This is a genomic window from Peptidiphaga gingivicola (assembly GCF_001652275.1).
GTDB lineage: Bacteria > Actinomycetota > Actinomycetes > Actinomycetales > Actinomycetaceae > Peptidiphaga > Peptidiphaga gingivicola.
On the sequence record NZ_LVZK01000001.1, the window covers coordinates 403,699 to 461,369 of the forward strand.

Annotated in this window: 47 protein-coding genes and 1 pseudogene (2 of these 48 only partly in view); 24 read left to right on the plus strand and 24 right to left on the minus strand. The window is 62.7% G+C overall.

Annotated elements, in window-relative coordinates; genetic code table 11:
• Positions 1 to 1,616, plus strand: partial view of a hypothetical protein gene (locus A4H34_RS10805; RefSeq protein WP_156510207.1) — the 3' portion only. It extends 121 nt beyond the left edge of the window; 1,616 of the gene's 1,737 nt are visible here — the last part of the coding sequence; the start codon falls outside the window, past its left edge; the stop codon is at positions 1,614 to 1,616.
• A gap of 264 nt (positions 1,617 to 1,880) precedes the next feature.
• Here A4H34_RS10805 and A4H34_RS01675 read toward each other — a convergent pair whose 3' ends face one another.
• The 7 genes from A4H34_RS01675 to A4H34_RS01705 all read right to left on the minus strand — a co-directional run bounded on the left by A4H34_RS01675 (position 1,881) and on the right by A4H34_RS01705 (position 10,379).
• A complete protein-coding gene (locus tag A4H34_RS01675; protein WP_064230858.1) occupies positions 1,881 to 2,699 on the minus strand; it encodes a hypothetical protein in 819 nt (272 codons plus the stop codon).
• A 369-nt stretch (positions 2,700 to 3,068) separates the two neighbouring features.
• Positions 3,069 to 3,692, minus strand: a complete 624-nt coding sequence (locus A4H34_RS01680; RefSeq protein WP_082903125.1) for a phage holin family protein — start codon at positions 3,690 to 3,692, stop codon at positions 3,069 to 3,071.
• Between the two features lie 329 nt (positions 3,693 to 4,021).
• Complete coding sequence (locus A4H34_RS01685; protein WP_064230860.1) at positions 4,022 to 4,912, minus strand: hypothetical protein; 891 nt, start codon at positions 4,910 to 4,912, stop codon at positions 4,022 to 4,024.
• A 51-nt stretch (positions 4,913 to 4,963) separates the two neighbouring features.
• A complete protein-coding gene (locus A4H34_RS01690; RefSeq protein WP_064230861.1) occupies positions 4,964 to 5,224 on the minus strand; it encodes a hypothetical protein in 261 nt (86 codons plus the stop codon).
• Between the two features lie 356 nt (positions 5,225 to 5,580).
• On the minus strand, positions 5,581 to 6,129 hold the full coding sequence (locus tag A4H34_RS01695) for a hypothetical protein (protein ID WP_064230862.1): 549 nt from the start codon (positions 6,127 to 6,129) through the stop codon (positions 5,581 to 5,583).
• Positions 6,122 to 7,552 carry a hypothetical protein gene (locus A4H34_RS01700; protein WP_064230863.1) on the minus strand — a complete coding sequence of 477 codons (1,431 nt, stop codon included), beginning with the start codon at positions 7,550 to 7,552 and terminating at the stop codon, positions 6,122 to 6,124. Before A4H34_RS01700 ends, A4H34_RS01695 begins: the two co-directional genes overlap by 8 nt.
• 574 nt (positions 7,553 to 8,126) lie before the next feature.
• Positions 8,127 to 10,379: a ThiF family adenylyltransferase gene (locus A4H34_RS01705; RefSeq protein ID WP_082902986.1), complete on the minus strand. Its 2,253-nt coding sequence runs from the start codon at positions 10,377 to 10,379 to the stop codon at positions 8,127 to 8,129.
• A gap of 270 nt (positions 10,380 to 10,649) precedes the next feature.
• On the opposite strand from A4H34_RS01705, the gene A4H34_RS01710 reads away from it, so the two are divergent.
• Positions 10,650 to 11,603: a molybdenum cofactor biosynthesis protein MoaE gene (locus A4H34_RS01710; RefSeq protein WP_064230865.1), complete on the plus strand. Its 954-nt coding sequence runs from the start codon at positions 10,650 to 10,652 to the stop codon at positions 11,601 to 11,603.
• Between the two features lie 207 nt (positions 11,604 to 11,810).
• Here A4H34_RS01710 and A4H34_RS01715 read toward each other — a convergent pair whose 3' ends face one another.
• Both A4H34_RS01715 and moaA read right to left on the minus strand, forming a co-directional pair.
• Positions 11,811 to 12,062, minus strand: a complete 252-nt coding sequence (locus A4H34_RS01715; RefSeq protein WP_009198168.1) for a MoaD/ThiS family protein — start codon at positions 12,060 to 12,062, stop codon at positions 11,811 to 11,813.
• Between the two features lies 1 nt (position 12,063).
• Positions 12,064 to 13,200, minus strand: coding sequence for a GTP 3',8-cyclase MoaA (moaA, locus tag A4H34_RS01720; RefSeq protein ID WP_064230866.1), 1,137 nt, complete (start codon positions 13,198 to 13,200; stop codon positions 12,064 to 12,066).
• Positions 13,201 to 13,742: 542 nt separating this feature from the next.
• On the opposite strand from moaA, the gene A4H34_RS01725 reads away from it, so the two are divergent.
• On the plus strand, positions 13,743 to 15,548 hold the full coding sequence (locus A4H34_RS01725; protein ID WP_064230867.1) for an HtaA domain-containing protein: 1,806 nt from the start codon (positions 13,743 to 13,745) through the stop codon (positions 15,546 to 15,548).
• A 292-nt stretch (positions 15,549 to 15,840) separates the two neighbouring features.
• Here A4H34_RS01725 and A4H34_RS11325 read toward each other — a convergent pair whose 3' ends face one another.
• A complete protein-coding gene (locus A4H34_RS11325; protein ID WP_082902987.1) occupies positions 15,841 to 16,638 on the minus strand; it encodes an excalibur calcium-binding domain-containing protein in 798 nt (265 codons plus the stop codon).
• Positions 16,639 to 16,912: 274 nt separating this feature from the next.
• On the opposite strand from A4H34_RS11325, the gene A4H34_RS01735 reads away from it, so the two are divergent.
• Positions 16,913 to 17,824 (plus strand): DNA-processing protein DprA, encoded by a 912-nt coding sequence (locus A4H34_RS01735; RefSeq protein WP_064230868.1) that lies wholly within the window; start codon positions 16,913 to 16,915, stop codon positions 17,822 to 17,824.
• An 876-nt stretch (positions 17,825 to 18,700) separates the two neighbouring features.
• Here the strand turns inward: A4H34_RS01735 and A4H34_RS10815 are convergent.
• Positions 18,701 to 19,192 (minus strand): hypothetical protein, encoded by a 492-nt coding sequence (locus A4H34_RS10815; RefSeq protein ID WP_156510208.1) that lies wholly within the window; start codon positions 19,190 to 19,192, stop codon positions 18,701 to 18,703.
• A gap of 258 nt (positions 19,193 to 19,450) precedes the next feature.
• On the minus strand, positions 19,451 to 20,893 hold the full coding sequence (locus A4H34_RS01740; RefSeq protein ID WP_064230869.1) for an alpha/beta fold hydrolase: 1,443 nt from the start codon (positions 20,891 to 20,893) through the stop codon (positions 19,451 to 19,453).
• 512 nt (positions 20,894 to 21,405) lie between these two features.
• On the opposite strand from A4H34_RS01740, the gene A4H34_RS01745 reads away from it, so the two are divergent.
• From A4H34_RS01745 to thiD, 14 genes are all read left to right on the plus strand, one after another.
• Entirely contained in the window at positions 21,406 to 22,842 is a 1,437-nt protein-coding gene (locus tag A4H34_RS01745; protein ID WP_197480391.1) for an NAD-dependent malic enzyme, read from the plus strand.
• A 221-nt stretch (positions 22,843 to 23,063) separates the two neighbouring features.
• The gene (fepB, locus tag A4H34_RS01755) at positions 23,064 to 24,074 is read left to right on the plus strand and encodes a Fe2+-enterobactin ABC transporter substrate-binding protein (RefSeq protein WP_082902988.1); all 1,011 of its coding nucleotides are present in this window, start codon (positions 23,064 to 23,066) and stop codon (positions 24,072 to 24,074) included.
• On the plus strand, positions 24,067 to 25,206 hold the full coding sequence (locus tag A4H34_RS01760) for a FecCD family ABC transporter permease (RefSeq protein WP_156510209.1): 1,140 nt from the start codon (positions 24,067 to 24,069) through the stop codon (positions 25,204 to 25,206). Before fepB ends, A4H34_RS01760 begins: the two co-directional genes overlap by 8 nt.
• A 38-nt stretch (positions 25,207 to 25,244) precedes the next feature.
• Positions 25,245 to 26,366: a FecCD family ABC transporter permease gene (locus A4H34_RS01765; RefSeq protein WP_231870913.1), complete on the plus strand. Its 1,122-nt coding sequence runs from the start codon at positions 25,245 to 25,247 to the stop codon at positions 26,364 to 26,366.
• An 86-nt stretch (positions 26,367 to 26,452) separates the two neighbouring features.
• A complete protein-coding gene (locus A4H34_RS01770; protein ID WP_064230872.1) occupies positions 26,453 to 27,274 on the plus strand; it encodes an ABC transporter ATP-binding protein in 822 nt (273 codons plus the stop codon).
• Positions 27,275 to 27,476: 202 nt separating this feature from the next.
• On the plus strand, positions 27,477 to 28,487 hold the full coding sequence (locus A4H34_RS01775) for a siderophore-interacting protein (RefSeq protein ID WP_156510210.1): 1,011 nt from the start codon (positions 27,477 to 27,479) through the stop codon (positions 28,485 to 28,487).
• Between the two features lie 210 nt (positions 28,488 to 28,697).
• Positions 28,698 to 30,329, plus strand: coding sequence for an alpha/beta hydrolase (locus A4H34_RS01780; RefSeq protein ID WP_064230874.1), 1,632 nt, complete (start codon positions 28,698 to 28,700; stop codon positions 30,327 to 30,329).
• Between the two features lie 31 nt (positions 30,330 to 30,360).
• Positions 30,361 to 31,185, plus strand: a complete 825-nt coding sequence (locus tag A4H34_RS01785; RefSeq protein ID WP_231870914.1) for an LppA family lipoprotein — start codon at positions 30,361 to 30,363, stop codon at positions 31,183 to 31,185.
• 81 nt (positions 31,186 to 31,266) lie between these two features.
• Entirely contained in the window at positions 31,267 to 31,587 is a 321-nt protein-coding gene (locus A4H34_RS01790; RefSeq protein WP_064230876.1) for a hypothetical protein, read from the plus strand.
• A gap of 229 nt (positions 31,588 to 31,816) precedes the next feature.
• The gene (locus A4H34_RS01795; RefSeq protein ID WP_064230877.1) at positions 31,817 to 32,662 is read left to right on the plus strand and encodes an aldo/keto reductase; all 846 of its coding nucleotides are present in this window, start codon (positions 31,817 to 31,819) and stop codon (positions 32,660 to 32,662) included.
• Between the two features lie 126 nt (positions 32,663 to 32,788).
• Entirely contained in the window at positions 32,789 to 33,151 is a 363-nt protein-coding gene (locus A4H34_RS01800) for a hypothetical protein (RefSeq protein ID WP_009198144.1), read from the plus strand.
• Positions 33,152 to 33,280: 129 nt separating this feature from the next.
• Complete coding sequence (locus A4H34_RS01805) at positions 33,281 to 34,621, plus strand: C2 family cysteine protease (protein ID WP_064230878.1); 1,341 nt, start codon at positions 33,281 to 33,283, stop codon at positions 34,619 to 34,621.
• A complete protein-coding gene (locus tag A4H34_RS11160) occupies positions 34,618 to 35,157 on the plus strand; it encodes a hypothetical protein (protein WP_197480392.1) in 540 nt (179 codons plus the stop codon). Before A4H34_RS01805 ends, A4H34_RS11160 begins: the two co-directional genes overlap by 4 nt.
• A gap of 125 nt (positions 35,158 to 35,282) precedes the next feature.
• Positions 35,283 to 36,077, plus strand: coding sequence for a bifunctional hydroxymethylpyrimidine kinase/phosphomethylpyrimidine kinase (thiD, locus tag A4H34_RS01815; RefSeq protein WP_009198141.1), 795 nt, complete (start codon positions 35,283 to 35,285; stop codon positions 36,075 to 36,077).
• Between the two features lie 181 nt (positions 36,078 to 36,258).
• On the opposite strand, the gene dnaB is transcribed toward thiD, so the two are convergent.
• Entirely contained in the window at positions 36,259 to 37,617 is a 1,359-nt protein-coding gene (gene dnaB, locus A4H34_RS01820; protein WP_064230879.1) for a replicative DNA helicase, read from the minus strand.
• A gap of 436 nt (positions 37,618 to 38,053) precedes the next feature.
• On the opposite strand from dnaB, the gene A4H34_RS01825 reads away from it, so the two are divergent.
• The gene (locus A4H34_RS01825; protein ID WP_009198139.1) at positions 38,054 to 39,403 is read left to right on the plus strand and encodes an MATE family efflux transporter; all 1,350 of its coding nucleotides are present in this window, start codon (positions 38,054 to 38,056) and stop codon (positions 39,401 to 39,403) included.
• 130 nt (positions 39,404 to 39,533) lie between these two features.
• Here A4H34_RS01825 and A4H34_RS01830 read toward each other — a convergent pair whose 3' ends face one another.
• A complete protein-coding gene (locus A4H34_RS01830; protein WP_064230880.1) occupies positions 39,534 to 40,421 on the minus strand; it encodes an NAD(P)-dependent oxidoreductase in 888 nt (295 codons plus the stop codon).
• A gap of 125 nt (positions 40,422 to 40,546) precedes the next feature.
• Positions 40,547 to 42,025 (minus strand): four-carbon acid sugar kinase family protein, encoded by a 1,479-nt coding sequence (locus A4H34_RS01835; RefSeq protein ID WP_231870915.1) that lies wholly within the window; start codon positions 42,023 to 42,025, stop codon positions 40,547 to 40,549.
• 554 nt (positions 42,026 to 42,579) lie between these two features.
• Between A4H34_RS01835 and A4H34_RS01840 the strand changes: the two genes are divergently transcribed.
• Both A4H34_RS01840 and A4H34_RS10820 read left to right on the plus strand, forming a co-directional pair.
• Positions 42,580 to 43,722 (plus strand): trypsin-like serine peptidase, encoded by a 1,143-nt coding sequence (locus A4H34_RS01840; protein ID WP_156510211.1) that lies wholly within the window; start codon positions 42,580 to 42,582, stop codon positions 43,720 to 43,722.
• Positions 43,723 to 43,731: 9 nt separating this feature from the next.
• A complete protein-coding gene (locus A4H34_RS10820; RefSeq protein ID WP_156510212.1) occupies positions 43,732 to 44,322 on the plus strand; it encodes a hypothetical protein in 591 nt (196 codons plus the stop codon).
• A 608-nt stretch (positions 44,323 to 44,930) separates the two neighbouring features.
• On the opposite strand, the gene A4H34_RS01855 is transcribed toward A4H34_RS10820, so the two are convergent.
• From A4H34_RS01855 to A4H34_RS01865, 3 genes are read right to left on the minus strand one after another with little or no spacing between them, the layout of a single operon-like run.
• The gene (locus A4H34_RS01855; RefSeq protein ID WP_050758769.1) at positions 44,931 to 47,222 is read right to left on the minus strand and encodes an ABC transporter permease; all 2,292 of its coding nucleotides are present in this window, start codon (positions 47,220 to 47,222) and stop codon (positions 44,931 to 44,933) included.
• Positions 47,212 to 47,940: an ABC transporter ATP-binding protein gene (locus tag A4H34_RS01860; RefSeq protein WP_064230883.1), complete on the minus strand. Its 729-nt coding sequence runs from the start codon at positions 47,938 to 47,940 to the stop codon at positions 47,212 to 47,214. Before A4H34_RS01860 ends, A4H34_RS01855 begins: the two co-directional genes overlap by 11 nt.
• Positions 47,937 to 48,461 carry a PadR family transcriptional regulator gene (locus A4H34_RS01865; protein WP_009198130.1) on the minus strand — a complete coding sequence of 175 codons (525 nt, stop codon included), beginning with the start codon at positions 48,459 to 48,461 and terminating at the stop codon, positions 47,937 to 47,939. Before A4H34_RS01865 ends, A4H34_RS01860 begins: the two co-directional genes overlap by 4 nt.
• A 398-nt stretch (positions 48,462 to 48,859) precedes the next feature.
• Between A4H34_RS01865 and A4H34_RS01870 the strand changes: the two are divergent.
• The 3 genes and pseudogenes from A4H34_RS01870 to A4H34_RS01880 form a co-directional block, all read left to right on the plus strand.
• A pseudogene (locus tag A4H34_RS01870) lies at positions 48,860 to 49,180 on the plus strand (ATP-binding cassette domain-containing protein); the annotation flags it as partial.
• A gap of 38 nt (positions 49,181 to 49,218) precedes the next feature.
• Positions 49,219 to 50,880 carry a DUF262 domain-containing protein gene (locus A4H34_RS01875; protein WP_064230885.1) on the plus strand — a complete coding sequence of 554 codons (1,662 nt, stop codon included), beginning with the start codon at positions 49,219 to 49,221 and terminating at the stop codon, positions 50,878 to 50,880.
• A complete protein-coding gene (locus A4H34_RS01880) occupies positions 50,877 to 52,094 on the plus strand; it encodes a type II toxin-antitoxin system HipA family toxin (RefSeq protein ID WP_064230886.1) in 1,218 nt (405 codons plus the stop codon). Before A4H34_RS01875 ends, A4H34_RS01880 begins: the two co-directional genes overlap by 4 nt.
• 121 nt (positions 52,095 to 52,215) lie before the next feature.
• Here A4H34_RS01880 and rplI read toward each other — a convergent pair whose 3' ends face one another.
• The 6 genes from rplI to A4H34_RS01910 form a co-directional block, all read right to left on the minus strand.
• Complete coding sequence (rplI, locus tag A4H34_RS01885) at positions 52,216 to 52,677, minus strand: 50S ribosomal protein L9 (RefSeq protein WP_009198125.1); 462 nt, start codon at positions 52,675 to 52,677, stop codon at positions 52,216 to 52,218.
• 14 nt (positions 52,678 to 52,691) lie between these two features.
• The gene (gene rpsR, locus A4H34_RS01890) at positions 52,692 to 52,928 is read right to left on the minus strand and encodes a 30S ribosomal protein S18 (RefSeq protein ID WP_009198124.1); all 237 of its coding nucleotides are present in this window, start codon (positions 52,926 to 52,928) and stop codon (positions 52,692 to 52,694) included.
• A gap of 75 nt (positions 52,929 to 53,003) precedes the next feature.
• Complete coding sequence (locus tag A4H34_RS01895; protein ID WP_009198123.1) at positions 53,004 to 53,534, minus strand: single-stranded DNA-binding protein; 531 nt, start codon at positions 53,532 to 53,534, stop codon at positions 53,004 to 53,006.
• Between the two features lie 23 nt (positions 53,535 to 53,557).
• Complete coding sequence (rpsF, locus tag A4H34_RS01900; RefSeq protein ID WP_009198122.1) at positions 53,558 to 53,845, minus strand: 30S ribosomal protein S6; 288 nt, start codon at positions 53,843 to 53,845, stop codon at positions 53,558 to 53,560.
• Positions 53,846 to 54,020: 175 nt separating this feature from the next.
• The gene (locus tag A4H34_RS01905) at positions 54,021 to 56,414 is read right to left on the minus strand and encodes a transglycosylase domain-containing protein (protein ID WP_009198121.1); all 2,394 of its coding nucleotides are present in this window, start codon (positions 56,412 to 56,414) and stop codon (positions 54,021 to 54,023) included.
• Between the two features lie 84 nt (positions 56,415 to 56,498).
• A protein-coding gene (locus tag A4H34_RS01910) for an AI-2E family transporter (protein ID WP_064230887.1) crosses the window boundary here: on the minus strand, positions 56,499 to 57,671 show its 3' portion. 249 nt of this gene lie beyond the right edge of the window; the window shows 1,173 of its 1,422 coding nt (coding positions 250–1,422); its start codon lies beyond the right edge, outside the window — the gene reads right to left on this strand; the stop codon is at positions 56,499 to 56,501.

A 57,671-nucleotide genomic window follows, 5' to 3' on the forward strand; every position in this document is an offset into this window, starting at 1 on the left:
ATCGCGCGGTCGCCTCGGATCTGGGTTTGGAGGGAGGCACGGCCAACGCCGCTTGCAAGATCCTCGATGGGATCGCCACGGGCTTGTACGAGGACGCCGACAATCTCCAAAAGATCATCGACGTATCCAAAGACGCCCTGGCAGGCGGCATCCAAGCCAAACATGAAAGTGCCCAAATCCAATCTGACTTAGCAGCAATCAACAGCACCTTTGGCAAGGCTGATAACCCCGGAACCAGTGGCACCGGTGCTGCGTATACCCCTGAGCTGGCCGCTCGTCTTAAAGCGGAGCGCGATGCTGCGCATGCTGAGATTGAGAAGCGGGCGACGAAGACGCTGTCGACGTTGAACGGGAGGACGTTGACGGCTATTGGCGGGCTTCCGTTTCAGGATCAGATTCGGGCGATTTTGGGCAAGGACAATCCCGAGCTCGTTGGGCGGCTGACACGGCATATGGATTCCGGCCGGCAAGTCGAGCCGGGCAACGCGTCGCCAAGGGCCGGGTTGGCGCCCACGCGTTCGGCCACGGATTGGCGGGCCAGCCCAGACCTCTCGGTGGGCTCTCCGGGCAGCCACACGGGCCACGTCCCAATCACAAGCGGCGGGGGTTCTGCCGGCGGTGTGTCGTTGCAGAGGTCGCATTACTCGCCGGCGCCTTCGGGGGTGTTCGTTCCCGGCTCGCCGACACCTCATGCCGCGCCGATCGGCGGAACAGGGGCACACCATGACCCTCTCGCGGTAGGGGGCGGGGCTGTTCTCGGAGGTGTAGCCGGGTTCAGGGCCTACCAGGCTGCACGCGCCGCACGAGCGGCTGAGGCACCGGCCTCCCGGGCCGGGTCGCTGCGCTCGGGCGCGGCGCTGCGCACAGCGCCGTCTTCGTCTGGCTCGATCCTGCGCGGAGCGACAACAGCGGCGCGAACCCCCGCGTCCTCGTCGTCCGCTTCGCGTGGGATTGTGCGGGGCGGGGCCTCTGGCATCGCACGGCCCACCTCGTCCTCTGGAGGGCGCGGAATCCTGCGCGGGGCCACAACAGCGGCCCGCACTCCGACCAGCTCAACGTCAACCTCGCGTGGGATTGTGCGCGGGGCGACCACGGCCGTGCGCAAAACCACCGGCTCGTCTTCCCCGGTCGGCAAGCCTGGCAGCGCCCGAACAGAATCAACAGCTTCCCGCACGGCGGGAACGTCCTCGCGCAGCGCCTCGCCGACCCGCGCAACACGACCAGACGCGAAAGGAAACGGCCGCGGAGCAGGAGCCTCAAAGGCAGGAATCGGCCGCGGGGTTGGGACAAACGGGAAGACGACGGCCGCCCGTGGGGCGAAAACTGCGGGTTCGACGACGCGAAGCGGGGCTTCGACAGCACGGGCCGGGTCTCGTGGAACGGGGGCGTCCTCCTTGACGGCACGCTCACAGACGGGCAAAGCCCCACAGGCTCGAGCCGGTTCGCCGTCCCGCGCGATGTCCTCCCTGACCGGACGTCCCGCACGCAACGCAGACAAGAAGAAACGCAACCGCGATCAGACGGGCACGGACGTGACGGCCTACGAGACCGACAAGACTGTCACCTTCCTCGAAGCCGGACGCCGCACAACTGACAACGAGGGCACCGCCCGCTAAACCCCAACCGCAACATACACGCGGGGGCCGGCGTGCCAAGCGGTGTGCCGGCCCCCGCGTCTCGCTTCGGAACAAGTCCCTCTCAGGCGCCGCAGTTACAGCGCATCGAGGATCCACATACACGCCTTTCAAGAACGTCCCTGAAACTACTGAGGCAGACACTTGAAGGGCCGTCTGTGCCCAAAGAGAAGCCTGGCACGGCGAGTTGTTTCGCTCCGGCAACACGGCCCACGCTCCGGCGTGGCCAACGTCAAGCGCGCCCGGCTAAGGACGGAATCGCCGATCCTGCCCGGGCCCGTCCCTGAAAGTCTGCTGGTGAGGCGAGGTTCCCCCGCCAGACGGCGGCACATAGCCGTTTCCGGCGGGCATCCCATCCTGCCGACGACGAGCGGCAGCCTTAGCCGCGCCTTGACGCCTGCCCGCGACGAACGCAAAACCGGCAATCACGACCAGCGCGCCTGCGCCGACGGCGGCCCACGCCCAGGCCGGAAATCCACCAGCCGACGAGGACGCGTCAGCTTTCTTCCCCGACGCCCCAGACGAAGAAGCCGACCCCGCGGCCTCCTTCTCGGCCGTGATCTCCACACCATAAGTGAGAAAGTCAAGGTCTTCAAGAATCACTTTATTCCCCTGGATCTTCCCAAGACTGGACCGCGTCACCTTCCCCGGCATACTCACCACAATCCTCGTCTTAAGCCTACTCAAGTCCGTGTCGTCATCATCGTGCGCGCCATAATACTTGAAATGATACTTCCCGTCCCGCTCGGTCAGCTTCATGTTCCCTTTGAAAGGCTTGTCCGAAGTCACCCTGCACGTCAGATGCCCGCCAGCAGGAGTCACATCCTCAACCTTAGGGGAGTCAACAAACCTAATCTTCGCCAGAAAAATAGTCTCAACACTTTCACATGTTCGATTGATTTTAGCCATTGTGTCTCGTGAATCTTCGAAGGTGAAGTCAAACTTCATGTCACCGTTGGCTTGAAACTCAACCGTTCCGTCGATCTTACACCCGGCAAGGACAAACAAGACAAGAGTCAGCACAATCCCCATAAGACGCGAACGCCTCTTGACAAGGACGGACATTCCAGCCTCCAAACACTCCCGGCAAAAGCTGCCAGGCACCACGCTAAACCGTACAGACCCCAGCGTAGCGCCTCCACGGGTCCAACGCACTAACCGAAGAAACAATGAGAAATTCAACCATCAAGGCCTCCTCGGCGTCTCACGCTCAGAGACAATCTACTTTGGTTCGACGTTCCTACTCAGAGGACGCGGGCCCTGATGCAAGGTCGAGAGAAACGAGGTTTTAGCGAGTCGATGCACGAACCGTGGCCAAATCACAGACCAAGAACATCAGGAGGACTCGAAACGGGGACTATCCTCCGCCTCCACTTGCGGCCCCGACCTACATACGAGCCGAAAGGACGAGACGGGCCTTCGTCTGAAAACACCTCAGCGCGCCCGACGCCTGCCCACGACGAACGCAAAACCTGCAATCACGACCAGCACGCCCGCGCCGACGGTAGCCCACGCCCAGGCAGGAAATCCACCAGCCGACGAGGACGCGTGGGCTTTCTTCCCCGGCAACGGCGATGAAGCCGACCCTGCGGCTTCCTTCTCGGCCGTGATCTCCACACCATAAGTGAGAAAGTCTAAACTGGTAATAGTGACTTTATTTCCATTTACTTTCCCCCTATTCACTTTAACTACTTTAGCCGGCATACTAATAGTTATATTCGTTATAAAATCTCTATAGTCATCATTGTCTTTGTCATGCGCGCCTGGATACTTAAAATAGTACTTTCCGTCATTTTTAGTGAACTTTACGTGACCCCCGAAAGGTTCGTTCGACGTTAAACGGCACTTAAGATGACCTCCTGGTGGAGTTATATCTTCAACCTTCGGGTTCTTAACGAATGTCAGCTCCGCCTCAAAGGTGAGGCGGACTCCCTCGCATGTTTGCTTGATTTTAGCCATCATCCCGTCAGCGTCTTCGAAGATTAGAACGATCTTTGTTCGACCATCGCTTTGAAAGTCAATCGTTCCATCGATCTTACAACCAGCAAGGACGAACAAAACAAGAGTCAACACGACCCCCATCAGATGCGATCGCTTCTTGACACGGACGGACATATCCAGCCTCCAGACACTCCCGGCAAAGGCTGCCGGGCACCACGCTAAACCGTACAAACCCCAGCGTAGCGCCTCGGATCCTTCCGATGGATCAGCAGGAAGGAAAAGAAGCGGTAAGCGCCTGCTACCCCTGCACTGGAACCTTAGAACCTCAATCGGCTAGCGACCAACTTCTGATGGAGGCAATCCACCATCCGCCCCCTACTTGAGGCACCTATTGAACCTTCTCTCGATGACAAACCGCAGTCTCCACATCAAAAGAACGAAGCCCTCTACACGGAGCGGGATCGTCCCTGCGGATCCTGCCCAGACCCACCTCCAGAGTCCTGTTGTTGAGGCGAGGCCAAGGTTCCAGCACCAGAAAACGGTTCGTAGCTGCCCCCGCCAGGTATCCCATCCTGCCGACGAACGGCAATTTTAACCGTGCCTCGACGTCTGCCTGCGATGAACGCAAGACCAGCGATCGCAACCAGCGCGCCGGCGCCGACAGCGACCCATGCCCAGGCCGGAAATCCGTTGGCCGACGATGAGGCCGCGTCGGCTTTCTTCCCCGGCAGCCCAGACGAAGCCGACCCAGCGGATTCCTTCTCGGCCGTGATTTCCACCCCATAGGTGAGGAAGTCAAGGTCTTCAAGAATCACCTTGTTTCCTTGAACCTTCCCCAGACTGGACCGCGTCACCTTCCCGGGCATATTCACCACAACTTTTCCTTCGAAACCACTCAATTTTGTATCATCATGTGCACCATAAGATTTGAAATGGTACTTCCCGTCTCGCTCGGTTAACTTCATGTTCCCTTTGAAAGGTTTGTCCGAGGTCAATCTGCACGTGAGATGGCCACCGGGCGGCGTTACATCCTCAACCTTGGGGGAGTCAATAAACGTCGCCTCTCCCTCAACTATAAGTCGGACCCCCTCGCATGTTTGATTAATTTTAGCCATGGAATCTCTCGAATCCTCGAAAGTGAAGTCAAGCTTCATGTCGCCGTTGGCTTGAAACTCAACCGCCCCATTAATCTTGCATCCCGCAACTACAAACGAGACAAGGGCCAGCACAACCCCCACAAGACGCGATCGTCTTTTCACGCAAGCCAGCATGCCAGGCCATGCCCAGCCCTTCTTCAAATCGGCATTCATGTTTAACCGCTCCTTCACATCGAACACCTTACCTTGCCTTTTCCAGAGATAGGACAAAGCAGACAGGGACACACCTCTTCACAGGGCGTCTCCCTTTTCTAGACGCAGCCCTAAAGGAAGCAGAGCCTCCGATTTCTGCGCGAGCGCACGATAACGCTCCAAACGCTCGGGGGCCGGTTCGCCGGCGTCGATGGGCTGCTTCACTGCGCAGCCGGACTCGCTCGCGTGGGTGCAGTCGGGAAACCAGCGTTCCTGAGCAAGTTCGCCGACGCCTTCGAGGGTTCGGCCGACGACGTCGTCGCAGTTTTCCGGATAGCCAAGGCCGACCCTACGGGGCACCCCATCAAAGCCCCAGCACCTCGATCGCGCCGCGGCGAACGGCGCTGACGCGAGCGGGCAGGAGTTCGCTCTCTTCGAGCTCGACGGCCAAAGGCGGGCGTTCCTCCAATAAGGTGCGAATCCGAGCATCTCGGAAAGCTCCGCTTGTGACTCCTTACCGCAGAGGCTTCTGTCCATCCCAAGTTTGTCGGCCTCGGGCCTTGGCTCGCTGCTCCTCTGCCCTCAATCGCAACCTTCGGTCCCCGCTCGCTCTGCCGCGACTCACGACTCGCGACGCCGTGGCTCCGGCTCGCTATCTGCTTTGCACCGTTCTTCGATCCGTCTTGCCATCGGGGATGCCCCAGGCTCACAGGTGTTCAGGCCTGGATCGTTCCGGGCTTAGGCTCGTCGTTGAACGGCTCGCTCTTCGCCTTGTCGTTTGACGATCCGACACCGATCGAAGGTCCACCGTCACCCAAAGAGCTGTCGCCGCTCAACGATTTGCTCTCTCCCGAAGACCCGTTGTCGCTCGAAGGCTCTTTGTCGCTCGAAGGTTTGGGCTTGGGAACCGACAAGAAGACGACGGCAAAGACGATCAGCGAGGAAACGATCAGCACGCTGCGCTCCAGGCGCGCCTCATGGCAAAGCCGTTGGATATCCCTCCTTATTCTCTCGTTCGCCTCCATCTTGTAGGCAATGGCGCCGTCGAGATATTTCTGGACCTTGCTCGGACTCTCGACGTCAAAAGAGTCATTGACCAACGGGTCCAGGTCGTCGGAAAAGTTCCAGCCAACAGGATGACAAGACGAGTAAGTGTTTCCGCTCCCAGACTCAATCGAAGGCGGAACGAGAAACAGCCAGAAGAACACAGCGAACGCCGCCAAAGCAACAACGCTCCGCGTAATCAGATAGGCCTTCTTAGACAATTGTGTTTCCTTTCACTCGTTGCGGAGCAGGCTTCGATTCCGCCCAAGGGTCACCTGGATTGCCTTTAATGTAATCCACAGTCTCCTGGAGTCGGCTCCGCGCCTGTGCGTCCTCGCTGACGATCGCTTCGACAGCCAGGTCGAAATTCTTCGCCTCGTTCTCAATGTCATCGGCCAGATTCGCCAACAGCTTCTCTATGCGCACATTCAGGTCGGAGAACGCGTGTGCCGGACCATAGGAACCAATGCCGATGACTCCGCTTCTCAGAAGACACGTAAACATCGAAACGCGAGGCAGACTGTCCTTAGCTTCGATTACGCTTGTGCGCACATCTCCGAATTTGCGGCAAACGCCTTTTGCCTTTCCGTGGTCCACGTTCAGCTCAGGAGCCGGTTCTATTGCACTCGAATCGATAGGGTCCATCGTCACGTCATAATATTTTCTATGGTCACTCTGCGACATCGAATCCAGGTTGCCGATCAGCATACTCTCTACCCCCTTTTCGGCCTTTGTCACGCTCTTATTTATTGCTTCGAAAGCACTGTCGAGCTGGCTTATCGCCGAATCATAGCTATCCACTTTTTCATCGTCAACCATCGCATCTTGAGACGATTTAAGAGTTTGAAGCGCTCTTGATGAAGTTTGAAGAAGCTTTCTCTCTATCACAACCTCTGGTGCTGTGAATATAAATGCTGCATCAATTGTGGCCGAAACGATCTCGAGAACCATTTTGAATCCTTCCCGCTCACTCAACGCCACGGCATCAAAGACCTTGATCCCCTGTTGGAGAGCCTTAACCACGGAAGTGCGCGTTTCTTCGAACATCTTCATTTCGGAGTTCAGCGCTCCGCCAAGCACCATTGTCTTGTCATGAAGACCACCGGTGACGCTGGCAAGTTTAGCCACAAAAGCCTCAACTTTATGGATAACTTCGCCACTCATGTTCCCTAGAGCTTTTCCAGCCTGGTCAAGGTTGGTAAAGATCGTTCCCCCGCCGGTGGACTTGTTACCGACTGTCTTCGGCTCTTTCGCAAGAGGGCTTACGGCGGTTATCCACTTCTCGATCTCGTTGTCGACATTCTTAGGATCAGGAAGCTGTTTCCATGGCTCAACGATCTTGTCTATAGACCAACGAATCTTGTCGAACTCGGACGTGCAATCCGCGCCGCCTCCCCCACTGCCGGAGTCGAGAGCTTCTCCGCCTCCCTGACCGTCCATTCCCGGTCTTGCGATATCCCTGTCGCTAGAACCTACAAGAGGTATCGGAAAAGACACCACGTACCTATCGTCCATAATGGTGCAGTGGGATGTGATTCCGGAGTTTTCAGATATCATGTAGGCGTCAATGGCTGATCGCTTCAGATAGCCGACCAGCTCCGGAACGTCTTTATAATCGTATTCTTTCTTTGGATCGTAAGCCATGATGGCGACCCTTCCATGGTTGTTGTTTGTTTACGTGATCCATATCGATATGCGTGACCCAACTTTTCGTTGGATAAGAACAACCTACCACTCACCCCAACGGCAATCAATGCCTTTTTTGAAAGACTTTTGTTTAGCAAAGTTTCGCCAACCTGCGGGACTAACTTAAACAAGATTGCTACAATATAACATTCTTCAAATAACGCCTACGTATTCATTGGAGTAGTCTCGTTTAAGCGTCCTTTCCATCTATGAGAATCATGCCTTCGGAAGCCGCTCCACCGCGAGCCCTCTCACCATTTGGACACGGACGCCCCTGGGCGATCGGCAACGCACTAAGCTAGGGAGACATCCACTGTTTTCCCTTGCCGGCACTTCGCGGACGCGCCGATTCATCAGACATGAAGCCACGACCGTCCCACGTTCACTGCCGCGGGCGGGACTGCCGGCAAACAGCTGAGGCGCGCTATCCGCAGCCGCACTGTCAGACTGCGAGCGTCAGCGCCCCTGCTTGAACAAGTCAGCAAGTTGCGCCGTCGGGATCTGGTTATCCTGCGGCCGTTGCAGCCGGAAGTCAGTAGCGCGGCATCGACGGATCGACGTAAAGCCACCACTGTTTCAGGCCTCCCGCAACGTTGATCACCTCAACGCCCTCGGCGGCGAGGGCCTTCGCCGCCTGCATCGAGCGGACCCCGCCCAAACAGTAGACGTAGACGGGCCCCTCGGGAAGCCTCTTCGCCGCAGCAGACGGGTCGGCCAAGACGTCGGCGAGCGGAATGTGCGTCGACGGCCGGATCGCGCAAATCGCGCGCTCGTGGGATTCGCGCACATCAAGCATCTTCGCCCCCTGCGCGAGCCTGACCGCCACCTCCCTCACGTTCGCCTCCGGCACATCCACATCATGCCCATTGGGCCGAGCCGCATCCGGCTTTGGCGTGACCGTGCCCGGCCCAGGTTGAGCCACACCTGATTCAGGTTGAGCTACACCTGATTCAGGTTGAGCTGCACGTGGCCTCAGCCTAGTCACGCCTGGTTCAGCCTGAGCCGCACCCGGTTTCGTTTGAAGCGCATCTGCTTCGGGCACGGCCGCACTCGGCTTAGATTGAGCCGTCCCCGGCTTAGACTCGGCCGCACCCTGCCTAGATCGAGCCGCATCCGATTCGGACCGAATCGCACCTCGGGATTGGGCCCTCCTAGACCTGGATTGGGCCGCACCCGGTTCAGAAGCACGCGCCTCCGACGCGTTCGTCTCAGGCGCAGGCATCCTCGACGCACTTGGCCCAGGCACGCTCGGCTCCGAGACGCGCACCTGAGGCGAGCTCGAATCGACGTCGCCCGGTTCATGCGCGCGGGATCCCGTCGCGCCTGACTCGACTGGACGCGATTCGGTCGAGCCCAATTCGGCCGAACCCGATTTAGCCGGGCCCGATTCGGACGCAGCCGCCTTTGCCGCGTCGCCCTGCTCCGAAACTCGCGCCTCCGGTGCATTCGTTTCGAAGACAAACGCCCCCGTTTCACCCGCCTGGGGAATCAACCCTTCAGAAGCGTCGAGCTCAGGCTTAGGCGCCTTTGACGCACCCGCTCCAGGCACCAGCGTCTCGGAGGGGTCAACCCCCGGCAGACCGGCCCCCTGCATGCTCGCTCCGGGAACCCACGTTTCGGAGGGATCAAATTCAGGCTCACGCACCCTCGGCGCACCAGCGCCCGGAACCCACGTCTCAGACGGATCAAATTCGGGCTCAGGCTCCCTCGACGCGTTCGCCCAGGCCATGTCCGCTCCCGGCAACAGCGTTTCGGAAGGATCAAACTCGGGCTCACGCACCTTCGGCATGCTCGCTCCGGGCATGCCCGGCACCAAGGTTTCAGACGCGTCCAACTCTGACCCTCGCGGCCACTGCGCGCCAGGTTCGGCCAGGTGCGATCCAGGCGCATTTGATCCAAGCCCATTTGACCCAAATGCATCTGACCCGAGCCCGCCTCGTTCCGAGCGGCTCGGAACGCCGCATGCATTCATCAAGCGTTCTCCTTTCAGAGGCTCCGGCCTGTCAGGCCTGCCAACCAGGGAAATCGTCTCATATCGGTTGTTCAGGGCGTCTAGCGCCAGCACGGTTCCCAGAAGAGGTTTGCCGACGCCGGTGATGAGCTTGACGGCCTCGCCCGCCATGATCGAGCCGACCTGGCCGCACAAACTTCCAATCACGCCGGCCTCTCCGCAGCTCGACGTCGCCCCGGGGGGCGGCGGGCTCGGAAAGAGGTCGCGCAGGCACACGCCGGGCTCCTTGACGCCGAATTGCCGCGCGCGCCCGCCCGTCCAAAACACCGAAATCTGCGCCGAGTATCGAAGGATCGACCCCCACACTTCGGGAATCGACAATTCGGAGCATGCGGCGTCCACCGCGTAGCGGGTGAAGAAGTTGTCGCTTCCGTCCAATACCACGTCGTAGCCGAACATCAGCTGGGCGGCATTTTCCTCCGTGAGCCGCTCGGGGTACACGATCACGTCGACGTCGGGGTTGAGCGCCTCAATTTTCATTGCGGCGGAAACTGCTTTGGGCATTGCGATCGCAGTCGAATCGTGGATCACCTGCCGATGAAGGTTAGACAGGTCGACGACGTCGTCGTCGACGATCCCGATCGTCCCCACACCGGCGGCGGCGAGGTACATAAGCGCGGGAGACCCCAGCCCGCCCGCGCCGACGACCAGCACGCGCGCCGCGGCCAAACGGGCCTGGCCGTCCTCACCGTGGAGGAGAATTTGGCGCGAGTACCGCGTGCGCTGGCGATTGTCGAGCACACTTTCAGGCTCGACTGCGGGGCGAAGACTCATACCGCCATGGTACCGCCGAGCGTCGCAGCACGCCGATATTCGCAGCACGCGGAGCCTCTGCCGGCGAGCCGACCCTGTGACACGGCGAGCCGACCTTGCGGCACGCCAAGTCAGCGTTGCGGCACGCCGATGCCGATCGGGCATCGCCTTGCGCAAAGTAATGAAGAAGAGCGGCGCGTCGCGCCGAAGGGCGTCGCAGAGGACGCGAGCAAGCACAGCCCACATCCGCGATGCGAAGCGGAATGCACGCATCGATTAAACTCGTGGCACATGAGGATCGCCGTCATAACAGTCTCCGACCGCACGTTTTCCGGGCAACGCAAGGACGTTTCCGGCCCGCTCGCCGTCCGGCTTCTCGCCGACTTCGGCGAAGTCGAGGGGCCCGCGGTGGTGCGCGACGGCGTCGAATCGGTGCAGGCGGCGATCCGCAAGGCGGTTGACTCGGGGGCGGACGCCATCCTCACCGTGGGCGGCACGGGAATCACCAGCCGCGATCTCACGCCGGAGGCGACCGAGCCGCTGCTCGCGCGCAGGCTCATCGGCGTCGAAGACCTTCTGCGGGACAATCCCCGAGTTCCCACCGCCGCCCTCTCCCGCGGGGTGGCTGGCGTCATCGAGGGGGACGGGCACAGGGTTTTCATCCTCAACGCGCCCGGATCGACGGGCGGCGTGCGCGACGCCGTCTCCGCCGTCGGCCCCCTTCTGGGGCACATCGTCGACCAGCTGGCGGACGGCGACCATCCCGCGCCGCACAAGGCCGCCACAATAGCCATTCAGAATCGAGGCCGCAGCGACGGCTCCGACGCCGAGGCGATCGTCGCCGGCGTCACCGCCGAGCCCATCGACATGGAGGCCCTCGCCGCCGCCGTGGACGATCCAAGCGCGGGCGCAATCGTCACGTTCTGCGGGCAGGTGCGCAATCACGACGACGCCCGGCCGGTGGTGTCCATCGATTACGAGGCGCACCCCGAAGCCGGAAACGTCGTTCGAAAGATCGCCGCCGACGTCGCCGCCGGAAGCGGGGCGTGCAAGATCGCGGTGCTCCACCGCACAGGAGGTCTGCGCGTGGGCGAGATCGCGCTGGGCGCAGCGGTTTCAGCCTCCCACCGGAAAGAGGCGCTGCGCGTCCTCGAGGCCGTCATCGAGCGGGTCAAGCTCCGCCTGCCCATATGGAAACGGCAGGAATTCGCCGACGGCTCGGCGGAGTGGACCGGCCAGGCTTAATCCGCGGCTCGGCGGAACGGTCCGGCCAAGCCTAGTCGACGGCGCGGCGGGATCGACCATGGGCCACGTAGACGGGGCGCGGCGGGATCGACCGGTATTCCTCGCCGTTGAGCACGTAGCAGGACGACTGGAACCCCCGGCGCAGCGGGATCGACCCCGCCGAACAGTTTGCGAAATTCCGTGAGCGCGCCAGGCAGACGGCTCGGCTCATCCGCCGGCGAACGGCGGGAGGACGTCCGCCCTGACGGCGCCGGAAGGCAAAAGCGCGGCGTCGTCGGCGTGGGCGCCGTCGATCAGAAGCGCGCTGACGGCGAGCTGCCTGGCGAAGCCGGCCCCCCGAGCGGCGATCAGGGCCGCACGCAGATCCCCGACGGTTGCGCCCGCGGGCAGGCTGACGCTTTCCTCGGTCACGCCGGCAGCCTCTGCCACAGCGGCGAAGTATCGCAAGTTGACTGTCATTTCATCCTCCGATCGCGCTCATCGTGCGCGAAGGCTGCAAAAAACTCGGATCGTCCACGCCGTGTCCGGGCTGCTTGCCCCACATGGCCGCACGCCAAGCATCGGCGATTGTATCGTCATCGGCGCCCGCGCGCAGAAGCGAACGAAGGTCCGTTTCCTCCCGAGCGAAAAGGCAGGAGCGAACCTGGCCGTCCGCGGTCAGCCTCGTGCGGTCGCAGTCCCCGCAAAACGGGCGGGTGATCGACGCGATGACGCCCACCGTCCCGCCGGGGTGCTCGACGCCGTCGACCTTGCCGGGTGCGACGTCCCACAGTTCGGCGGGCGAGCTCCCCCTTTCCGTCCCCGGCCGCGCCACAAGCTCGAAAGCGCCTTCCAACCTGCTCAGGATCTCCTCGGCCGCAACCATCCCGGAACGCGTCCACTGCCCGCTGGGCCCAAGCGGCATCTGTTCGATGAAACGCAGTTCGTAGCCGCTTGCGAGCGCTTCCGCCACCAGCCTGACGGCCTGCGCGTCGTTGACTCCCCTGACGAGCACCGCGTTGACCTTCACGGGGAGCAGGCCCGCCTCCGCCGCGGCACGGGCGCCGGCGACGGCGTCGTCGAAGCGGTCTCTGCGTGTGAGGGCGGCGTAAGTCTCCCGATCCGCGGAATCCATGGAAACGTTGACCCTCGTCAAGCCCGCCTCTTTCAGCCCGCGCGCGCGGTGGCGCAGGCCGAGGGCGTTCGTCGTCAGCGAGGTTTCAACGGGCGTCCCGACGTCGGTGCAAAGGGACGACGTCGCCGCCACAATCTCCTCCAGCCCCTTTCGCAGCAGAGGTTCGCCGCCGGTGAACCTCACCTCGCGCACACCGAGCCTCTCGACGGCGATGCGCACGAGCCGCACCACCTCGGCGTCGGTCAGAATGCGCTCGCCGGGAGCGGGCTGCACCCCCTCGGGGGGCATGCAGTACGTACAGCGAAGATTGCATTTGTCGGTGAGCGAGACCCGCAGATCGCGCGCGACGCGTCCGAAACGATCGATGAGCTCCGGCACGCGCGGGCGGTCCGCTGGGGCCGCACCGCTCGCCCTCAGTCTGGGCAAGCCGAGATGCACCACCGGATTCGCCCGTACGGGCGTCGGGACAGACGTGGTGTTCATGTATTCCTTTATGCCTTCGTGCGTCAGACGTGAACGCACCGCAATCCTACACGGACATTGCGGCAGCTTCGTTCCTGCCACATCCAGTTGCCGCCAAATTCAGGCATCACTACATTCATTTATCTAGTGAAGACCTTGCGCTCACGACATCAAAAACCGTATATACACTTTTTTGTTCGGCAGTCCATAACTCTTTTCAGACGTTAACGCAAGACCTCTAAAAAGAAAGGTCGAGATTTTTGATCAGTTTTAAGCACTTAAGCACAGTTCGTCACATCTTCAGACCCGAAACACAAACAGTCACGGAACGAGTAAAACGCTCAGAGGCGGCTTCGTCAGAAGCACGCACGCCATTACGCGACCGTAAAATAGCAAATAACAAGAATGAACTTCTCTAAGTTGACCGCAAGATTCAAGTGAAAAAGAGACCCTGGTGAACGGATCTACACTCATGTAAGCTCCAGATGCGAAGAGTATCGCAACCGACATTCTTGTCACCGCTCTCGCACACTTAAAACAACCGAATAACCGAAGGAACATCAATGCACAACAATCGCGTTCCTCGGCGGACTCGTCGCTCGCTCGCCACCGCAACAGTTCTCACCGCGGCCGCCGCACTGGCCGCCGCGCCCCTGTTCAGCGCGTCGGCCTTCGCGGCTCACGAGTCTGCGCCGGGAAGCATCTCGCGACTCGAGCCAGCCAAGCCCGCCCAGCTCACAGGTTCGGCGGAATGGGGCCTGCGTCAGAGTTTCCGCAGCTACATCAAGACCGGTCCGGCACACGGAAGCTGGGAGCTTCTCGACGGCGCGACCGGGGAATTCAACTTCCCGGTGGACGACGGACAGTCGATCACCGCCGAAACCCCCGGAACGATCACATTCAAGGGCGGTGTGCACTTCACCGGGCACGACGGCCAGCTCGACATCACGATCGCCAACCCGGTCGTGAAATTCACCGGCCCGGACACCGCCGATTTGCTCCTCAACGTCAAGAGCAAGGCGATGGGCGCTGCCGACGTCACCGACTACGGTCAGATCGAGTTCGCCAAGCTGAGCAACATCACGATTCAGCACGACGGCGAAAAGAAACTCACCGTGAAGGCTCCCAAGGTCGTCTTGACCGCGAAGGGCGCCCAGGGCTTTGCGAACTTCTACAAGGAGGGAACGGAGCTCGACCCCTTCAATTTCGAAATCAACGAAACGGCCGCCCCTTCGCCTACGCCTACGCCGACGCCGAGCCCCACGGACCCAGCGCCCAGCCCGACCGACCCGTCGCCCTCGCCGACACCGACACCGGACCCCTCGCCCAGCGACCCGGCACCCAGCCCGACGGACCCGGCGCCCAGCCCGACCGACCCGTCGCCCTCGCCGACACCGACACCGGACCCCTCGCCCAGCGACCCGGCACCCAGCCCGACCGACCCGTCGCCCTCGCCGACACCGACACCGGACCCCTCGCCAAGCCCCACCAAGCCAACGCCGAGCCCAACCGACCCGGCGCCCAGCCCCACCAATCCGTCGCCCTCGCCGACACCGAGCCCGACCGACCCGGCCCCTTCGCCGACTCCGACACCGGATCCCTCGCCCAAGCCTCCGGCTGACAACAGCCAGAAGCCGATCGCGGATCTCTGCTTGGCCGATGATGCCTGCAACCTCTACTTCGCAGATCAGTTCCCGGCCTCCATCGCGAAGCTCGGCATGAAGATCCCTGCGGGCGGCGAGGTCATCGCGGGTGACTGGGACGGCGACGGCGTTTCGACCGTCGCGATCCGCAACGGCGAGAACTACACCTTCTACGATTCCAACCGGTCTGACGCGAAGACCACCACTGCGACCTTCCCCGGAACGGGATCGGGTCAGGTGCTCGTGGCCGACTTCAACGGCGACAAGAAGGACGACATCGCCGTCAAGAACGGCAACGTCTTCTCGATCAAGTACAACGCCACCGCCTCGGGCGCGGCCGACGCCGCCGTTCCCTACGGCAAGGCTGAGGATTACGGCCTCGCGGGCGACTGGGACGGCGACGGCAAGGCCACCCTCGGCGTCCGCCGCGGGTACACCAACCTCCTTCGAGACACCCTGACGGGCGGCGAGGCCGATCGCACCTTCGCCTACGGGCGCAACGACGACGTCGCATACGTCGGCGACTGGAACGGCGACGGCAAGGACACCGTGGCCGTCCGACGCGGTGCGACCCTGTTCGTGAAGAACGCCCTCTCCGGAGGCGACGCAGACACGTCCTTCACCTACGGGCGGGCCAGTGACAAGCTCGTCGTGGGCGACTGGACCGGCACGGGCAAGGACACCGTGGCCGTCGTACGCGAGCAAGCAAAGGGCGGCCTTGGCTGAGTGCTGCTGAGCAACGCCTCGTTGCGGGGCGGGTGCGGCGTCGCCTGACGGCACGCTGCGCTTGCCCCGCGGCATGTCGGACGCTGCCCGACGGCGGGCCGGCCTAGGGCGCGGACGGCCTCAAACATGTGTCGTCCGCGCCAGACGCGTGCAGGCCTGTCCCTCGCACGGGCGCGTCCGCCTAGGCGAAAAGCGAGGCCAGCGGCGGCGGTTGAGTCGCGAACTCATCCGCCGCCGCTGGCCTTTTGGTTCTCTTCAGTTCTATCGGCTGTCGTTGTCTCCAGTCGCGCCCTTATCTGCGCTCGCAGGCGACGCCGTCGTTGTCCCTATCCAAACCCGGCCGATACCCGGGTTGGCCTCTGTAAAGGGGCGCCGCCCCCGCGGCCCGCGCCGCTGCGCAGTTCGGGTAATACGCCGACCCGCCCGACGAGCGGCCCGTCCCGTACCCGGATCCGCCAGACGAATCGGAGCCGCCGGACGCACCCGAGGCGCCCGATGCTCCCGCGCCGCCGCTCGAGGCCCCAGAATCGCCTGCCGTCCCCGAACCGCCGAGAGTCTGCGTCACCGCGGACGACCGCTGGGAATTCTGGGACGCCTGCTTCGCATTGTCCAACTGAGACTTGCAAGAGTCCCGCTCGCTCGTCAGGGTCGAAATCTGCGTCGAGAGCTCGGAAATGCGCTTCGAGTCGGATTTCTGCGCCTCAACCTCCTGCTCCAACGTCGATTTTTCATTGCGAAGATCTTTCAACTCTTGCCGGGCCGAGTTCAGATCCTTCTCAACGGCCGCCGAACGGGTTTGGAGCTGCCGGAACTGCGGCGAATCGGTGACGTCGCCCTGGGAATGAATTCCATACCCGAATAGCAATCCCAACGCCACGAGTCCGCCGCGCGCGGCCCAGCGCTTCGCCGTCTGGCGGGACCCCGAATCCGCAGCTCCGAGCTCTTGCGGGGGAATGCCTGCTTGGTTGAACTCGCCGGTTTGCCCCGGTGCCGGGGCTTGCCTGAACGCGCCGGCGCCGCCCACCGCCGGAAAGCCTCCGGCAGCCTCCCAGGCACCGTAGGGGGAAGAATTGTATTGACCTTCGGTCATGATGCTGCCTCCATCGTCTTAAGTCGCTTCAACGCCGTAGCGACCACCACGCATTGCGATCCGTGGTAAGCCGGATCGCAGAGGAATTCTACCAGCTCGAAAGCTATTGACCTGTGGGAAACGCCCTGGTTCCGACTGAAACGATACGCGCACCCAACTCGGGGCGATCCGCCTGACGGTGGCAGCCGCTCGCCTTGCCTCTGTCTCTTGAGCGCCGCTTGTCGGTAGAATCAAAAGCAGACACCGTCCTCCACCCGGCGAAAGGAGCAACAGCATGATCAACGACGAGCTCGCAGTCCTTGCCCTCGCGTATGGAATCACAGGTTTGACTCCAGCCAAAATTCGCGCCGCACTCGACAACGCCGACGACGCCTTGTCGGCCCTCAAAGATGCCTTGTCGGGGATAGGAGCAACGGCCCCCGGCGAAGTCGAAACTGAGTTGGCAGCCGCTGAGAAACGCGCGGCGAAATGGGAGTCGTTGGACATGCAGGTTCTCACCTGCCTCTCATCGAACTATCCCGTCCAGCTACTTGACGTCTACGATTACCCTCCCGTTATTTTTACTCAAGGAACCCTTCCCGCGTTCGGGAAAGAATCTGGCTTCGCAGTCGTCGGCTCGCGCGCGGCGTCGCTGCAAGAGCTCGCCCAGGCTCGGGACATCGCTTTCGCTGTGGTCCAATCCGGCTACAGCGTTATTTCCGGTTTGGCCGCGGGAATTGACACAGCCGCCCACCAGGCTGCCCTCGAGTGTGGAGGCAGAACAGTCGCCGTTGTCGGGACGGGTCTCGAACAAGCTTATCCGCGCCACAATGCTGATCTTCATCGCGATATCGTTGCTTCTGGCGGCTTGGTCCTCTCACAATTCGCACCGGGAACACCGATCAAGCGCCACTCTTTTCCCATGCGTAACGCGACGATGTCCGCCTATGCCCTTGGCACGATCGTCGTTTCAGCCGGTGAGAAATCAGGAACTCGGCACCAAGTCCAAGCCGCCCTGAAACATGGACGGCCAGTTGTTCTTTGCCCTCAAGTCGTCGAGTCGACCACGTGGGGGCGAGCCTTAGCTGCTGATCCTCTCGCGAGCGTGAGCGTTGCGCACACTCCCGACGACGTCATAGATTGCCTCAACACCGCGCTGACATTGCCATCTGAATTTTTCCACGATGTCCAGCTCGCGCTTATCTGACGTCAAGCAAGGCCTTCTTCGGCGCATCGCATTTACAACGCGCAATGTCCGCAAGGATATCGAGGAAGGAACCCTCGTCTCAATGGTTCATCTGTGCGGGTTGTGCTCGGCCCCAGTAGATTCGAAATACTCTTACTGTTTTCGCTGTAAACAGGCCACCACATACAGATCTATCGTCGAAGGGGTTGTTCCACTCGCATTCGCACCGAAAGACGAACAATTTTACCGAGATCTCGTCAGTTACAAAAGGCAACCTACAAAACAGACACAAGCTTTCCAACGTCTGGCGATCCTTACATTCTTCGGCTCACGTCACATTCCCTGCCTCGAGTACGTCTATGGTCCGATCGACGCGCTGGGAATAATTCCTTCCACCCAGGGACGGTCAAAAGAGCTACTGCGGATGCTCGCAAGCACTTTCCATCGCGGGCTCCCTCAACTCGACATTCAGTACGTCGGATCCGGTACCGGGAAGAGAAGACAACCTGCAATCGGAGACTTTCAAGTGCGGTCGGACATCCAGGGGCAGAGAATTCTTCTTTTCGACGACTCATGGGTCACCGGTGCCGCAGTCTTCTCTGCCGCAAGTGACCTTCATGCCGCAGGGGCTGCATACGTGGTCGCCGTCGTCTTAGGGAGAGTCCTAGACCCCGCGTGGGGACCAAACCAGATCTATTTTAAGGAATGGCAGAAATTGGGCATCTCGCACACTTTCGACCCAAACGTTTGTCCGGTGACGAAGCGTCCGATATGCCCAGTTGGACGGCTTTAACGAGCTGGTTGGCTTTAAATGACCACGCAGCACTTGCGAAGTCAGAGTTCCAATCCGGCCAAGGGTGAGAATCTTGGAGTTTTGACACGCAATAGATCTGCATCTTAAGACGCCGGAATTTCACCTGTCCATGAATCAGGTGTCCCATCCGGCCATACCCATGTGACGGTCAAGCTCCGATCAGCGCTGGCTGCGCTGCGGGTGTATATAAAAGACTTCTGAGAAGATCCATCAATCGGTGTTGGGAATTCCGATGCCGTGAGATCGTCCTTCTGTTTCATGCTGATGTCCACACTATCCATCCGCTCTCCCGACAAGTTCTTAAGGGCGTACCTAGATCCGCTTTGATACTCGATACGCCAAGGCGGCTCCTTTTTCGTTTTCCTCTCCTCATCTCGCTGCGCAAGCTCGGCGATCTTCTCAGTCGCATCGGCTGAACGCGTCGCCGCCAATGACGCATTTTCGGCAGCTTCTAAAGCTCGATTTTCAGACTCCTTTGCCTCTTTTCGCGCCTTTCGAGCTTCCCACGCTTGCCAAGCACTAGCGGCAGCAGCGACTAACGCTATTACTGTTCCAATCCATGTTCCTATGCTCATAGGTTATGATTGTAGTCGCTTTGAAAACATATTGCAATAAAGAAATGTTAAAACACAGAAGATAGCATTATTATATATAATAACCATTTTTGGAATTAATGATGTGCAACAATAGCTATTTGCCAGTTTTACACGTAAAGATAGTTTTCTTGCCGAAAAATAGTGCGCAGGTGTCTTTCTTGGCAGGCTCCGCAGCCGCGCAGGCAATCCCCGCAGAATCGCCGCCGTCGCCGAACTGGCTGGCGGACTCTGAGCCCCTTACCCCCGCACCGCCTCGATGAGCTTGAGGATCATCTGCGGGCCGCCCGAGTGGAGGCCGTCGTGGTGGAACGTGTCGGAAACCAGCGTGCGGAAGCCGGCAAGGCGCGCCGTCTCCATCGAGATCGAGTAGGGCACGAACATGTCCCGTTTGTATACCCAGGCAGCCGCGGGAACCCTTCTCGCAGCGGTTGCGTCGCGTCCCACGGCGGCCTCGTGCGCCGCAGAGCCCCCGCGCCCGGCTCGAACCCCGCGCTCCGCGGCGGCCCCGTTCGCCGCGAGAGCCTCGGTGTCGTAGAGTCGACGCAGCGAGGGGTCGGCGGCCAGGGCGTCGGCCGCGTCGGCGATGGGCGCGAGCGCCGGATCCTCGCGCATCTGCCAGGGATACATGTGCTCGCCGGTGAAGCGGAAGCCGCGGCCCTCGGCCTCTAGCTCCGATTCGGCTGCGGCCCCGGCGGCGACGTCGGGCAGGCGAAATTGCGGGAACTCGCCGCGGATGCGGTCGGCGCTCCAAGCCGTGGCGCCGGTGGAGGCCTGGGCGTAGATCGCCTCGTGCATCACGCCGTACAGCGGCGCGGGCGCGAGCGAGACCTGCGCCCCTATCCGATCGAGAAACTGTGGGCGCAGCCGGCGCGCTCCCCGCACGGTCCAAAACGGGTCCTCGAGCAGGAAATGCAGCTGCTCCAGCCCGTAGGAGCGGCCGAGGCAGATGCCAATCTGGCGGAATCGGCCGGGCGTGAGCCGCTCGCCGGTCGGCAGGCGCTCCTCGACGTCGGCCAGGTGCTTGGCCACGCTCCACGCGACCGACTCGTCGCCGGGATAGCGGGCGAAAAACTCGCGGTTGCGCACGTCGGTTTGGGCGTAGGTCAGCCGGTAGACGTCGTCGGCGCACCCTTCGACCGATGGAAGCCCGGCGGTGATGAAAGCTTCGGACAGGCCTTGCGGCGCTTGGGAAAGGCAGGCGGTGACGACGAAGCCTCCGAAGCTCTGGCCGAGCACCGACCAAGGGTCGCCCCCGAAGGCGAGGCGGAGGTCCTCGGCGTCGGCGGCTATGGAATCCTGGCGGAAACAGGAAATGAAGGCGGCTTGCACGGGGGTCGGCCCGACGGCGGAAACGGCCTGCGCCTCGATGGGATGCGAGCGGCCGGTGCCTCGCTCGTCGAGAAGGACCACGCGGTAGTGGTTGAGCGCGGTGTCGAGCCACGAACCGATCGGCGCCATTCTGGGGCCGCCGAATCCCGGCCCTCCCTGAAAATAGACGAGCCGCGGCAGTTTCTCGTTGCCGTGCCTCACGTATTCGCGTGCGAAAAGCTCGATCTTCTCCGGGATTGCCGCCGCTTCGTCCGCGGCAAAACGGGACAAGGCCCCGAAGCGATCGAGCGGAACCGAAAGCGAGTGCTCGATCATTGTGTGCCCCGGCAGGCTGAACATCGCGTCGTACATGGCCCGAGTCTAATCCGCTCGCCTGTGAACATCGCGTCATTTCGTCTGAAAACGGACGGCTTAAACGGCAATCGTTTTCGGGCGAAGAGGGCCGAACGTGTCGATGTGACAACACTGGAACACCAGGATCGTTGAAAAGCTGAGCATGCCGCACGGCAAAGGTTTGCGCACCGGCGATCATCGAAGACGACGCAGGCAGCCACCGGGCGATATCGGCAACCGACGGGCGACACCGGCAACCGACGGGGCGAACATGGACCGCAGCCGGAAAGGCTGGGAGCGTGATCGCGACGCCGACGACCACCGGGGCGACGCCGACGACCACCGAAGCTAGACAGGCAACCGCCAAGGCAACACCGGCAACCACCGGGGCGAAGAGCCTCGCGGTGCGGTTTGCCGCACAAGGCATTATCATAGAGGCGTTTGTTTTCCGACGTCGCAGTGCGGGTTGTCCCAAGGAAGCGCGGGGGTGCCAAAGAGCGGTGCAGGCGTCCTGAATGAAGGCGGTTCCTATGGCAATGCCGAGTCCCAGCTACACCGTTACCCTTCGCGTGAGCGTTCCCGCCCACCCGCGGGCGACGCAACACCTCGTCGAGGCGGTCGCGGACGCCGGAGGCCTCGTGACCGGAATCGACACGGTCGAGTCGCTGGAGAAGCATCTGATCGTCTCGGTCACCTGCGACTGCGTCAACACCGCCCACGTCCAGGAGGTTCGGGGCAACATCGAGATGATGGTCGGAACCGTCGTCGAAGAGGTCTCCGACGCCACAATGCAGGCGCACATCGACGGCAAGATCTCGGTGGAGCTGAAGAATCCCCTTCGCACCCGGCAGGACCTCGCCCGCGTCTATACGCCCGGCGTCGCGCGCGTGTGCAAGGCGATCCACAAGAACACCGCCGAGGCGCGGCGCCTGACTGTCAAGGGCAACGCCGTCGCGGTGGTCACCGACGGAACCGCCGTCCTCGGCCTCGGCGACATCGGCCCCGAGGCGGCCCTGCCCGTCATGGAGGGCAAGGCGGCCCTGTTCAAGCGATTCGGCGACGTCGACGCATGGCCCGTGTGCCTCGACACCAAGGACACCGAGGAGATCATCTCCATCGTCAAGGCCATCGCCCCGGTCTACGGCGGGATCAACCTGGAAGACATCTCGGCGCCCCGGTGTTTCGAAATCGAGGAGCGCCTGCGCGAAGAGCTCGACATCCCGGTGTTCCACGACGATCAGCACGGAACCGCAATCGTCACCCTCTCGGCGCTCATCAACGCCCTCAAGCTCGTCGGCAAGCGCATCGAAGACGCACGGATCGTCGTCTCCGGCGTGGGCGCCGCCGGCTCGGCGATCATCCGCCTCCTCATGCTCCACGGGGCGACCGACGTCATCGGCTGCGGCCGCAACGGAGCCCTCGGCCCCTTCCGCGAAGAGACCAACCCCCACCGCAATTGGCTGGCGCAGAACACCAACCCCCGCGGCTTCCAAGGATCGCTCAAGGAGGCGCTCGCCGGCGCGGACGTGCTCATCGGCGTCTCTTCCGGCAACATTCTCACCGGGGACGACATCGCCACGATGGCCGACGACGCGATCGTCTTCGCCATGGCCAACCCGACGCCGGAAGTCGACCCCATCGCCGCGGGCCGCCACGCCGCCATCGTCGCCACCGGCCGCTCCGACTTTCCCAATCAGATCAACAACGTCCTCGTCTTCCCCGGCCTCTTCCGGGGAATGCTCGACGCCGGCGCATCGAAGATCGACGACGAGATGCTGCGCCAGGCCGCCATCGCCGTGGCAGACGTCGTCAGCGACGAGGAACGCAACGCCAACTACATCATCCCCGGCGTGTTCGACCCGCGCGTCGTCGACAAGGTCGCCGACGCCGTGATCCGGTACGTCACGGGCAAGGAGCCGCGCCACAAGAAGAAGTCCAAGCGGGACAAGGCGAGCAACGCCAAGTAGCGGCCTGCCTTCGGCCCCGGCGGGGCCGTTGCGGCGAATTCGCCGAGGCCCGTCTCGCCGCCCGGGCGCCAGGCGCGGCCGACGCCGAGCGTTTCCACACAGTGGGTGCTTCAGCACATGGGCCACGCACCCCTTTCCCTCGTGAGTAAGGTACTGCTACCCTGACTTTACCTATCTTTCATCGCGCCGGAAACGGCACTCGGCATCACAGGGAGAGAAGTATGACATCTCGCCTCTCGCGCGTTCTTGCAGCGCTTCTTCTCACGCTGACGACGTTCTTGTCAGCGTGCTCCTCGGACTCGAAAGACGCGACGTCGTCGGACGGGGCATCGAACTCCTCGGGAGCGGAATCGGGGACCTGGCCTCGGAAAATCAAGCACGAAAAAGGAGAGCTGACGCTCAAAAGCAAACCGAAGAGAATCGTGTCGACGTCGGTGACCCTCACGGGGACCCTTCTGGCGATCGACGCTCCGGTCAAGGCCTCGGCCGCCACGACCCCGTCGAACATAACCGACGACAAAGGCTTCTTCTCCCAGTGGTCCTCCATCGCCAAGAAAAAAGGCGTCGACGTCCTCTACCCCAATCTCAAATTCGACAAGGAGGCGCTCATTGCGGCCAATCCCGACCTCGTGGTCATCGCGAGCTCGGGAGCGGACAGCGCCATCGACCATTACAAGGAGATAGCCGCCCAGTACCCGACGATCGTCGTCGACTATTCGAAGCAAACGTGGCAAGAGCTGTCGAAGCAACTCGGGGAGGCCACCGGCCAGGAGGCCAACGCCAAGAAAGCGACCGCGGACTTCGACAAGTACGTCGCCGACGCCGCCAAAAAGATCAAGGCGCCCGAGGGCAACGCCGCTGTCGTTTCCTACAACGGGCCGGGCAAGGAGCAGGGCGTGGCCAAGAAGAGCGGGCCGCAAAGCAGGCTTTTGGAAAAGCTCGGCTTCAGGATCGTCGAGGCGCCCGCCGACCTCGAAGCGAGGAAGGACAAGCGCGGCGACTTTTCCTTTGTCACTCATGAGAACCTGACGAAAGCCGTCAATCCCCAGACCGTCTTCCTTTTGACGGGAGACCAGAAGACCGAGTCCTCCTTCCTGGCCGACCCGGTGGTCGCCAACATGCCGGCGGTCAAATCAAAGCAGGTCTACGGGCTCGGCCCCACGTCGTTCAGGATCGACTATTACTCCGGCAAGCAAATGATCGACGCCGTCGTCAAGCGACTCGGTGGCTGACGGGCGCGCTGTGGCCGAGGCCTTCGGGGCCGGCGGAGAAGGCAAATCCGCCGTCGGCCCCGAAGGCGGGCCGAACCCGCCGGGCGCACGCGAATCCGACGGCCTCCGCGTAGGCAGGCCCCGAGGCGTTCGAGCCTTCGGCCTGCTGCCTTGGGCGGCGCTGTCGACCGGCCTGCTCGTCGCGCTTGCGGCCGCGAGCATCGCGACAGGCTCGCGGCTCGTGCCGCTGCACGAGGTCTGGGACGCGCTTTTCGACTTCGATCCGAAGAACGACGCCCACTTGGTGGTGCGCGAACTGAGGCTTCCGCGCACATTCACGGCAATCATGGCCGGCGCATGCCTGGGCCTGGCCGGGGCGCTCGCGCAATCGCTGACGCGCAACCCTCTGGCCGAGCCGGGAACGCTCGGCATCAGCCAGGGCGCGGCCTCCGGGGTGATCGTCGGCCTGTTCTTCACGAGCGCTTCGCACGTGGCCGTCTACGTCTGGTTCGCTTTCATCGGCGCCGCGCTGACCGGGGCCCTGGTTCACAGGCTGGGGCGCGCCGAGACGGCCGGAACCAACCCGACGCGCCTCATCCTCGCGGGCGCCGCCCTGTCGATCGTGCTGTGGGCGCTCAACACGATTCTGCTCCTGGCCCAGCCTGCCTGGGTGCAGCAGATCTACAGGAATTGGGCGCTCGGATCGCTGGCGGGACGCGGCTGGGACAACCTCCCCGTCCTCATCGCCTGCCTGGCCGCGGGGGCGGCAGCTTCCTTCGCGCTGGCGCCCTCGCTCAATGCGGCGACGCTGGGCGCGGACATGTCGAAGGCGCTGGGCGTCAAGCCCCGCACCACGTCGGCTTTGACGAACCTCGCGATCATCGTGCTCGCGGGAGGCGCGACGGCAGCTGCGGGCCCCGTCGTCTTCGTCGGGATGGCCTGCCCGCATGCGGCGCGGGCGCTGGCGGGAACGGACCACCGGCGCCTTCTCCCTTTCTCGGCGCTTCTCGGCGCAACGGCGACGCTGGCCTCGGACACGCTGGGGCGGATCGTCGTCTATCCAGGGGAAGTCGGGGTGGGTGCGATGACGAGCATCATCGGAGCGCCCTTCTTCGTCTGGCTCGTTCGGCGCGGCAAGGTGTTGGGCCTGTGAGCGGGAAAGGGGCGGACGTGAACGGAGAAGGGGCGGATGTGAGCGGAAAAGGAACGGACCTGATCGGGAAGGAGGCGGACGTGAGCGGGAAAGTCAGGCACGCGCCTATTCCGCGCGGAGGAAGGAAAGCCCGGGGCAAAATCAGGATCGCGGCGGGCCCCGTTCGCCTGGAGGCGACGAGGAGTGCCCTCGTCGTCGGCGCGGCGGCCGCGGCGCTTCTCGCGGCCGTCGGCCTCGTGCACATCGGCACGGGCAGCACGCCCATCGGGGTCGAGGAAATCGTCAAGGCCCTTCTCGGACACTCCGGCGACGAACAGACTGTGCGCATCGTCGAGACCGTCCGCCTCCCCAGATTCGTCGCCGCCTTGGCAGTAGGAGCCGCACTCGGGGCGGCCGGCGCGGTTTTCCAATCGGTCTCTCGCAACCCTTTGGGCTCACCCGACGTCATCGGCTTCACCACGGGGGCCGCAACGGGAGGCATCGTCAGCGTGGCGGTGCTCGCAGGCGAAGCCCGAGAAACGGCGTTTGCGGCGACTTGCGGCGGAATGGCGACCGCGACGGCCGTTTACCTGCTCGCGCGGCGCGCCGGGCACAGCACCGGATACCAACTGGTTCTCGTGGGCATCGGCGTCAGTTCTTTCTTGACGGCCGTCAACTCGCTCCTGCTCGCCTACGGCGACGCCGAGCAAACCGCCCTCGCGTCGATGTGGCTGTCCGGCTCGCTCAACGCACGCACATGGGAGCAGGCGCTTGTCGTAGCCGTCGCCGTCGTCCTCCTTGTGCCTGCGCTGTGCGGAATGTCGCGGCGCCTCGACATATTGGAGATGGGCGACGACCAGGCGACGCAGGCGGGGATCCGGCCCGAGCGCCTGAGGGTCGCCGCAATGCTCGCCGCGGTTGCCCTGACGTCGACCGCGGTGGCGGCCACCGGCCCCATCGCCTTCGTCGCTCTGGCCGCGCCGCAGGCCGTGGCAAGGCTGACCCGCAGCGGGCGCCTCCACATTTTCACGTCGGCGCTCATGGGCTCAACGATGCTCACGGCCGCCGACGTCGCCTCGATGCGCGTGCCCGTGGGCGTCGACGTGCCCGTCGGCCTGGCGACCGCGCTGATCGGCGGCGTGTATTTGCTGTGGCTCATCGCCCGGTCGCCGACGGTGTAGGCGGCAAAGGCAAGGACTGATCCAATCAGACCGACTCGACCAGACTGAGCCGAAGGCTTTCGCGGCTCTCGATCCGAAAGAGGAGAATGGACGGCGTCAAAAGAACGAAAGGCGGCGCGGGCAACCCGCTCGTCGGCCGCGGCCTGCACCTGGCCTACGGGAACACGACGGTCAGCAAAGAGCTCGACGTCGAAGTGCCCGCCCAGTCCTTTACGGCCGTCATCGGGCCGAATGCGTGCGGAAAATCGACCCTTTTGCGCGCTCTGTCGCGCCTCCTCGAACCGCGCGAGGGCACGGTGCTGCTCGACGGAAGGGAGATCGCCTCCTACCCGGCGAAGAAGGTCGCGCGCAGGCTCGGCCTCCTTCCTCAAAGCTCAAACGCGCCCCACGGCATCACGGTGCGCGACCTCGTCGCCCGCGGGCGGTTTCCCCACCAGTCGTTCTTCAGGCAGTGGTCGGCGAAGGACGACGCCGCCGTCGACGCCGCATTGGCCGCGACTCGGACGCTCGAGCTGGCCGACCGCGCGGTCGACAGCCTTTCCGGAGGCCAACGCCAACGCGCCTGGATCGCGCTCGTGCTGGCGCAGGAGACCCCTCTTCTCCTTCTCGACGAACCGACCACGTACCTGGACATCGCCCACCAGCTCGAGGTGCTCGACCTTTGCCGCAGCCTTCACGAATCCGGCGATTTTACGCTGGTTACGGTGCTCCACGACCTCAATCTCGCATTCCGCTACGCCACCCATCTCATCGTCATGAAGGAAGGGCGCATCGCAGCCACCGGCGCACCGGCTGAAATCGTCACGGCGGAGCTCATCGACGAAATCTACGGAATCTCCTGCATGTGCATTCCCGACCCTCACACGGGGCTCCCGCTCGTCGTGCCGCTTGACGCCCGGCAAACCTGACCGCCGGCCGGCGGTCAGGCGCGCGAGCCCGGCTACGCAAACCGTCCGCAGCGCAAACCATTCGCCGCCCGATCCCTCCGCCGCGCAGACCATCCACCGTACAGACCATCGGCCGCGCAGCCCATCCTCCACGCACCATCCACCGCGCAGCCTATCGGCCGCGCAGACCAAACAAAGCAGACAATTCAAAGAAAGGTCAGAAGTGCCTGACGCAAAACGAAATGCCGACCATAACGACAACGACGCGCATGCTGGCAGCGACCCCCACAAACCGCGCGAAGGCCGCGAGCGCCACGAGAAGCATGAACGCCACGAGAGGCATGAACACCATGAGCACTCCATAGACACGGAGGGGCTGCCCGCCGCCATCGTCGTGGAAAAGGTCAGCGACGTCACCCGCTCGATGCGGAGAATACGTTTCGCGGGCCCGGCCGTGGCGGGCTATCTCAGCCGCCCCAGGGTCCCGAACGTCAAGTTGTTTTTCCCCGACGGGCCCGTGCTCGACCTCCCGAAGTTCGGCGAACGCGGGCGGTACGCCTATGCGCCGGGCCAGCGCGAAAGGGTCAGAACGTACACGGTCCGCGCCTACAGCGTGGAGGAATCCTGGATGGACGTGGACTTCGTGCGGCACGGCGCGGGCTTGGCCTCCTCCTGGGCAGAGTCCGCCCGTCCGGGAGACGTCGTCGGCGCCGTCGGCGGGGGCGGCAGGCTCCCTCGGGCCTGCGACTGGATTCTCCTCATGGCCGACGACACGGGAGTTCCAGCACTTGCCGCGATCCTGGAGACTCTGCCCGAGGAGCAGCGGGGCGTTGCGCTCATCGAGGTCGACGCCGAGGCCGACGAGCAGCCGCTCGCGTGCCCGCCCGGCGTGGCCGTGCGGTGGCTGCACCGGCAAGGTGCGGATCCGGCGGCGTCGCCCCTGCTGACGGAGGCCGGGAAGGCTCTCGAGCTCCCGCCGGACCTCAACGGCGTTTTCGCCTGGGTTTCGGCCGAGTCCCACGTGGTCCGCGACATGCGCAAAGACCTGCGCGATCGGGGAGTGCCGCGGCAAAACCAGCTCATCATAGGGTATTGGCACGCGGGCAGGGCGGAATCGGAGTATTCGGCGGAGTCGAACCATGATCGGGTGACCGACGAGTCGATGATCGCCATACCGGAAGCCTCGGCGCTGACCGCCGACTCCCTCGGCCGCGCAATGCGCGGCGCAGACTGAAAGCACGGCGCGGATTGGATCGATAGAAACGCAAATCGCAGTCCACGAAGACGCCGTTCAATCCCGCTCGCTCCCAGCAAATCGCCTGTTCAATAAAAGCTCGCGGCAGACAATGAACGGAAATGCAATGGGCATTATTTCCCATGCTCACACGTAAGAAGCATGATAGAGTCTATGGCATTCCGGTTACGCACCAGAAAGGATTGGGCGATGGTCACGTTTCAGGACGTTTTGACATGGAAGAGCGGCGGTTTGCGGGCCTTTCGCTCGGTGCTTGCAAAAGACGCCCGCGATCTCGAGCAGGTCCATGACGAGTCACAGCGTTTGTTCACCGACAAGTTCCTCGGCGCATGCGCAGAAGCGGAAGCCAGAACGCGCCGGGCCCTGGTCGACGACGTCGGCGACGTATACAAACAACTCGAGAGGGCCGCTCACGATTTCCTGGCAGCGGCCGAAGCGGTCGACGAAGTGGCCGGGAAGGCCAAGGACCTCAAACGGCGCGCAGATGCTGATGGCTGCAACATCAGCGACGAAGGAAGGGTCTTCATTCCCGACGACCGAGTTCCAGAAGAGAAAGTCAACGAGACGCTTGAGGGGGAACTGATCATGCGCGAGGCCGACGCGATCCTCAACGCGTTGGGCTTGGCGTACAAGGTCGTCGAAGACCTATTGGAGAGGGCAAAGGAGGCGAGCAAGGCGATTCTTTCGCACGGCGTGGCCAAGCCAGATCCGTCGTGGAATGTCGAGGAGGTCAACGACTGGTGGACCTCCCTCTCGCCCGAGGAGCAGCAGCAAATCGAGGTCATGCACCCCGATTGGGTCGGCAACCTCGGCGGCGTGCCCTTCGCCGTGCGCGACCGAGCCAACCGCCGCCGCATCGACCCCATGCTCTCCGAACTGAATGCTCGTATAGCGAAGGCACAGAGCAATCTAGCCTACATGGAGGAACACGGCAGTTCTTCGATCGAGGGAACCAGCTGGGACGAAGAGAAACAAAAACTTAGGATCCTCAAAGAGAAGCACCGCGACTTGCTGTCAGTCAAACGTAAGTTCGGCGGAGCGCCGGATGGGACGCATTCTTTGGTCAGCCTGGACGCATTCAAGGGCGACCACCTGTGGGCGGCTGTCGGCTCGGGCGACATCGACAATGCCGACCACGTCGCGGTCCACACACCGGGAATGACGGCCACCGTCGAATCCCACCTCATGGGCAAGGGCAAAGGGTGGGGATCGGGCGTCTCCGGCGTCGACAACGTTCTTGCGCAAGGGGAAGACATACTAGATCGAAAAGGACGGAACGAGCAGGTCGCCGGCATCACCGTCCTCAATTACGACGCTCCGCGCTGGGGCGAGATCGGGACGCCGAATCACTCGGTTGCCGGCAACCATCAGGTCGAGGTCGGCGGAAAGTCGGGGGCGGACATGCTTTACGCGGTCCAGGCCACCCATTCGGGCGACCCCCATCTGGTCGCCTCGGGCCATTCCTACGGGTCGTCGGCGACCGGCTGGGCGCTGCAGCACTCGACGGTCGCAGACGACGCCATGTTCTCCGGCTCTCCGGGGGTGACGACGATGAACAACAGGGACCTCAACATGCTTCCCGACCACACGGGCCTCGGCGAAGCCGCATGGGACGGAGTCGCCGATCTAGGCAGATTCGGCGGCGATCCGTCTTACAGCAAAGAATTCACCCACTGGAGCTGCGACGACTGGACTGCTCCGGACGGCACAGAATACAAGTACTCGGAAGGCCATTCCGAGTACATGAACAAGGGATACACATCCACCTACAACCAGGCAAGCATCCTCATCGGTGACGGCGTGGCCGTCAAAGACGATTGAGGCGCCGACGGGCATAACCGAGGAAGCGCCAATGTCAAAGAAACCACGCAAGATTTCATCCCTTCTGACAATTTTAGGAGTCATCATGACAGCATGCGGGGCAACGCCCGAACCAGGCCACGGCGAGGGCGAAGAGACCGTTTCGCCCACCCGGGCCATCCCCCTCGTCGATGCACGACGCAACGCAATCCAACTCGAGCTCAGGATCCAGAACCTTCTCACGCGAGAATACGGAGTCGGCGTTTGGCAACCTATCGACAAGCGTCCCCAGGTTAGAACTTCATCCACGGTCACGTGCCTTGATGACCAAGTCACCGAAACATGGCGTTTTGCAACCGCCGGCCCAATTAAAGATTCCCAGTGGAGGCAGGCCGTCGAGCGCGTCTACAAGATCCTCAAACCCCTCGGATACGACAAGCCCGGGGTCAGGCAAATCCGCAACTCCCGCAGTAACGACCACGTCGCCGTCTTCAACCACCCCGGCACCGGCGGGCGCGTGGAGATCGGATACGACAAGGCCACCCTCGTCTCGGTCAACACCGGCTGCGCCAAAGGCGAGACCTGGGAAGGCTGGCCCGACGGCACAGAGGTCCTCCCCGAGCACCTGCGCACAACAGGCCGCGCCCCCATCCACCTCGAACACGAAGTGTGGCCGGCAGGGACGCCCAGCGACAGTTCCACAACGCCACTGTCACCCACAAGCAGCGGCCAAACAGCACCGTTCGGCGAACACGCCACGTCATCGGGCAATCTCTCGCCAACCGACAACAATGATACAGAGAAGAGCGCGGCAACCGGCGGTTCTGACTCAATCCATAATCGCCTGGCCTCCTCGCGCTTCCCTTACATTCCCTAAGCGGCTTTTCCCAACTATCCAATCAACGCACGCATCAGCATTTATCAAAACATGCATATTTCCCACAAAGGAGCACTGACTATGAAGGAAACCGCCATCAATCCGACGGCCGTCAAACAGGCAGGAGCGAAGGTGACCGACATGTCCGCGCGCATCCGCGCCATGTCGGGCGAAGCCCAAGCGCGAGCATCCAACGATCAGCTTACGGGGACCAACCTGGGCGCAGCCGCCGAACGTGCCGCCAATGCCCTGGCCAAGACGCGCACGATTCTCACCAATCGCTTCGACCAGCATGCCCAGGCGCTGACCGAAGCGGCAAAAGCGCTCGAGGAGCAGGACGCCAACGCGGCTCAACACTTCCGCAAAGCGAAAGTCGGCCGCTACGGCCCCACCATCAAATAGGAGACTGAAAAGGCGGCCAACAGCGCCCGGCCTAGCCCGTCGTTCGACGAACCGCAAGAACGCGGAACCGGCGGGCATTCGCCGAACGGCCAGGCTTTGCACGAAGGCGTCCTGCCCGGCCCTGAAACCCCTGGGACATTCGCCGAACGGCCGGGCTCCGCCAAAGAAGCCAGGCTCGGCCGAACCGCCGCCACTTCCGTCGAGGCCGAAAAGCCAAGAGAATAGAGACATGAGCATTCGAAACATCACCCTCAACAGCGGCCACACGATCCCCCAACTCGGCTTCGGCACATATAAGATCACGGGGGAGGACACGCAAAGGACGGTCGAGCACGCCCTCTCGATCGGCTACCGGCACATCGACACTGCGCAGATGTACGGAAACGAGGCGGAGGTCGGGGCGGCGATAGCGGCGTCGCCCGTCCCCCGCGAGGAATTGTTCGTCACAACGAAACTCGACAACGGCAACCACGCCCCGGATCGCGCGCGCGAATCTTTCGCGGAATCCCTGACGAAGCTCGGCCTCGACTACGTCGACCTGTTCCTCATCCACTGGCCGCTGCCCAACCTCTACGGGACCGGGTATCTCGCCGCGTGGAAGACCATGGAGGAGTTCGTCGAGGACGGCCGCGCGCGCTCGATCGGCGTCTCGAACTTTGAGCGCGACCATCTGCAGCTGCTCATCGACGAGTCGGGCACGGTTCCCGCGGTCAACCAGATCGAGCTGCATCCGCTGTTCCAAAACCGCGAGGTGGCGCAGTTCTGCCGCGACAACGGAATCGCCGTCGAAGCGTGGGCGCCCCTCGTGCGCGGCGCGATAGCGGACAACCCGGTCGTCGCGAACATCGCCTCCGCACGCGGCTGCACGCCCGCTCAGGCGATTCTCGCCTGGCATTTCGCCAAGGGGCACATCGTTTTCCCCAAGTCCGTCACGCCTGCCCGGATAGCCGAGAACTTCGCTTCCGCCGACGTCGCCCTAACCCCCGGCGACATCGAAGCGATCGACTCGCTTGACCGCGGCGAGGCCGGGCGCACCGGGTACCACCCCGAGACGATGGAGAGAGCCGCACGGTAATCTGCTAACAATAATCTGCTGACGGCGATAATCTATAGCCAAGGCATCGGTCGCCGCAAAGCGCGGTGTCGCGGGCATGTTCGCCTTGCGCACACCACATACACGCTTCTTAACGAAGGAATATCAATGTCCATTGTTTCTGCCGACCCCTCAGAGCTGGAAACGTTAAGGTCCCGCCTCATTGCGGACTCGAATAGTCTGTCCAAGATCGGCCTTCCCGACAGCCCGGACGCATCCTCGACAGGATCGGACGATCTGGCCTCGGCATGCGAAGATTTTCTGAGTAACGCGAAAAAACGAATCGCAGGGAGTCGTTCCTGGTGTGAAAAGACAGCCGAAGGCATCGACTTCACATCGCAACATATCGGCGAGACCGACGCCGACGCCGCCCACGATTTCTGCGATAAGTTCGGACCGGTAATGGGCCCTGTACTGCAATTAACCTTCAATTGGAGCTACGTATTCAACTGGGACCCCGACAAGTTTTAAGGATTCCATGGATATGAAATCAACTAGGTTGCACTCCGGCGGCAGGCCGTGCTTTGCGATTGACTGAGCTAATTCACGTTTCCCGTCCAATCCCGCCCAATACGACACACACGGTTCAAAGGAGGAAACATGCCCATCCCCTACTTTTCCCTTTTCATCGGCGAACTCCCGGGAAAGCCAGACCGTCTGTTTGCCACGGCGGCGAGACTTCGATCCAATGCCGGCGAAGCGGCAGACATACATTCTGACGTCCGCCGCTCCGACGGGTTCGCGCCCAATTGGAAAGGAAAATCTGCCGCCGCGTTCAACGTGTCCAAGAACGTGCAATCCGAAGATCTCGCCGTCCTGAGCGGCGGCCTGTCCGACGGCGCAGAGTCCCTCGAAGCTTTTGCCTGGATTTTAAGCGAACGGAAGAAAGCGGTCGCCGAACAGCGGGCCATCCTGAAGGACTACGACAGGCAGGTCAACGAGGCGCCTGACGCAGACAAAAAGAAGGTCTATGACGATTTGAAAGATTCCGCCAGCAGGATTCGCGCCGAATATCACAACACATTCAAGCAGACGGAGGAGGACGCGACCGTATGCGCGGCGGAAATGCGAAAGCACCTGCACATCGAACCGCTCAATCGAAACAACGGCACGTCGATTGGACGACGCACCGACCTGTCGGACGACGACATCAAAAGGATCAACGGGCAACTGGAAAACCCCGACCCGAACCTCGTCAATCAGGGAAGCATCGGAGACTGCTATTATCTCGCCTCCTTGGCCGCGATTATGCAGACAGACAAGGGCGACGAGTGGCTGCGCTCCTGCGTGAAGCCTCATTACGACGAAGCCGGCAGGCAAGACGGCTACCTTGTGACCGTCTACGACGATCCTCTTCACCCCGATTCGTCTGCTTCGCAAACAGTCCTGGTCACCGACGTCTACCAGAATGGAGTAAAGGGAAAAGACGGCGAGCCCAGCCTCGCTTCCATATTCGAGTCCGCGTACGGCCAGATCCACCCGGGCGGAACCGCCGGTTCCACTCCAAACGGACAGGGAATAGGCAGCGGACGGTCGACGGACGCCATGAAGGACATCACCGGAGAGGAAGCTAAGAGGATAGACCGGAACGAGGGTTTCATAGGCCTGTTTTCAGGTTACAGCGAGGAGCAACGCACGGAAATCGGAAACGCCGCGAAAGATCACCCGGTGGTGGCCGATACAAACGCTTCGCTTCCCGGTTTCGATAAGGACGGCAACGGGAAGGCAACCGTAACAATCAACGGCCAGCCGCAGACCATTAGCATAGTCTCCAACCATTCTTACACTGTGGTATCCTCCGACAGCAATGGCGTCACCATGCGCAATCCCTGGGGATTGAACCAGACCGACGGAGAAGATGCTCCCGCTGAGTTCACGATGTCTTGGGAGGATTTCGAAAAGTACTACGGCGACGTCGCAATTGGAAACTACCCATCATGATCTCTCAACGACTGAAAGCGATTGCCGTCATTTGCTTGGCGGCGACAAGCTGCGCGCTCAATCCGGAGACAACTGGCCCCTCGACAAACCTCAAGAGCTCGTCGGCAGCTCCGACGCAACTCCCGACTCCTACACAACCTTCGACATCAACACAATCGTCGACTTCGTTACAACCGTCGACTTCCACGCAACCCTCGACAGGAGGCACCACAATGGCCTGCAACGGTTACATCATCAGCATTCAGGAATCAGCCCTTTTCCGGCCCGGCAAAAAGATGTCGCCGTCGTTTTCTGTGAACGGAGTGAGAGTCGATGACGACGGCGAAAAAGTCGCCACGATCAACGGCACCAATTTGCCGGCCAGCAAGCTGAGAGTCGGGGAATCTGTCACACAAAAGGACGCAGGGCGATTCACCCTCACGGGCATCACACCGGCCTCGGGCGAAGCCAAGTTTGGAGGCGGCGGCATCGCGCACTTCTGCTACGAGCCCGCCCCGGGTTTCGAACTCAGCCCGGGTGTGGCCGACGGAAACTAGGGAAGGCGACAGGCGAACCGTGAGAAGCGCCAACGACAGCGCCCCGCCTAACGTACTAGTATCGTACCGACGTCGCGGCAGATTGCCGCACACCCGCTTTCGCGGGCCGCTAACTAAGGAGCATTATGGTCACGTACGCCTATGTCATTGCCGGGTCCGAAGCGACCGGCGGCGCCGGAATCCAGGTCGATCTCAAAACTTTCCACCAGCTGGGCGTCTATGGCATGGGAACCCTGACGTGCATCGTCTCCGTCGATCCGAAGAACGACTTCAACCATCGTTTCGTCCCGATCGCCCCCGAGCTCATACACGACCAGATCGAGGCCGCCCTCGGCATTCGGGACATCGACACGGTGAAGATCGGCATGCTCGGAACGCCGGAGACGATCGACGTCGTCGAGGAAGGGCTCAAAAGCCAGGAGTGGAAGAACGTGGTCCTCGACCCTGTGCTCATCTGCAAGGGCGGGGAGCTCGGCGCGTCCACCGACGAGGCCCTGAAAGCCAAGATCCTCCCGCTCGCCACGGTGGCCACGCCGAACTATTTCGAGGCGTGCACGCTGGCGGGGATGGAAAAGCTCGAGACGATTGAGGACATGACTGAGGCCGCACGCAGGATCAGCGCCCTCGGCCCGAAGCACGTGGTCGTCAAGGGCGGCGTGGACTTCCCCGGGCCAGACGCCGTCGACCTGCTCTGGGACGGCGAGAGGGCAACCGTGTTCGCCGAGCCGAAGATCGGCGAGTACAAGGTCTCCGGCGCGGGCTGCACGCTGGCGGCGGCCGTCACCGCCGAGCTCGCCAAGGGCGCCGCGATCGAGGACGCCGTCCGCGTCGCCAAGGACATGGTGACAGCGGCCATCAAGGGCCGGGTTCCCGCTCGCACGACCTACGACTGGGCGTGGCAGGGGGCCTACCGAGGCTGATTGACGCGCTGCTTCGGCGACGCGGCTGAATCCGTGCCGCCGCCCGCCCCGGCGGCCCCGGCTGGACGGACCCGTCGGGCGGCTATGTTCGACGGGGCGCGAGGAGTCGACCAAGCGCGAGGAGTCGACCGATTGCGGCGCTCCGCCGCGGCCCGGCGACGCCGACGTCGTCCTTCCGCCGTCAGTCGGCGATCTCCGCGAAACGCGAGAAATGCCCCTGGAACGCCAGTTCCACGATCCCCGTCGGGCCCGAGCGCTGCTTGCCGATGATGATGTCGGCCATGCCCTGCTTTTCCGTGTTCTCGTTGAACATGTCCTCGCGGTGGATGAGAAGCACGACGTCGGCGTCCTGCTCCAACGAACCCGACTCGCGAAGGTCCGCAACCTGCGGGCGCTTGTCGTTGCGCTTTTCCGAATCTCGATTGAGCTGGGCGACGGCGACGATCGGTATCTCAAGCTCCTTGGCCAAAAGCTTGATCGAACGGGAGAACTCGGAAACCTCCTGCTGGCGAGACTCCACCGACTTTCCGCCCGACGTCAGCAGCTGCAAATAGTCGATGACGATGAGCTGGATGTCGAACTGCTGCTTCATCCGGCGCGACTTGGCGCGAATCTCCCCCATTGTCATGTTCGGCGAATCGTCTACGATGAGGGGGGCCTGCGAGATCTTGTCGAGGGTTCGGGCGATCTCCTGCCAGTCTCGGCTCTCCAGCTCGCCCTTGATCATCCGGTCGAGGAACACGCGGGATTCGGCCGCGAGCAGCCGCATCGAGAGCTCAGTCCGGTTCATCTCCAACGAAAAGTAGGCGGCGGCCTTGTTGTTGTGGACGGCGCACGAGCGGCAGATGTCCATAGCCAAGGTCGATTTGCCGCCGCCCGGGCGCGCCGCGATGATGATCATCTGGCCCGCGCGCAGCCCGTTGAGCTTCGCGTCGAGCTCAGCAAAGCCCGTGGGCACGCCGTCCAGCCCGCCGTCGCGGTTCGCGTTGCGCTCCAGCTCCTCGTACAGGTCGGGAACCACCTGTTCGAGGGTGACGTAATTCGTCGAATTGCGTTGCTCCGAAACCGCGAAAACCTCGGACTGCGCCAGATTGACAAGGCCCTCGACGTCTGCGCCGTCCGTCGTGTATCCGAGTTGGACGATTCGCGTCCCCACCTCCACAAGGGAGCGCAGCTGCGCCTGCTCGCGCACGATGCCCGCGTAGTATGCCGCGTTGGCGGCCGTCGGGACCGTCGCCACGAGCGTATGAAGATAGGGAAGGCCTCCGATGCGCTCCAGTTCGCCCTTCCTCTTCAGCTCGGCGCCGACGGTCACGGCGTCGGCGGGGTCGCCGCGTCCGAACAGCTCGACGACGACGTCGTACACGGAAGCGTGCGCCGGCCTGTAAAAGTCCGTGGCGCGGAGAATCTCGATGACGTCGGCGATGGCGTCCTTCGACAGCATCATGCCCCCCAAAACGGACATCTCCGCATCGATGTTCTGCGGCGGGACCCGCTCGAAAGACGAACCGCCCTGAGCCCCTTCGCTCACAATGCTCACATTGGCCTCGCTTATCGGTGATCTACACGGTGGACAGCCAGCGACGACGCGGGAATTAGCCGGTGATGGAATTGAGCTCGACAGCTCATGCCCGCCCTCGCTTTCGGCCATCCAAGGGTATCGCCCAGACGTCCATCCACAAACTCGTATCACCCCCAGTTGTGGATAACTTGTGGAGACACGCCGCCGACTCTGTGGGCGGCGTGTGGACTCCGTGTGGATACCGCACGTCGAAAATCCACAGACTGCGGTGTTTCTGTCCACATCTGTGGACAACGTGGGTGAGAAGCCCTCGATTCCGTCCCCAAGTCTGTCCACAGGAGTGGATAGCGGCGACGACCGTCGGCGAGATATCCACGATGGTGAGACACGCCCTTACCTCAAGCTGCACTTGAAGTTACTGGCCTGCCTACCTCCGTGGGGTTAGTCTAGCCGGGTGACCTCACCCGACCGTGGACGGATCCTCGACCGCCAAATTCGTGCATACGCACTGCCTTCGCTCGCCACGCTGCTGGCCGAGCCTCTGCTGCTCGCCTCGGACACCGCGATGGTCGGGCACCTCGGCACGCTCCCGCTTGCGGGGCTGTCGCTTTCCTCGACGATCATGTCGACGATCGTGGGCCTGTGCATATTCCTCGCGTACGCGACGACGTCGGCCGCCGGAAAGCTCGTGGGAGCGGGCAGGCGCGGCGAGGCGGCACGGCAGGGAATCGAGGGAATGTGGCTCGCCCTGGGCATCGGCTTGGGGTTGGCCCTCGTCCTCCTCGCCTTCGGAGAGCCGATCTTGAGGCTCTTCGGCCCGGACGCAGCGACCCTCGCGCAAGCCGAACGCTATCTTCGCGCATCCTCGCCCGGCCTTCCGGGAATGCTCCTCGTTCTCGCCGCGACGGGCACGCTTCGCGGTTTCGGAGACACGAAGCGGCCGATGTACGCCGCGACGGCCGGCGCTTTGGCGAACATCCCCGTCAACTACGCCCTCATCTATCCGCTCGGCTGGGGCGTCGCCGGCGCCGGCGCGGGAACAGCGATCGTCCAGACCGGAATGGGCCTGTGGATGGCCTGGCAGATATCGAGAATCGCCCGCAAAGAGGGTGCGTCGCTCATGCCCACCCGCGGCGGGATCGTTTCGGCGCTGGGCCAGGCAGGCCCGCTCATCGTCCGGACCCTGTGCCTGCGCGCGGTCATGCTGGCCGAGATCGCCGTGGCCACAGATCTGGGAGCCGAGTCTCTCGCGGCAAATCAGATCACGATGACGGTCTGGCACTTCGCCGCCTACGGGCTCGACTCTCTGGCGACCGCCGCGCAGATCCTCATCGCCACCGCCATGGGGGCGCCCGAAGGCCGCGCGGACGCCGTGCGCGAAGTCCTCAATCGCTGCCTGCGCTTCGGCGTCGTCACTGGGGCGGTTCTCGGCGCTGCGCTCGCCGCGGCGAGCTTTGCACTTCCATCGGCGATGGGCGCGGAAGCCGGAGTCGGCCGTTTGGCGACGCTCTCGCTCATCGTCGCCGCATGCTGCCTGCCCGTCGCCTCCGTCGCCTACATCCTCGACGGCGTCCTCATCGGCGCCCTCGACACACGGAGGCTCGCCTGGTTCATGCTTGCCTCGCTTGCGATCTTCGCCCCGGTCGCGTGGGCCCTCGGGCGGGCGCACGCCGCGTGGCCCGGAGTGCCGACGTCGCTCCTGTTCGCCGCCCTGTGGACGGCCTACGCGGGCCTTTTCATGGCGACCCGCGCGGTCACAATGCTGATCCGGGCGCGCAGCGGCAGGCCTTTCGAAAGGCCTTGACCGACCGGCCCGACGGCGGCCGCATGCGCGCCCACGACCCCCGCAGCCGGACCAAGGGCCGCGGCCGGCCTCGGCCCTCCACGTCCTGAGCGACGGCACGCTCAGACTGTCGCGCAAACCGGCTTTCGCCTCAGCCCTCCGAGTCCGGGGCGAGAACGCGGATGACCGTCGAATCGTCCATGGCCCCCTGGCCGCGCACGTACCCCATGAGGTAAAGCTGCTCGGCCGCCGCCGCCACGGGAACGGCCATGCCCACGTCCTTTGCCGCGGACGTCACGATTCCCATGTCTTTGACGAAGATGTCCAAGCGCGAGGCGACGTCGGGGTCGCCTCCCTCGTAGGCCTCGATGGCGCGAGGCCCGCGATGGCCCAGCATGAACGACTCTGCGGCCCCGGACATCAGCGCTTCGAGCGCGGTGCGCTGATCGAGCCCAAGCTTGCCCGCGAGCGCGAGGGCCTCGCCCGCGGCCGCGATGTGCACGCCGCACAAGAGCTGGTTGACCGTCTTGAGCGCCTGGCCTTTGCCCGGCTCGTCGCCGACGAGAACCAGTTTGCCGGCCATCGCTTCGAGAACCTCGCGGGCCTTCTCGAAATCGCGCGGGAGGGCTCCGCATGCCACGAGGAGGTCTCCTTCGCCTGCGCGAGTCGGCCCGCCGGAGACGGGGGCGTCCACCAGCCCTATCCCGTCCTTTTCCAGCCGGACGGCGACTGATTCGGCCGCCGCGATTCCCACCGTGGAGGTCAAAATGACGACGGCGCCCTTGGGAAGCGCCGCCACGATTCCCCCTGGGCCGTAGAGCAGGGCCTCGAGTTGGGCGGCGTTTCGCACGGCGACGAGGGCGACGTCGGCTCCTTCAACCGCCTTCGGCGTGTCGGCCGCGACCTTCAACCCGGCCTTTTCAGCCAGCTTGCGCCGTTCGTCCGAGACGTCGTAGGCGAGGACGTCGAAGTCGTTTGCGAGCCGCGTCGCCATGGGAAGCCCCATCGCCCCCAGGCCGAGCACCGCGATTTTGGTCATGTTCTCTCCTTTCGCATCCGCCGTTCGGGCGGATCCGCCGCATACTTGCGTCCTGTTCGATTTGTTGCGCGGGCCCGCCGGCCCGCTGCGCGAGTCGTGCTCGCAGCAAGGGCTTTGCCTGCCTGCTAAGCGAGCTCGTCGGCCGGCTGCGCGAGTTGGCCCTCCCGCCAAGCGAGTTTGTCGACGACGTCGGCTAGCGAGGATGCCGTGCCGACGTTGCCTGCGAAGACGATGTACGGGATTCCCGCGGCCGGGCCGTCCTGACCGGACCACAGCGAGACGATTCCCGGGAGCATCGGGCCCACGACCGTCGCGCGCCGAATGCCGAGGCCCTTGGACGCGACGTCGGAAGACGTGATGCCGCCCTTGGCGACGACGAAGCGGGGCGTCGCCCGCGCGAGGACGCCCTTGACCGTCTCGACGACCGCCGCCGAGACCTTCCGCGAAATCGCGAGCGAATCGTCCGCGTCTGCGCCAGTGACGAGGGTCCGCGAGGTGCGCACTGCCACGTCGCCCTTTTTCAGGCCGGCCGCCGCGGCGTCGATCAGCTCGGCAAGGTGCGGGCCGCGGGAGGAGGGATTGACGGCCTTCGCCACGTCGATCTCCAACTCGAGGGGGCGGCGGCGCGCCCTCAGCTCGGCCAGCTGGCGGGTGGTGAGGTCCACGTGCGAGCCGACGACGACGAGGCCGCCGACGGCGACCTCCCGGCCGGCCCGCGAGGCCTCGATCTCCTCGGGCGTGAGAGGGGCGTGAACCGCCTGCCCGACCCTCGCGCGGACGAAGGGCGGCCCCACCCTGTAAATGAAGCGCGAGCCGGCCCGCTCCGCTCGGATGAGCGCCAGGGCGAGCTGGCGCAGGTCTTCCTCCTCGACGGCGTCCACGACGATCGGCCGGGCGTCGCATGCCGAGGTCAGCAGAGCGACCGCGCCGTCAAGGTCGGTGCGCAGGGTCTCAATGTCGAGCACAAGCACATCGGAGGCGGGCACGGCCCCGCCCGTTTTCTCCTCGACCCATTCGGCCAGGTTCGACGCCGCGTATCCGAAGGTCGCGTCGCGCGCGAACTCGGTCTCGCCCACGGGCAGGTAGCCTTCCCGCGGATCTCCGGCGTAGTGCGTGCCGTGGACGGTGATCCGCCCGGCGTCGCCGAAGGCGGGAACCACAACTATGCCGTCTGCGCGGGCGCCCGTCGCGGATCTCAGGCATTCGGCGATCGTGTTCGGCTCCAGCGGGAAATGTCCGCGCAAAGTCGAGTCTGAACGGGAGACGAAGGCGACGTCGGCGCCGCCCGCCTCAGCAGCTTCGAGAGCCGCGGCCACGGCCTCCCGATTGACGCGTTCGGCGTCCTCGGGGGCGAGCGAGCGCGAATTGACCATGACGTACACGGCCGGGGCGCCCGTTTCGAAGGCCCAGGCGAAATCGCCGACCTCCCAAGACGTCAAAACGGGAAGGCCCGCCACCGACTGGGTCCCGGTGGGGTCGTCGTCGAGGACCACGTACACGGGCCGCATTCCGCTCGCTTCTTGAGCCCGGACGACGTCACCCGCCGAAACCGGGGGAACGGGCGGGAGGCTGCCGAGCAGCAGATCGCGTGATACGCGGGGCATCGTCACTCCTTCGTGTCGCATCGCCCTCCTGCGAGGGCTTCAGGTTAGCTTATCCCCCAATCGAGGCGGGCCGCAAAACACTTCGGCTTCATCCCGCGCCTTTGGACGCTCTGGGATCGGCTCAAACGGGGGCGCCCGGCCGCCATTTTCATGGTTTCAACTCGGTACCACAGTTACGATATCAGCTCTCCTCAGCAAGAAATCTGAGACTCACACTCGTTTCGATCGCCTTTGCGTCTATCGGAGCATTCCGGGATTGGACGCTTTGGGGACAAATTTACCATAGCTTTTTAGCCCGACATTTTGTGGCTTGTCAGCAGCCGGACCACAAGGGTAACTTGTAAAGACATAGTCAAACGGAGTCGGCGACGTCGGATCCGGACTTGCTTTTTCACAACACGGGTTGGCCTCGGCCGGTTCCAGCGACCCACGCCGACGTCGATCGCCCTCGAATAGACAGGCGTTCACGCAACGCCAGAGCTATGCAAACAGTTTCATTGTACGCACACGCGCCCGAGCGGCACCCGCCGCTCTCGGGGTGAAAGTAGGTTATTTTGAGTAAACGACGCATACTCACACGCACCGCGGCCGCAGTTGCGTTCGTCATGACGATTCCCGTTGCGGCCTCGCACGCCGACAACGGCTCGAAAGGCGATTCCGCTGCGGACTCGTCGGCGGAGTCCAGCACCGTCAGCGTGACGGCCCCCATCGCCAAGGCCGACGGAACGAAGGTTGTGACCGCCCACACGGCATCGCTTCAGGTTCGCAAGTCGACCCTCGCGAAGAGCAACACTCCAGCCAAGAGCATAAAGCAGCAACGATCCCAAGCCTACAAAACCGTTGAGGAGTATTGGACCCCCGAGCGAATGGCCAAGGCCAAGCCTGCGCCCGTTCTGGGCTCCGATTCCGCCAAGGCATCGGCCGAGAAGAACGTCGCCAAAGCCGAGCAGGCCCTCAAGAAAAGCGACAAGCTCGCCAATGACAAGCTTTCACGCGCCAACGGCAGAATCTTCTTTCGCGCAGACAACGGCGCTGACTACGCATGCACCGGTTCGGCGGTCAGCAGCCCGACGAAGAGAATCGTCGTCACTGCCGGGCACTGCGTCCACGGCGGCAAAGGCCGCAAGTGGCACACGAACTGGGTGTTCGTTCCCAGCTACGACAACAAGAACAGACCGTACGGCACCTTCCACGCCCAGTACATGCACACTCTTCGCGATTGGGCGAACAACGGAGACGACCAGACCAACACGGCTAACAAGTTCAAGGGGTACGCCTCCGACGTCGCTTTTGTGACAGTGAAGGACAATGAACAGGGCAGGCACCTCACGGACGTCGTCGGCGGGCACAAACTCGTGACTGGCGAAACCTCGAAGTTCAATGCCACCGTGTTCGGCTACCCCAGCAACTTGAACAACGGCGAAAGCCTGCAAATCTGCAATGGGAACACTTTCGCGTTGCGACACGGCGACAAGCTGAACGTCAACGGCATCAAAGACTGCAACTTCGGCCCCGGGTCCTCCGGCGGCCCGTGGCTGCAGAACTACAACGGCGTGACTGGAACCGGCGAGGTTCGCTCGGTCACCTCGTTCGTGGAGACCGAGGCGTCGGATCCGACGAAGTACATTGACAACGGCGGCCCGCACTTCGACAAGCGCGTCAAGGGCCTGTTCGACCTTGCCAACAACGACAAGTGACATGCACCCATGACAGGCGCAGTTCACCGGCTTCGTAAATGGGCGATTCTGCCGATCATCGCATTGCTTGCGGCATCGGGATGTTCGAAGGACCCTTCCTCAGGCCCATCGGCCACGACGGGCCAGCCGTCCTCAACGGACCCGAGTTCGCCTCGGCCTTCCGGTTCGGCTCCCAGCGAGCCGGGTTCCGAAGGAACAGGAGGCGAAGGCCGGTCTGCCGACGCGTCGGGCTCCAGTTCGAGCTCGTCCGCGGATGGCTCTGAGTCGCCTGCGAACGGCTCAGAGCCATCCGCAGGCACTGACGACAAGTCTCGCAACGATCTGGCGGGCGAGCAGATCGCCCCGTGGTCAAGGTTCGAGCAGATCGCCCCCAACCGGTTGAGGTTCTACTTCGACTCGGGCACGGAAAGATGCTACGGGACTCGCGTCGCCGTCAAAGAAACAGACACAAGCGTGGAGGTCGCCACCATCGTCGGCAGGCTTCCCAACGCCCCGGGGGAATGCACTTTGGAGTTGCGCAAGGCCTCGGTGACGGTCAAGACCGACAAACCCATCGGCGAACGCAAAGTCAGCCACCTCGAGGGCATTCAACTCCATTGATCGACCGGGGCGGCGCCAAACGCGGAGCACGCCGAGAGCATTCGTTGGGACGCCGCCCCGCCAGACTTCCTCGCCGAGGAGGAACTCGGGCACAGTGCCACAGGATCTACGGCGTGCTCGCAGCAGACTTCCTCGCCGAAGAGGAATTCGGGTCGGGTCACGCGGCGCCCCGAAGGCACAATGCCCGTCGGCCTGACGGCACAATGGCCCGCTGGCCCGACGTCGAGCGGCCCAATCAGAAGGCATCTGGAAAGATTTCAGCCAGTCTCGGCGTTGAGTTCTGAGCGCACCGGCGCCTTGGCGGCGATTTCGGGGATAATCGCAGGCAATCGCCCACGGCTTCGCTTTTGAAAATTGCATTAATCGCATACAACACGACGCTACACGGGATCCGTTCTGTTCACGGGGGAAAGCGGTTGTTTCACAAGAAACGCCAAAGGCTTGCGAACGGCTGAAAACGAGCCTTGTGCGTCCGGGGATTCGATGAGGCAGGCGCCGGGCGGTGCAGTTCATCGAATCGCCCGGCGCGGCCTGTTGCAGGGAACAGTTACATCTTTCAGGGCGGCGCTTCGGGGCCTTCGGCGTTCGCCGTCGCGACAAGCATCCGTTTACTCGAAACGCACGCTCCCTTCGCCTGTGACCCTGAACGCCGCCTTCACCGTCGCGGCCGTCGAGCAGGCCGCCAACGCGAGGCAGAGGGCAAGAACCGCATAGAATCCGAGGGAGGGCAATCCCACGGTTCGCCTCCCCTCCGATGCGGCGAAGACGACCGCCCAGGCGGTGAAGGCGCCGGCCGCGAGGCACGCGAGGAAGACTCCGGCCACTGGGACGACCGCCTCGATCGAGACGACCTTTCGCAAAACCGCTCGGGGCATCCCGGTCAGGCGCATGAGGCCGAAGGCCCGCCGCCGCTGGATGACGGAGGAGATCGCAGAAACCGTGAGGGAGACGGCCGAGAGCAAGGCGGCAATCACAATTCCAACGTAGGCGATTGCAGCGAACTGGTTTTCAGGCGCCAGGGCGCCCTCAGCGGCAAGGTCGGCCCTGCTTGCCGGAGACGCGCTCAATGGGATTCCGCTGGCCATTGCGCGCGTGCGCACGCGTTCGATCGTCGCCGGCCTGCCGTCGGTGCGGACCAGAATCGCGCGGACGTCCGAATGGGTTTGCACGTCACCCGGCGCTTCTTCGACGTCGAGCGGATCGTCGAGAAACACGGCGCCGATGTTCAACGCGACATACTCGGACCTTTGCGGGCCCGCCACGCCCAAGGCACGGGCCTGCGCCGACGGGAGAATCATCTTCTGATCGGCGGCCGTCGAGCGATCGTCCAAAGCGCCGACCTTGCCTGCCCCGCCGAGTCGCCCGACGGCCACGGCCCGCACACCCGGCGCGTTCACAAGATCTTCGCGCAGCGTCTCGACTGCTCGATCCTCGGTTTTCCCGGCGAATACTGCGACGACCGACATCGGGAGGCGATCGGGGCCGTCGGGAGCGGTTCGCACCCCGGCGGCCGCGGTGACGCCGACGGCGAAGACGGTCACCGTGTAAGCTGCCACCGCCATTCCCGAGACAGTGCGGAAAGAGGCTTTGGGGAAACGGGCGATTCTGTTGAAGGCAATGACCGTCGAGGCGTTGCCCGCCCGGCGCATTCCAACGCGGGCCAGCTGCCGCGTGACGAAGGGACCCGCCACGATCAGGCCGAGGGCGGTGAGAAGGAAGCCAATGACGAGAAGTGGCGTGGAAGGGCGCGCCCCGCCGCGGGCCGAGGCGGCGACGCAGCCCAGGCACCCGAGGCCGAAGGCGAGAGGGAAAAGAGCAGCCGCCCGAGGCGGGCGTTCGGCACGCTCGCGAGATTGACCGAGCGGACCGACGTCGGCGCGAAGCGTGCGCCGCCACGCGACGGCGGCGGCGAGCATGACCGTCACGACCGCGATTCCAGCGATCCAACCTGGAGAAACAAGAAGGTCGTCGTTGTAAAAGCGGCCCGCCCCGACCTTTATCCGGGCGGCCAAAGGGATGGCGGCGAAATACAGGGCGATTCCCGCCAACGCGCCGACTCCCGCAACCGCGCCGGTTTCCCAAGCGGCCACAGCCGCAACCCTCCGCGGGGTCGCCCCTATGAGGCGCAACGCGGCGAAGCGTTCGGCTCGCTGGGACGCGCCTAGGTCCGTGACGATGGCGATGAGGAGCAGCACCGGGATGAGCGTGGCGACTGCCCCTATGAGCGCTATCGCCTTGTACGGGCGGCCGGCGTAATCGACCCCGGCGAAGTCCTCGACGATCTTCGCGTCCAGTCCCGAAGCGGCGAGCTTCGGAACGGTCGTTCCGACGACGGCCATGATCGCCTCCGGGCTTTCAAGCCCTTCTTTCGAAATCGTCCCGATTACTCGTCCGTAGCGTCCGCCGAGCTCGTCGGGCGAAGCGTCGATCATCTGCTTCAGGCGCGGGGAAACCACGGCCTGCCCAGGTCCGGGAAGCGCGCTCACTCCGGGAACCGCGAGCCCCGACTCGGCGACGCCCGCAACATACAGAATCGAATAGTGGCTTCCTCGCCAATGGTCGCTCATGACCGCGGCGGCCGCCCGCCCCGGGCCGAGCGCGCTGTCGTCCTCCAGCTCGACGTTCGACTTGACGACCGAACCCGTCGCAGCCCTTTCGCTGCGCGGCCCGAATCCGCTGTACGCCCCCACAAGCATGAGTAAAAGCGCGACGCCCACCGCGATTCCGGCGGCGATTCCAAGCAACCGGCGTCGGCCCGGACGATTGCCTGCGGCGACAAGCCGGGCAAGTGCGACGTCGCCCCTCTTTTTCGCCGCCTTCTTCGCGGGCCAGGCCATGTCCTTTGGATTCTCGGCCTTCGCTCGGGGCATCCGATGCGTGCGGCCCTCGCTATCCGACATTTCCGACGCCTTCCGCATTTCCGACGCCGCCCCCGAAACTGACCGCCCCGTCGCGGACGATCGCCTCGCGGTCGGCATACGACGCGATTCGCGGGTCGTGGGTGACGATCACCATCGTCGTCCCCCTCGACCGCACGAGGTCGAGGAGCGAATCCATCGTCTTCTCCGCGGCAAGGGTGTCAAGGGATCCCGTCGGCTCATCGGCGAAAAGGGCCGCGGGTTCGGTTACAAGGGCGCGGGCGACGGCGACGCGCTGGGCCTGGCCGCCGGAGAGCTCGCCCGGTCTCTTGTCTCGATGGTCCGCCACATCGAGCTCCTCCAGGGCGTCGCGTGCCTTGACGAGGGCGCTTTTGCGCCGCCATCCGGCCAAGAGCAGAGGAATCGTCACGTTGTCAATGGCCGAAAGGTCGGAAAGGAGCTGACCGAATTGGAAGACGAAGCCAAAGGACCGCAGCCGAAGATCCGACCTCTCCGCTTCGTCCAACCCCGTGATGTCGGCGCCCTCGTACTCGATGCTCCCCTCGTCCGGCGGAAACACTCCGGCCATCACGTGAAGAAGCGTCGATTTGCCCGAGCCCGAGGGCCCCGTGACGGCAAGGACCTCTCCGCGGCCGACGTCAAGGTCGATGCCGCGCAAAGCCTCCGTTTGACCGAAGGAATGCCTCACGCCGCGCACCCGGAATGCGAGCGCCGCATGGTCGTCCGTTTGCCCGCTCACGATCGCACGTCCTCGCGCAGCTCGTTCAGCCGCGAGGCCGTCAGATCGATCCACCGCAGATCGGCTTCGATGTGGAAGAGTGCGTGATCGGCCAGAAGGACCTCGGCGAGGCCGCCTTCCTTCTTGACTTTTCGCAGTTTCCTCATGCGGTCCGTGTGCTCCGCCCTCTGGATGTCGAGAAGCCTTTCTGCGTCGTCGTCGAGCATCAAAGCGATGATCGTCTTGGCGAAGAGGTTCGACCGCAGCGGGCCCACAGGGGCGTCAGGCGTCGCAAGCCATTGGGAAATCCGGTCGCGCCCTTCGGGCGTGATTTCATAGCGTTTGCGCTCCGGCCCGGAACCCGTTTCCGCGCCGACGACGGCGATCAGGCCGTCTCGCACGAGTCGGGCGAGCGTGGCGTAGACCTGGCCGAAAGCCAGAGGCTTGCTCGCGCCGAACCATCTGTCATAGCTGTGCTTGAGGTCGTACCCGTACCCCGAGTCGACTCCCAGCAAACCGAGCAGCGTCAAGGAAGTGTCCATGGCTCAACTATACACCGAATGTATACTTCGAATGCATATTCGTCTCGCACGCCTCGAGGAGGAGCCCGGGATGCAGAGAGCCTAAGGCTGCGAGCGACAACGCGTGACCCCAGAAAGTCCATGCCGGTCGCCCCGCGGGGCGTCCTGCAAGCCGTCTGATGTTGGCCGTGTTGAATTGCGAAGGCATCGGCCGCGAAGGCGGCTCCAGTTGAGGCATCGTTTCACGTTTCGACGAAGCAGCTTCTTTTCCAGAGGCGGCTCGGTGAGCCGATGAAGCACCCTCTCGATCCAGCCGATTCCCGTCATGCTCCGATCGTTCCAATCGAGCGCGGATCTTCGACTCGTTGCTTTCACAAGAATTCCGGGGCGGCGACAGACAGCAGCGCCAACAGGAGGACGGCGGCAAGCGCCAGCGGGTCTCCATCGCGCGGGCCTTCCTCAAGGACGCGCCCATCCTCCTGCTTGACGAGATCACCTCGGCCCTCGACGGCGAGAACGAGGCGGCCATCACCGAGGTCATGCGCGAGCTGGCGCGCGGCAGAACCGTCGTGGTCGTGGCCCACCGGCTGTCGACGATTCGCGACGCCGATCACGTCGCCTTCCTCGAGCCGTCCGACAACGGCGGCCCGGCCCGCATCGTGCAATTCGGCTCCCCGGAGGAGCTGGCCTCCCGAGAGGGGCCGTTCAAGGAGTTCCTGCGGGCCAGCATGCAGGCGTGAGGCAGCCGACGAAGCTTTCGCCCCTTTAAGATTGACGCATGGACGACTCTCAAGCATCTTCAACAAACCGCGATTACACGATCGCTGAGCTTTCTGCACTCGTGACATCAGGCAGACTGCGGCTGCCGCAGTTCCAGCGTTCGTTTCGCTGGGATGCTCAAGACGTTCTCAATCTCTTCGATTCCATACTCCGCGGGTATCCTTTCGGAAGCCTTCTTCTATGGCAACGCGAGGCCGGGGCCGATGATCTGAGGATCGGGGCGCTCGAAGTTCAAGCCGGAGCACGCCAAGACGCCCTGTGGGTGGTCGACGGCCAACAGCGCATCACAAGCCTTGTCAACGCCGTCGACCCAAGAGGAATGGCGGACCCTCGGTTCGCGCTCGGCTACTCGCTGAGAGCGAAGAAGGTCGTTCTGTTGAATCGGAATGAAGGCTCGTCCGTGATCCCGCTTCCTGACCTCTTCGATTTCGCACGGGCACTCGAATGGTTGAGGAACAACCCCGACGTATCGAATGCAGCTGAGAACATCCAGGAGGTCGCGGCCAGACTCAACAGACTTTCCATTCCCGCCATAATCATGGAAGAAGCGAATGAAGGGACTCTACGAGAAATCTTCGACAGGATAAACTACCGTGGCAAGCGGCTCAATCCCGCGGAGATCTTTGACGCCATCCACGGCGGACCCGACCGTGGGCTCACTACCTCAGGGATCGCCACGCACGTAAACGAGCAGACTCGTTTCGGCAGGCTAGACGACACGGTTGTGGTGCAGGCCCTGCTCGTTCGCAGGCACCCAGATATCACCCGCGATCTGCGCAACGAATTCTTTCTTTCGCGTCGAAATATCAGCGCCTTCCCGCAAGAAGACGAGGAAGAAGCTTACAAAGAAACCGAACGCGCTCTGGTGTCGGCGATTCGATTCCTCCAACGGACCGTTGGCGTTCCCCATATGGCTCTCTTGCCCTTCCGATTCCAGCTTCTCGTTCTCACCAGGTTCTTCGCGTTGTTTCCCGAGCCGCACGATCGCAATCTCGAGCTCATCAGCAGATGGTTCTGGCGAACGAGCGTGGGAGCCGAAACACTAGGCATCAGCGGCTCACAAAGAGATTTGCGCTACATGGCCAAGCTCATCGCGCCGGGCAAGGAGTCCAGCTCAGTTCAGCAGCTCATCAAAGCCGCCAAACTGACAATGAAACCGGAAAGCGACTTCACCAACCTCCTCGATCTGACAACGTTCCGCACGGATCGGGCGAATTCAAAAGTCGTCCTCGCAGCCTTGTGGAACAAGCATCCAGTGGACGTTCGAACGAACTCTGCCATGACGCCGGACCAGCTTGCCGATCAGCTCGAAAACGACTCCACGCCGCAAGCCGTGACGATCAAGCTTGCGCCAGATTCCGCAGAAAGCGCGGGATTCGCCGCGAACCGGCTCATTTCCTTCGTCGACCGCCAAGAATTCATCGGGCGTGCAAGTGCGGAAACCAACCTTGACTCGCTTCTTCTCGACGAAAAGATGCTGAGCGCCCTTCAAGAGAACCGCCACGAAGACTTCCTCAGAATGAGATCCGGGGTTCTTCGGCGTTACCTCAATGACTTCCTCGACGCGCGCACCGCCTACGGGCAAGAGGATCGGCCTCCTTTGGAGGACTTCATCTTCGAGGACGGCGACCCGGACGGTGACCCGGGGGCGCCGGCATGAACAGCGAATCCTCGGCCTATACGGTATTCCTCCACGGCGAACACGTGGGGATCCTTCAGTATCGTGGTCGATACACCAAGTTCGTCTTCGACGAAGATTACTGGAATCGCTCAAAGCGGCCAGTCCTTGGACAGTGGTTCGAAAATCATCCTCGCAGACAGCCGAGCGCAACAAACCAAGTGCCGCAGTGGTTCTCGAACCTTCTGCCAGAGGGGCGTTTACGGGAACTCGTTGCTCGCGAGCAGGGGGTAAGCATCTATAACGAGATGGCCTTGCTCGGTCGAATCGGGCGAGACCTTCCCGGTGCCGTCGAGGTAGTCCCAGATCCGGATATCACTGCGAACATCGACGTCGCCGACGTCATTCACATTCCGGATCCTCTGGAATCCACGCCGCGTTTCCCCGTACGCGCCTCGCTGGCCGGTATGACGATGAAATTTTCCGTCTGTCGACAAGGGGACAGGCTCGTCCTGCCAGCTCACGGAGAATCAGGGGACGTCATACTGAAGACGCCTGACGGGCACTATCCGAATCTTCCCGTCAACGAGTTCGCCGTTATGAAACTGGCCGGAAGCATCGGCATTGAAGTGCCCGATGTGAAGCTATATCGCCGTGATCAGATCGACGACCTCGGAGACGGCGCTTGGGTCTCTGATGAGGAGGTTGCCTACACCATTATGCGATTTGACCGTACCGACAACGGTCGAGTTCACATTGAGGATTTTGCTCAGGTTCTGGGACGTTTTGGAATGGGCGAAAGCAAGTACAAATCGAATGTCGAAACCGTCGCAGGCCTTGCTTTTCGAGGATACGACCATGATTCTCTCCAGGAGACGATCCGTCGGATCGTTTTCAATCTCCTCGTCGGCAACGGTGACGCACATTTGAAGAACTGGTCGTTGATCTATCCCGATCGGAAGACGGCAAAACTCTCTCCCGCCTATGATCTTGTCTCCACCGCAACTTACCCCAATCACGCCGAACTTGGCCTTCCCTTCTTCGGCGACGAACGCCTAGAACAGATTTCTCGAAGCCATTTCAAGCGACTCCAAGAAAAACTGCAAGTCGGATCCGCGGACATTCTCGATATTCTGGATGTCACGCTCGAGAACTTCTTCGACGTTTGGCCCAGCATGCGCGAGGAAATGCCAGCCGACGTCGCCCGTTGGATCGACGGCCATGCGTCCCATACTCGCACTCAGCTGACCGGCTGACCTATCGGCGCTGCCATGAAGAATCTGCGTCGCCCTTTCGAAGGAAAGTCGAACGAGAAAGCGCCCAGCCGTCGCAAACCGCCGAAGCGGCTGCGGCGAGCGGGGCGCTTTCCCGGCGCAGTTACTTCTTTTTCTTCTTCTCAGCCACGACCTCGATCGAGATGGTGGCAACGACGTCGTCGTGAAGCTTTGCCGCGGCCTTGTAGGAACCGGTCGACTTGATCGGCGAGACGAGGGTGATCGTGCGGCGATCGACCTTCTTGCCGGTGGCGGCCAAGGCGGCCTCGGCGATCTCGGCGTTGGTGACGGAGCCGAAAAGGCGGCCGTTCTCTCCGGCCGGCTTCACGATCTTCAGAACGTTCGCCTGGAGCGCCTCCTGGATCGCGTTCGCCTCGTCAAGCGATTGGATCGCGCGGCGGCGGCGGGCCTCGGCGATCTGGTCGATCTGCTTCTGACCGCCCTTCGTCCAGCGCACCGCATAGCCGCGGGGGATCAGGTAGTTGCGGCCGTAGCCGTCTTTGACAGTGACGACGTCACCGGCGACGCCAAGCCGGTCGACGTCGTGGGTAAGGATGATCTTCATGCAGAATCCCTCCCTCAGCGAGCCGAGCTCGAGTAGGGAAGCAGTGCCATTTCGCGCGCATTCTTGACGGCGCGGGCGATCTTGCGCTGCTCCTGAACGGTGACACCGGTGACGCGGCGAGCGCGGATCTTGCCGCGGTCCGAGATGAACTTGCGCAGCGTGGCGGTGTCCTTGTAATCGATGTTCTCGATCTTGGCCGACTTCAGAGGGTTGGCCTTCTTCTTGGGCTTGCGAAGAACTGGCTTCGCCATAGTTTTGCTCCTTCAGTTGCGGCGGCCCGCCGGCCGCCAGGCGGCTCGAGCCGCCGAGAAAGTCGAATTGCGAAATCAGAACGGGGGGTTGTCGTCGAACGCAGAACCGCCCTGGGGGGCGCTGCTCCACGGATCGTGGGCCGAGCCGCCCTGGGGGGCGTCGTACGAGGCACGGCCGCCGCCGTAACCTCCGCCGCCCTGGTAGCTGTTGCCGCCACCGAAGTTTCCGCCTCCCGAACCGCCGCCCGCAACCTTCGTGACCTGGGCGCGCGCGTACCGCAAAGACGGGCCGATCTCATCGACCTGCATCTCGAGGCTCGTGCGCTGCTGGCCGTTGTACTCGTAGCTGCGGACGGTCAACCGCCCGGTCACGAGCACCCGCATGCCCTTGCTGAGCGATTCGGCGACGTTCTCGCCGTGCTCGCGCCACACGGAGCAGCGAATGAACATCGCCTCCCCGTCTTCCCATTGCTGGGTTTGACGATTGAGCGTGCGCGGGGTCGACGCGACGGTGAAAGACGCGACGGGCGTGCCCGAACTCACGTAGCGGAGTTCCGGATCGCCGGTCAGATTTCCGACGACGGTAATGATCGGTTCGCCTGCCATGTTTCTCCTTCGGTGTACTGGCCTCAGGCCTCTGCGCGCAGCAGCTTCGTGCGAAGAATGGCCTCGTTCAGGCCAAGCTGACGATCGAGCTCCTGAGCGGTTTCCGGCGTCGCCTTCATGTCGACGACCACGTAGATGCCCTCGGAGCGCTTGTTGATGTCGTAGGCAAGGCGGCGCTTGCCCCAGATATCGACCTTCTCCAGCGTGCCGCCCTCGTTGGGGACGACTTGAAGCAGTTTATCGACGAAGTTTGTGATATTGCGCTCGTCGACGGTCGGATCGATGATGATCATCATCTCGTAATCACGCATGCTGTTCCCACCTCCTCTGGTCTATGCGGTCATGGTCTTTCCATGACAGGAGGGACAATGCGTTTCGGGGCCTTCCCGCCGGGAAAAGACACCGAATTACAAGTTTACTAGGATCGCAGGCTTCGCGCCATCGAACCCACATGGGCAGGAAGGCCCGCGGACCGCAGTCGCAAGGCTAACCTCCTGCGGCGCCGTAGCCCCCGTAACCTCCATAGCCTCCGTACCCGCCTTGTCCGCCGTTGCCGCGTTGCTGGCCGCCGTAGCCGTTTCTGCCTCCATTCCTGTTGGCGGGCCCGTTGGAAGGAACCTCGGTAGACGGCATAGGCGGCTGCGTCGGATACGTCGGCGGATCTGGTTCGTCTTGATCCGAAGGATCAGGCGACGGATGCTTGTGATCATCGTCGTCGTCCGTCGAACTCGTCGTCGGCTCGGGTGTGTCCGTTGTCACGCGCGGGGTCGGCGTCGCGGTGGGAGCCGTCGTGCGGGCGGGCGTCGGCGTCGCGGTCTTCTTCTTCGTCGGGGCGCGGCCGTCGCCGTCGGCCCTCTTCGGCACGTACGAAGGCTTCGCGAACTTCTCAACCTCCATGCCCGCGGTGGCCTTCTTCATGTATCGAAGCCATATCTCGGCGGGAAACGATCCTCCTCCGATTCCGTAGTAGTATTTGCCGAAGGGAGTGAGAACTTCCTCCTTGCCGTCCGCGCCGATCTGGTACATGTCCACGACCGTGACCATTTGCGGGATATAGCCGATGAACCATGCGGACCACGGCCCCGACGACGTTCCAGTCTTGCCGGCGACCGGTCGGCCGAGGGTGCCCGCAGTCGAGCCCGTTCCGTCGCTCTCGGTCACCGACTGCAAAGCGTAGTTGAGCTGGTTCATCGTCTCTTTTTCAAACGTCCGCTTTCCAGCCGTCGGACCCTTGTACTTGGACTGGCCTTTTCTGTCCTCGACCGCGCGCACAATGTGCGGCGTGGCAGTCACCCCTTGATTGGCAAAGGTCGAATAGCTTTTGGCCATGTCGATCGGGCGGGGCGAGGCCGAACCGAGGATGTTCGTCAGGTTGTTGTCCAATCCCGGCGTCGAATCGGGAATCCCCGACTCGACAGCCACCTTCCTGGTGTTCGCCGGCCCCACGCTGTCGTTGAGCTGAGCGAAGACGGTGTTGACCGAATGCTTCGTCGCCGTGACGAGGTCGATCCGGCCGCGGTCCTTTCCGTCGAAGTTCTGAACGGTCACGGAGCCGTTGTAGAACGTTCTGGGGGTCTTCGAGTCGTATGTCTTCGAGAGCGAATAGTCCTTCTGGAGCGCGGCGAGCAAACCGAAAGGCTTGAAAGTGGAACCCGCCTGCGCGCGGTCCTGCGTCACCGAGTTGCGCTGGCGCTTGAGGTAGTCGGCGCCGCCGTACATCGCATAGATCTCGCCGTTCCGGGGGTCGACCGAGACAAGGCCCACGTAGTTGTTCTTCGGCCGATCCTTGGGCAGCCCGTTGACGGCCGCCACCGCGGCGTCCTGCTTGTCTTTGTCGATCGACGTCACGATCTTCAGACCGCCCTGATTGAGGTCGTCGAGGGTGAACTTGCCGCTCGCGAGAAGCTCGTTGCTCACCGCGGAAAGAAGATATCCGTTGGGACCCTTGAAGGCCGTGGCCTGTTTGCGCTCAATCGTCTCGGGGAACTTCTGGGCCCGCCTGTCCGCCTTGCTCAAGTATCCCTCGCCGACCATTCGGTCGAGGACGCGATCCCACTTTTCTTTCGCCTTCTGAGGATTGACGGCGGGATCGTAAATCGTCGGGCCGGGGATGATGCCGACGAGCAGTGCCGCCTGCGAAACGGAGAGTTTGCTCGCTGGAATGCCAAAGTACTTCTGGGAAGCCACTTCGATTCCGTAGGCGCCGCGACCAAAGTAGATGGTGTTGAGATAGTTTTCGAGGATTTGGTCCTTGGACTGCTGCTTGTCGATTTTTATGGCCAGGATGGCCTCTTTGACCTTGCCCAAATACCCTTTCGTGCTGCCGAGGTAGTAACGCTCGACGTACTGCTGGGTCAGGGTGGAGCCGCCCTGTCTCGGGCCGCCCTTGATGTTGTTGACAAACGCGCGGAAGATGCCCTTAGGGGAGACGCCGTTGTTCGTGTAGAAGCTCGAGTCCTCGGAGGCCACGAGGGCGTTCGAAAGATGCTTCGGCAACGTCTTCAATTTGACGGGTTCGCGTTCGTAGTCCGCGAATGTCCCCATCTTCGTCACGCCGTCGGAATAGTAGACGGTGGTGGTCTGCGCCAAGGCGAAGTCGTCCGGTTCGGGAATCTCCGTGGTGGCGTAGAGCGCGACGAAGGACCCGACGAGCAAGGCGAACATCGAGACGAAAGACGCGAGGACGACCCGCCAACTGGGAATCCACCGATGAATCGGCCCGTATCCCCTTCTGGGATAATTCCAGCCGCGCTTGCGTTTGGGCTTCCCTTTGCGCCCATCGGCGTGCTCGGTCGCCTCTGCGGAACGCTCCTTCGTCAACTTGTGCGAAGTTGCCTGTGTGTCCTTGTCTCCCCGCACGTTTCCGGTAGTGGTAGGCATCGGACCTCCCGTGTTCTCTCTCGGAATCGAAACGGTTCCGTGAGGCACCTAGTATATAGAGGACTGTTTGGCTTGTTTCTTAGATTATCTTGAATGCTCATCCTGCGCAGCCTTGGCTGAAGACGACGCAGAGCTTCTTGAGCCTCCCGAATCTCCGCCTTCAGGGGCCGACTTGTGCCCCAATCTCACTTTGGAACGGCGCAATCCGGTTTTGGGACGCTCGGATTGCGAGTGTTCGTCGAGCTCCGCGGACATAAAATCGACGAAGTCGTCGTCGGTGGGGTTCTCGACGTCGTAAAAGCCGCTGTCATAACGTTTTTTAGCTTCGGACTCGGGGATGATGAACACTTCGAGCCATCTGGTCTGAACGCTCGAGTCAATGAGGAGCGCCTTCGCGAAAAGCGTAAGCGGGACGGCCAGAATGGCGCCCAGGGGGCCGATGACGACGGTCCAGAAAAGAAGCGAAAGGAAAGTGACGGTTGTCGACAGGCCGACGGCGTCGCCCGTGATCTTCGGCTGGAAGATCCCCTGGATCACGGAGTTGATGACGCTGTAGGCGATCACCACCCACAGGGCCGTGAGCCAGCCGGAATCGAGCAGCCCCATGAGCGCGGGCGGCACGAGGCCGATGACGAAGCCGATGTTCGGTATGTAGTTCGTGACGAAGCTGAATATCGCCCACGCCGCCGGCATGGGGACGTGGAGGAAGGCCAGGACGATCCCGTTGACGACCGCGACGATCGCGCCGAAAATCGAGGAGACGATCCAGTACTGGCGGACCCGCCCTTCGAAGCCTTCGAGGGCGTCGTGGAAGTGCGAATCGTGTTCGTAGACGATCTTCGAACGGAACTTCATCGTCATCGTGTCGACGGTGATGAAAAGCATCGACAGCGAGATCATTCCGAGCAGGCTTCCCGCAGAAGTCAAGTATTCGAGAACGGTGGTGACCGCGGTGACGATCTTGTCGAAATCGAGGTTGTCGAGCAGGTCTTTGGAGAGCTTGCCCGAGGAGAGATTGTATTTTTCGGCCAGATCGACGACGTTCTGGACGAGGCCTTTGAAGCTTCCCGAATAGCTCTTGAGGGTATCGGGAAGGTCGATGAGGGACCACACGGTCAGGCCCACCATTCCCAGCAGGAAGCCGAAAAGCGCGGTCATCGTGAAGATGGCCGAGAGCCACGGCGGCAGGCCCTTGCGTATGAGCCACCTGTGGATGGGGCGCACGGTGAGGACGAGTGTGAGCGCAAAGAAGGCCGG

What these genes read in the sequence shown, in the direction of transcription:
- A4H34_RS01675 (WP_064230858.1), bottom strand. Translation starts at nt 2,699, where the DNA reads ATGTCCGTCCTTGTCAAGAGGCGTTCGCGTCTTATGGGGATTGTGCTG.
- A4H34_RS01700 (WP_064230863.1), bottom strand. Translation starts at nt 7,552, where the DNA reads ATGGCTTACGATCCAAAGAAAGAATACGATTATAAAGACGTTCCGGAG.
- A4H34_RS01705 (WP_082902986.1), bottom strand. Translation starts at nt 10,379, where the DNA reads ATGAGTCTTCGCCCCGCAGTCGAGCCTGAAAGTGTGCTCGACAATCGC.
- A4H34_RS01710 (WP_064230865.1), top strand. Translation starts at nt 10,650, where the DNA reads ATGAGGATCGCCGTCATAACAGTCTCCGACCGCACGTTTTCCGGGCAA.
- A4H34_RS01715 (WP_009198168.1), bottom strand. Translation starts at nt 12,062, where the DNA reads ATGACAGTCAACTTGCGATACTTCGCCGCTGTGGCAGAGGCTGCCGGC.
- moaA (WP_064230866.1), bottom strand. Translation starts at nt 13,200, where the DNA reads ATGAACACCACGTCTGTCCCGACGCCCGTACGGGCGAATCCGGTGGTG.
- A4H34_RS01725 (WP_064230867.1), top strand. Translation starts at nt 13,743, where the DNA reads ATGCACAACAATCGCGTTCCTCGGCGGACTCGTCGCTCGCTCGCCACC.
- A4H34_RS11325 (WP_082902987.1), bottom strand. Translation starts at nt 16,638, where the DNA reads ATGACCGAAGGTCAATACAATTCTTCCCCCTACGGTGCCTGGGAGGCT.
- A4H34_RS01735 (WP_064230868.1), top strand. Translation starts at nt 16,913, where the DNA reads ATGATCAACGACGAGCTCGCAGTCCTTGCCCTCGCGTATGGAATCACA.
- A4H34_RS10815 (WP_156510208.1), bottom strand. Translation starts at nt 19,192, where the DNA reads ATGAGCATAGGAACATGGATTGGAACAGTAATAGCGTTAGTCGCTGCT.
- A4H34_RS01740 (WP_064230869.1), bottom strand. Translation starts at nt 20,893, where the DNA reads ATGTACGACGCGATGTTCAGCCTGCCGGGGCACACAATGATCGAGCAC.
- A4H34_RS01745 (WP_197480391.1), top strand. Translation starts at nt 21,406, where the DNA reads ATGGCAATGCCGAGTCCCAGCTACACCGTTACCCTTCGCGTGAGCGTT.
- fepB (WP_082902988.1), top strand. Translation starts at nt 23,064, where the DNA reads ATGACATCTCGCCTCTCGCGCGTTCTTGCAGCGCTTCTTCTCACGCTG.
- A4H34_RS01770 (WP_064230872.1), top strand. Translation starts at nt 26,453, where the DNA reads ATGGACGGCGTCAAAAGAACGAAAGGCGGCGCGGGCAACCCGCTCGTC.
- A4H34_RS01780 (WP_064230874.1), top strand. Translation starts at nt 28,698, where the DNA reads ATGGTCACGTTTCAGGACGTTTTGACATGGAAGAGCGGCGGTTTGCGG.
- A4H34_RS01785 (WP_231870914.1), top strand. Translation starts at nt 30,361, where the DNA reads ATGTCAAAGAAACCACGCAAGATTTCATCCCTTCTGACAATTTTAGGA.
- A4H34_RS01790 (WP_064230876.1), top strand. Translation starts at nt 31,267, where the DNA reads ATGAAGGAAACCGCCATCAATCCGACGGCCGTCAAACAGGCAGGAGCG.
- A4H34_RS01795 (WP_064230877.1), top strand. Translation starts at nt 31,817, where the DNA reads ATGAGCATTCGAAACATCACCCTCAACAGCGGCCACACGATCCCCCAA.
- A4H34_RS01800 (WP_009198144.1), top strand. Translation starts at nt 32,789, where the DNA reads ATGTCCATTGTTTCTGCCGACCCCTCAGAGCTGGAAACGTTAAGGTCC.
- A4H34_RS01805 (WP_064230878.1), top strand. Translation starts at nt 33,281, where the DNA reads ATGCCCATCCCCTACTTTTCCCTTTTCATCGGCGAACTCCCGGGAAAG.
- A4H34_RS11160 (WP_197480392.1), top strand. Translation starts at nt 34,618, where the DNA reads ATGATCTCTCAACGACTGAAAGCGATTGCCGTCATTTGCTTGGCGGCG.
- thiD (WP_009198141.1), top strand. Translation starts at nt 35,283, where the DNA reads ATGGTCACGTACGCCTATGTCATTGCCGGGTCCGAAGCGACCGGCGGC.
- A4H34_RS01830 (WP_064230880.1), bottom strand. Translation starts at nt 40,421, where the DNA reads ATGACCAAAATCGCGGTGCTCGGCCTGGGGGCGATGGGGCTTCCCATG.
- A4H34_RS01835 (WP_231870915.1), bottom strand. Translation starts at nt 42,025, where the DNA reads ATGCCCCGCGTATCACGCGATCTGCTGCTCGGCAGCCTCCCGCCCGTT.
- A4H34_RS10820 (WP_156510212.1), top strand. Translation starts at nt 43,732, where the DNA reads ATGACAGGCGCAGTTCACCGGCTTCGTAAATGGGCGATTCTGCCGATC.
- A4H34_RS01855 (WP_050758769.1), bottom strand. Translation starts at nt 47,222, where the DNA reads ATGTCGGATAGCGAGGGCCGCACGCATCGGATGCCCCGAGCGAAGGCC.
- A4H34_RS01865 (WP_009198130.1), bottom strand. Translation starts at nt 48,461, where the DNA reads ATGGACACTTCCTTGACGCTGCTCGGTTTGCTGGGAGTCGACTCGGGG.
- A4H34_RS01875 (WP_064230885.1), top strand. Translation starts at nt 49,219, where the DNA reads ATGGACGACTCTCAAGCATCTTCAACAAACCGCGATTACACGATCGCT.
- A4H34_RS01880 (WP_064230886.1), top strand. Translation starts at nt 50,877, where the DNA reads ATGAACAGCGAATCCTCGGCCTATACGGTATTCCTCCACGGCGAACAC.
- rplI (WP_009198125.1), bottom strand. Translation starts at nt 52,677, where the DNA reads ATGAAGATCATCCTTACCCACGACGTCGACCGGCTTGGCGTCGCCGGT.
- rpsR (WP_009198124.1), bottom strand. Translation starts at nt 52,928, where the DNA reads ATGGCGAAGCCAGTTCTTCGCAAGCCCAAGAAGAAGGCCAACCCTCTG.
- A4H34_RS01895 (WP_009198123.1), bottom strand. Translation starts at nt 53,534, where the DNA reads ATGGCAGGCGAACCGATCATTACCGTCGTCGGAAATCTGACCGGCGAT.
- rpsF (WP_009198122.1), bottom strand. Translation starts at nt 53,845, where the DNA reads ATGCGTGATTACGAGATGATGATCATCATCGATCCGACCGTCGACGAG.
- A4H34_RS01905 (WP_009198121.1), bottom strand. Translation starts at nt 56,414, where the DNA reads ATGCCTACCACTACCGGAAACGTGCGGGGAGACAAGGACACACAGGCA.